This is a genomic window from Deltaproteobacteria bacterium, assembly GCA_026129095.1.
Lineage (GTDB): Bacteria > JAGRBM01 > JAGRBM01 > JAGRBM01 > JAHCIT01 > JAHCIT01.
On record JAHCIT010000004.1, the window covers coordinates 286,020 to 334,849 of the forward strand.

Here is a 48,830-nt window from a genome sequence, read left to right on the forward strand (position 1 = left end):
TGACCCCGTGGGACCACCGTACCGACGGTTTCTTTGCGGCAGTCCTGGGAAAGGACTAGCGTTGGCCATGGCTGAAAATGACCTGACACCGAGCATCCCCTTGCGCCCCACCCTGACGCACACGGCGATCCGGGTGCGCGATCTCAAGGCCACGATCCGGTTCTACGAGGAGTTCACTCCACTGCGTTCGGTCCATACGCGTGTGGACCAGGACACCGGCACCGCCGTGACCTGGCTGCGGCAGGAACAGCCGCACTTCACCATCGTCGCCATCCAGCCGGAGAAGTTCGAGGGGCCCGATTTCCGTCTGGAAGGACTTGAGCATCTGGGGTTCGAGCTCACCTCGCGGGCGGCCGTGGACGAAATGGCCAAACGTCTGCGCGATGCGGGCCATGACGTGTTCTATGGTCCCCGTTACTACGACCGGATCGTCGGCTACATCTGCCTCGTCCGCGATCCGGATGGCCGGATCGTCGAGTATTCGGCCGAGCAGGTGATGGAATAGGCTGGCAGGGCCCCGGCATTATCCTTTTGAGTTTTTCCCGCAGGACCGGCTATGTGAGCCCCGCAATCCTCTCCTGCAAGGAGCACATCCAGCACCATGCCACAGATCGAAACCACCCCTGAAATGGTCGAAAACACCTACCGGAAGATGACCGAGCGGCTTGCCATCATACGCAAGCGGCTGGGCCGCCCACTGACCCTGATGGAAAAGGTGCTGCTCACTCATCTGCGTGATCCGGAAAAGCAGGACCTGAATCCCGGCAAGAGCTACCTGCTTGTCCAGCCGGACCGGGTGGCCATGCAGGACGCCACAGCGCAGATGGCCCTGCTCCAGTTCGCGCAGGCCGGGATCCCGCAGGTGGCCGTGCCCTCCACGGTCCACTGTGACCATCTCATTCAGGCATACGTCGGGGCGGACGCCGACCTCAATACGGCCCTCGACAAGAACCGCGAGGTCTACGACTTTCTCGCTTCCATGTCGAACAAGTACGGCATCGGCTTCTGGAAACCCGGCGCGGGAATCATCCACCAGGTCGTTCTGGAGAACTACGCCTTTCCGGGCGGCCTGATGATCGGCACCGACTCCCATACCCCGAACGCCGGTGGACTTGGAATGTTCGCGTCGGGCGTGGGCGGAGCCGACGCCAGCGACGTGATGGCGGGACTGCCGTGGGAAGTCCTCTATCCAAAGAAGGTCGGGGTCGTGCTCAAGGGCAAGCTGAACGGCTGGGCCGCGCCCAAGGATGTCATCACGCAACTGTGCGGCATCCTGACCGTCAAGGGCGGCACCAACCGGGTCGTCGAGTATCTCGGTCCGGGTGTCAGGTCGATCAGTTGCACGGGCAAGGGGACGATCACGAACATGGGCGCCGAACTGGGCGCCACGACGTCGATCTTCCCTTACGACGAACGCATGGGCGCGTATCTCAAGGCGACCCGCCGGGCAGCCATCGCGGCCATCGCCGACAAGTATTTGGATCTCCTCCGGGCCGACCCGGAAGTGGAAACCGATCCGAAAAAGTATTTCGATGAGGTGGTCGAAATCGACCTGGACAGGCTGGAACCGGTTGTCGTGGGGCCGCACACGCCGGATCTTGCCCGGCCGGTCTCCCAGCTTCCCGCCGACGTAAAGAAAAACAGCTACCCGGCCGAACTCACATCGGCACTGATCGGGAGCTGCACGAACTCCTCCTACGAGGATATCTCCCGCGCCGCCGACGTGGCCCGGCAGGCCAAAGCCGCCGGAATCAAGGCAAGGATACCGCTACTGGTGACGCCGGGCTCGGAACAGGTGTTCGAGACCATCAAGCGCGACGGCCTGATGGCCGATCTTGAGGCGATCGGCGCGACGGTGCTCGCCAACGCCTGCGGACCCTGCATCGGACAGTGGCGGCGCGACGACTTCCAGAAAGGTGTGAAGAACTCGATCATCAACTCTTTCAACCGGAACTTCCCGGCCCGTAACGACGGGAACCCCGACACCCTGTCGTTTATCGGAAGCCCCGAAGTGGTGGTCGCCTATGCGCTGGCCGGACGGCTGGACGTGAATCCGCTGACGGACGAGGTGGGGAAAAACGGCAGGCCGGGTGTACGGCTCAAGGCTCCCGCCGCCGCGCCGGAAGTCCCGCCCAAGGGGTTCACCAGCAAGGATGCCGGTTACATCGCTCCCGCATCCGATGGCTCGAAAGTGCAGGTCAAGGTCGCTCCAGACAGCGAACGGCTGCAGCTTCTGGAGCCGTTCAAGCCATGGGACGGCAGGGATTTCGAGAAGCTCCCGGTACTACTCAAGGCGGCCGGCAAGTGCACGACCGACCACATCTCTCCCGCCGGGGTATGGCTCCGCTACCGGGGCCACCTGGACAAGATCAGCGACAACATGTTCCTGGGCGCAATCAATGCCTACACGAAGGAAGCCGGACGGGCGAAGAACTTGCTCACCGGGACGTCTGACACCGTTCCCGCAGTGGCCCGTCACTACAAGGCACAGGGCCACCGCTGGGTCGTGTTCGGCGACGAGAACTACGGCGAAGGCAGTTCCCGCGAGCACGCCGCCATGTCGCCCCGCTACCTGGGAGCGGCGGCGATCATCGTCCGCAGTTTTGCCCGCATTCACGAGACGAATCTGAAGAAGCAGGGCGTGCTGCCGCTCACGTTCGTAAATCCCGCCGATTACGAGAAGGTGCGCGAGACAGACCGGGTAACTGTTTCCGGACTTTCCAGCCTGGCGCCGGGATCGAAAGTGAAGGTGACGCTCCATCATGAGGATGGCGGCACCGACAGCTTCGACGCCGCACACAGCCTGAATGCCGAGCAGATCGAATGGTTCAAGGCCGGATCGGCCCTGAATCTGCTCGCCCGGCAGGCCAAGCGGGGCTAGACTACCGGGAGCGTGCTTTCCCGCCTGTCAAAATTGCGTGGTCTAATGCCACATCTGGGTCACTGCCAGAACGTGGTGCTGCTCGTTCTGACGCTGACCGCGATGACTGCGGCCGCCTATCTCCTCCCGCCGGAGAAGGTGATCCAGTACTCCCGTGATCCGTGGAAAGGCTCCGAGCCGTTCCGGGTTAACGCCAGGCATACCCTCATCCGGCAGGGACAGCAGCCGCTCCAGACCACGGCAGAGATCGACTTCGGCACCGGGGGCAACTTCCGGATCGCCGACAGGGACCAAGACGGGATTCTCCTCCATGTCACGCCCGCCGGGGCAGCCGAATACTCAGCCGGGCAACCGGTGGATCCCGTGGTTGACCTGTTCGGATTCCGGTGGCTGTTCATGCCGGTCGTGGCCCCGCCAGCCAAGCGGCTTCAGGAGCTGCGGGACCAGGGGTTCCTGCTCCCTGACAATGCGGTAATGATGGTCGTGGACCGGATGCTGAGACGGGGGCTCAAGGCGGACAGGCGGCGTCTGACCGCCTGCGAGGACCGGAAGGATCCCTGCTACGTCATCGGATCAGAACTCCCGTCGCGGCCGGGCGATCCTCCCCGGAGCGAGCTGTGGGCCAACTCGGTCACATTCAGGCCGGTTCGATGGGTCGAGGTACGTGGCTCCGTGGTGATCGATACGCGGCTGGAATATGCCGGGAAGGATTTTGCCGGCCTGCCCTATCCTGCCGTTGTCACGATTCGTGCGCCCGGTATCGAACACCGGTTCGAGACGGTTGACCTGGCACGCAACCCGAAATTTGCCCCCGACCATTTCGAACCCCGCCCACCTGCCAAGGGTGAAAAACCGGGTAACGGCAAGAAGTCCGGAGACTCCAGCTCCGCAAATGACAAGGCGCCGATATGCAACGAGAAAAGCGCGGAAACTGGCCCTACTGACAGCTGCCCGCTCCCCTGACTCCCTGGATAGTCCATGAACCGGACTTCATTTTCATTGACAGGCAGATAAGTCAGAACACCGCAAAAGGTGATGCTGCGTGTTCTGCCGGCAATAGCCGGTATGTGCCGCATGAACCCACGGTAGTTGTTCTTTCCCCAATGCCGGTTACGCTTCCCGCCTGATGAGCTGGGTGCCCCTCACCGAAAACGACTGGTACTATGCGGCCGGTATGTTCGCGTTTATCCAGATATACATGTCGTGGATGTTCGCCCGCCAGATGAGAAAGCACGGCGACCTGAAGCCCAACGTCTCCCAGAACGACGCCCGGCTGCCGCTCCTCCGGCGCCGCCTGAAAAAAAACAAGCCTGCGGCGGACTGACGCATGGCCTTCTACGCTCTTGTCGTGGTCCAGGAGCCGCGCTGGAGCGCACTCACCTATGCGCTCCCGCCGGAACTGACCCGCCAGCTGACTGCCGGGTGGCGGGTCCGGGTTCCGTGGGGACGGGCGGAAAAGCGAGGGATCATCGTCTCCCTTCACCGGGAGCCGCCCGCGAATCTCGACCCCGGCTCCATCCGCATGGTGCTCGGAACCGACGGCGGCGCGCCGCTCATCGATCCTGCTTCCATTGAACTGGCCCGCTGGATCGCCCGCTACTACCGGTGCTCCATTGGGCAGGCTGTCCGGCTTTTCATTCCACCCGAGGGCCGGGACCGTCAGGAGATGACGGTCCGGCTTAACCTCTGGGACACGCCTGTGATCGACCTCTCCGAACTCGATGGCCCGGCATCCCGCTTGTACGAATACCTGCTGGAACGCGAGGCCCGGACACCGGGCAGGCCGCTGAAACTCTCCGGGCGTGCGATTTCCGGGCTGTCGTCAGGCGAAATGAATACGGCCGTCCGCGATCTGGCGCAGATGGGAATCATCAGTGCCAGTGCCGGTCATTCCAGGGGGCGAATACGGGAACGGACCGTACCGGTTTATTCCCGTTCCGGCACCCCGGTCCCCAGCAACATCAAGCTTGCTCCCGTGGCGCTGAATATTCTCACCGCGCTGGAACATGCCCCCCGTCAACTGGCGCTGGCGGATCTGCCCGGCAGTCCCGCATCCCGGAAAAAAGCACTGGCGGAGCTGGAGAGGCTGGGCCTTGTGGTACCGGGCCAGCAACTCCTGCCGCGGGTGCAACCGGGAACCAGTGCCGAGGCAGAAAAACCCCCAAAGCCAAGCCCCGAACAGGAACAAGCCATCGGCCTGATCCAGAACGATATATCCAGAAACGGTTTCCAGGTAACCCTGCTCCGGGGCGTCACGGGCAGCGGAAAAACCGAGGTGTACCTCCGGGCCATCGAGACAGCCCTCTCGCTCGGCAGGGGAGCACTGGTGATCGTGCCGGAAATCGCCCTGACGCCTCAGACCGCTTCACGCTTTACCGCCCGGTTCCCCGGACAGGTGGCCGTACTCCACAGCGGACTCGGTGCCGGCGAGCGGCATGACGAATGGTGGCGTCTCCGCAGGGGCGAGGCCCGGGTCATTGTGGGAACCCGTTCTGCACTGTTCGCGCCGCTTCAGGATACCGGCCTCATCGTGGTGGACGAGGAGCACGACTCCTCGTTCAAGCAGGACACGGTTCCCCGGTATCACGCCCGCGATACGGCGGTGAAAAAGGCCCAGATCCTGAAAATCCCGGTCGTGCTCGGTTCAGCAACCCCTTCACTCGAAACCCTCGATAATGCCTGGCGTGGCCGTTACCGGATCGTGGAACTGACCGGGAGAGTTGCCGCCCAGCAGATGCCCTCCATCCAGGTCGTTTCACTCCGGAAGGAAGACCGCACGGATTACGACCGCGATCGGCCATGGTTCCTCTCCGGGCCGGCGGAAAAAGCCATCGAGCAAACGCTTGCAGCGGGCGAGCAGGCCATGATCTTCCTGAACCGGCGGGGTTATTCACCGGTGTTCCCATGCCTGTCCTGCGGACATGTGCCGGAATGTCCGCACTGCTCGATCCCGATGACCTACCATCATGGGGCCGGAACGCTCGCCTGCCACTACTGCGGGCACGAAACCTCACTACCCCGTACCTGTACTGCCTGTGGCGGCGCGGAGTTCGACGCCAAAGGGCTCGGTACCGAGCAGGTCGAGATGGCCCTCCAGAGCCGGTTTCCGGGAGCCCGGATTGCCCGGCTCGACCGCGATTCGATCCGGCGCAAGGGCACGCTCCATTCGATTCTCGACAGGTTTCGCAGCAGGGAGATCGACCTGCTGGTTGGGACGCAGATACTCGCCAAGGGCCATGACTTTCCGGGTGTCACGCTGGTGGTTGTGGTCAGTGCCGACCAGGCACTGCGAATCCCCGATTTCCGGGCCGAGGAAAAGGCCGCCCAGTTACTGGCACAGGTATCGGGCCGTGCCGGACGCGCTGACCGGCCCGGCCGGGTGATCGTTCAGACCCATGAACCTGAACATCCGGTCATCCAGTGGCTCCAGAAACCCGGCGATGAACTCTGGAAACGGATCCGGGAGGAACGCGAACCGCTGCTCTATCCGCCTTCGGGACGCCTTGCCACAGTGGAAATCTCCGCCCGCAACGAAACGGCGGCCGACCGGGTAGCCCGCTCCCTCGCCGGCCAGTGGGCAGTTCCAGCCGGAGTCGTGCGTCTGGGGCCGGCAACGCCACCTGTCGGCAAGCTGGCGGGCCGCTACCGTCGCCGGTTCCTTCTGAAAGGAAATTCATCAGGCGTGCTGAATAATGCACTGACGGGACTGGAACAGTTGCTCGCCAGTATTCGGGAGCGCGACGCGTCATCCCTGGCCATGGCACGGATCACTGTGGATATCGACCCCCAATCCCTGCTGTAAACCGCTGTAAACCACTCTAGATTGGAGGCACTGGCGTTGCGCCGGGAAGCTTCGGGCCGCTACACTTGTCACGGTGGGCCAATGGTTCACGCGGCTACTGTATTCCCCTATATGCGGGCGGCCTTCCGCCGTGCAGCAGGGGCTGCTCTTTAGCCCTCTGTATCATGGGATAAGCCACTGGAAGGCATAACGGATTTGTCAGTCCGCCTGAAATTTCTTCTTCGCTCGGCCGCACTCGCAACGATTGCCTTCATCGTCGTTGCCTCGGGCACACGGGCGGCGCCAACCGCGGCGCCGTCTTACGACCTCAGCAGGGCGGCAGTGGTCGAGACAGTACTCAAGTTCGTCGCCGAGGCCTACATTGATCCGGCCCGGTTCGATCCTGAGCGGGCATTCGAAAACACGATGAAGGATCTCGAGGCATTCATCCCCGAGTTCCGGTGCGATTTCATCAAGGGCTCACGCCGCTACCGTATGCAGATGAACACGCAGGCCAAGGAAGTCGAGCAGGTCCGGCTGCTCACGTTCGACGATTACCTCCGGAATGTCCGCGGCGTGCTCGCGTTTATCCAGCAGACCCTGAAAAGCGACATCCCGCTCGCCAAGATCGAGTATGAGGCGGTCAACGGGTTCCTGGGTATCCTGGATCCGCACTCGCGGCTCATGGATCCCGACGGCTACGAGGAGTTCGTCGTTGCCACACAGGGCGAGTTCGGCGGGCTCGGCATCCAGATCCAGATGCGGGACAACCAGCTGACGGTTATCTCGCCTCTTGATGACACTCCTGCCTCGAAGGCCGGTATCCGGCCGGGCGACCGGATCGTCAAGATAGAGGACGAGGCGACCGACAACATGACGCTGGACGAGGCGGTCAAGCGGCTGCGCGGTCCGGCCAACACCCAGGTAAAACTCACCCTGCTTCGCGGCAAGCTGGACCCGTTCGACCTCACCCTGACCCGGGCCCGCATCAAGCTGAAGGCCATTGAATCAGCCCTGCTCGAAGACAATGTGGGCTATGTCCAGGTAAAGAGCTTTCAGGAAAATACCGCCGTCAACATGGAACAGGCTCTGGACAACCTCCAGCGGCAGTCCCCTGACAAGGCGCCCCTCAAGGGCGTCGTGCTGGATCTCCGGAACAACCCCGGCGGCCTGCTTGATGAGGCCACGGCCCTGGCGAACCGGTTTCTGAAGCAGGGAGTCATCGTCACGACGGTTGACGGGCGCAACACGAAGTCCACACGCGCGAAGTCGGGGCTTGCCCGCAAATACGGCGAAATCCCGGTCGTGGTGCTGGTCAATGAGGGGTCGGCCTCGGCCAGTGAAATCATCGCCGGCGCCATCAAGAACCAGAACCGGGGCATCATCCTCGGACAGCGGACCTTCGGCAAAGGATCAGTGCAGAATGTTTTCCCGCTGAGCGACCGCTCGGCACTGAAACTGACCGTGCAGCAGTACCTGACGCCCGGCGACATCTCGATCCAGAACGTCGGCGTCATGCCCACCATCCAGCTGAACCCCGTCGTCGTCACCGCCGAGGAGATCAGGCTCCGCGCCCACCAGCGCCCGTACCGCGAGGTTGATCTGGACAACCACCTGATCGCCCACGGGTCCGATGAAAAGGCACAACAGCCGGTGGATCCTCCGCTGGCCGACCTGGATTTCCTGATGGAGCCGGAGCCAAAGGCGGGAGACACCCCGGTCGGCGAAGACGATCCGAGCAAGCCCTTCTCCAACGCCGAGCAGATGCGCGCCGCGCTCCCCAAGGACTTCTCCGTGCAGCTCGCACGGCAGATGATTTCCGAAGGCGGCGCCGCGCAGATGCCCCAGTTCCTGGAACAGGCTCGTCCGGTCCTCCGCCGCGTGGCCAAGCAGCAGTCGGCGCTGATTGACAAGGCGCTGGCCAAGGCCGGTATCGACTGGAGCCCCGGCCCCGCCCTTCGCGCCGGCATCAATCTCGAAGTTTCACTGACCGTGCAGGACGAACGCGGCAATCCCATCCGGGCGGCCGTGTCTGGCCGGAAGAACTACCTCAGTCTCAAGGTCGTGAACCGCTCCCAGGCGATGCTCTACCGGCTTCACGGCTACACGACGGCCAAGAACGGTTTCCTCAACAACCAGGAGTTCCTTTTGGGCAGGGTGGCCCCTGGCGCGACGGTCGAAAAGAAGGTTCCCGTACAGCTCGGACACGGCCTGTCCGGATGGACTGAATTCGTAAAGGTGACGTTTGAAGCCGGCGAGAAGGAAAAGATTTTCGAGACCAGCCTGCCGGTTTCCATCGACCGGGCACCAAGTCCCCGTTTTGACGTCACCTATACGCTCTCGGACAACACCAGCATCAGTCCGCTGGTGAAAGGGGACGGCGACGGGCTCATCGAGCCCGGCGAAACCATCGGCATCAGTTTCCGGGTCCGCAACAGCGGCAAAGGGGATTCCGAGCGGGCGTTCCTCCAGCTCCGCACCCGGAACGGCCAGCTGATCGAGATCGGCACCGCGGGATCGCGATACCAGATACAGGGGCTCAAGGCCGGGACCACCCAGAACATCCTCGTTCCGGTGCAGATCAGCAAGGATTTCATGGAACCCCGGCTGACCCTGCCCATGCGGATAACGGACGCGAACTTCCCGTCCGAACTGAGCGCCGATATCGTGATCCCGGTTTCGATCGGTCCGGCCGCCCATGCGAGGGATCCGATCGTCACCAACACGCCGGTCACACTGTCTGCGCCGGCCGTACAGATCGAGCAGGCCGTCTCCGCCGGAGCGACCGTCAACGAGCGCTCCTTCAAGCTGAGCGGCGAGGTTATCGATGACGGTCCTGTCCGCGACCTGTTCGTGATGGTGAACGGGCGCAAGAGCTTCTACTACTCGTTCGAGCAGGCAGCCGCGGCCAAGCTCGACAAGTACCCTTTCAACGTCCGGTTGCCGATCCAGACCGGGCTGAACCGGGTGATACTGGTCGCACGGGATACGGCCAACCTGACCTCCGTGCAGAGTTTCACCGTCTGGCAGACGGACGGGCCCCTGCCCGCTTCCACGGCCCAGCGGGATGCGCCGCCTCCTGCGACACCCTGACCGGACCGCATGATTCCCTGGCGTGACGAAAACCCCCGCCGCCGCTTTCCGGTGGTGTCTGTTCTGCTGATTGCGGGCAACACGCTGGTCTTCGTCTGGACGAGATTCCTGTCCGGCCAGTTCGAAACCCTCATCAACCAGTGGGGTTTCATTTCATCCGAGTGGCGGGGACTGGACATCCTGGAGACAGCGGCCAGTCCATCCAGTGCCTCCACCCTGGCGACGCCACTGACGTCGCTTTTTCTCCATGCCGGAGTGCTGCATGCCCTGAGCAACCTGTGGTTCCTGAAGGTGTTCGGCGACAACGTGGAAGACGCCCAGGGGCGGCCCCGGTTTCTCGTGTTCTACATCCTGTGCGGCCTGTTCGCCGTCTTCGTCCACTACGCGGTGGATCCGGCTGCCTCGCTTCCGCTGGTAGGCGCAAGCGGAGCCGTGAGCGGCGTGCTGGCGGCCTATGTCTTCTACTACCCGACCGTCATGATCCAGTCGTTCGTGCCGGTCATCATCATTCTGGTGCCGGTCCGGATTCCGGCCTTCATGTTCATCGGGATATGGGCGCTGATCCAGGTGGCCGGAAGCATGGTCTACACGGGAGGCCCCGGCATCGCCTACGGCGCCCATATCGGCGGGTTCCTGGCCGGGCTCGCACTCGCCCCGGTGTTCCGCCGCAAGCGGTCATCACGGCGCGGGTGAGGCGGGAAGCGGCGGCGCATCCTTGCAGCAGCGGGTTCCCCGCATTTGCGGAAGCAGGCCGGGGCCGGCCGTGCGGCCGCGATTGCAGCTGATTCCCGAACCCGCGGCGGAACCGTAGCTCCCGCCCACGATCACACCGCCCCGTCCATCCTCGACCCACTCGGCCAGATTTCCGATCGCGTCCGAGAGCCCGCGCCGCGTCACGCAGCCGTACATCTCGCCCGACTTCCGGAGCTGCATGGGCCGGTCCGGATCCGGAGAGGCGATATTGCAGGCCCGCTCCACCCGGTAGAGCGAATGATCGCCCGTCGGTCCGCCGCCCGAACATCCGTCCCGGAACTCTTCAAGCGTGCAAAGCCGTTTGCCCGCCGACAGGCACGCCGTCCTCGCACTATCGGCTGTCTCCAGAACCTTGGGCGGAGATTTCCGCCGGTTCGGATACTCGTACCGGTCCATGCACACATCCCCCACGCGAACCATTTCTTCCGGGCAACCCCTCCTCAGGTCCGCCTCCGGATCATACCGCTCGTCGAGCCGGAAGGCGTAGCGGCCCGGGAACAGCACCGGTCCCAGCCGGTTCAGGAGAAACACGCCGCCCCAGATCACCGCGTTTGCCACCATGATCCACGCGAACCGCCGCCACATCTGGCGGCGGTCGTCATCGGGCTGGCGTTTTCCGGGTGCCGGGAATTCGGGCAGCGGCTGGCCGGGATTGTCTGTCAAGCTGGAGACTCCAGTTCCGGAGGACAGGCGGGAACTTCAGTGAACGGTTGGCGAGCCATCCGTGCCGTCCCCGCCGTCACCCTCGCCGGCGAGACCCTCTTCCTCATCATCCAGCACCGGGCCGCCCGGCACCCGGAACCCGCCGCTCATCCATGTGCCGAAATCGACCATCTGGCACCGCTTCGAGCAGAACGGGAAGTAGCGGCTTTCCTCCCGCACGAACTCCTGACGGCACTGGGGACAGCTCATTTTCGCCATGGGCGTATCCTCTGAAATCCGGAAGACCGGACACAAACAGTCTAGCTCACCCGGCGCACCACCGGCGAAGATTGCCGGACCGGATATTTCAGGGGCCTTGACAGCGGCACGGGGGGCCGATATCTGGATATTGACTGACGGGTCAATCACCAACCCGCCAGCAAAAGCATAGAGGTCCGCGTGCCGTCCAGAACCCCCCGCCTCCGAAAAGCCGCCACCCAGCCCGATGCCCAGAGCTCGCGGGCCGGTGCGCTCGAAAAGCGGAAGGCCATCCTCGACGCCGCCGTCAAGGTGTTCGCCAAGAAGGGCTACTACGGCTGCCGCGTGTCGGACATCGCCGAGGAGGCGGGCGTCGCCTACGGCCTTGTCTACCACTACTTCAAGAGCAAGGAGCAGGTGCTCAACTCCATCTTCCAGGAGCGGTGGAGCGTGTTTATCGCCCTCCTGAAACGGGTGGACGAGACGCCCGACCCGCTCGAAAAGAAGCTCCGCACCATCGTCAGCTACATGGTGGACGGCTACCGGCTGAACCCGGCCATGATGGAGGTGGTGATCCTCGAGATCTCGCGCAGTTCCAAGTTCTTCAGCGCCGCCCACACGGAGATATTCACCGACGCCATGACGCTTCTCGACCGGATGCTCACACGCGGCGTGGAAAACCGAGAGGTCCGCGCCGGACTCGACACCCGCACGGCCGCCTATCTGTTTTTCGGCATGATCGAGACCGTGCTCACCGGTTTCGTGCTGGGAGCCCTCAAGACCGCCTCCACCGCCGACTTCGACCGGATCAAGACCGAGGTCGTCGAAACGTTCCTGAACGGCATCCGCGCCCGCTGAGAGCGGGGATAGATTGTCATAATCAATCCTGTGTTGCTGCCACTGGGGTAGGGAAGTCACACAATTCCGGCCGCAGGGGTGATGGTGCCGAGGGGCGGACTCGAACCGCCGACACGTGGATTTTCAGTCCACTGCTCTACCAACTGAGCTACCACGGCATGATGCGGACGCGGGAAGGCCGCCGGGTGCGGCCGGAGCGGTGTCGCCGCTCCACGGGCTTTTAGGTAGCCACTTTTCCGGCCCAAGTAAATCCCCGAACGGGGCGGTTTTTCATCTTCCCAGGCTGCCGCTTCAACCGGCCTCGGCCATCGGCTCGGCCGCCCGGCGAACCTCCACCCGGATGCCGTTCAGGTGCGCCATCCCGGCGAACTTCTCCAGCGCGCCCGGCCCGTCGGCAGCAAGGAGGTTCGCGTTCGCGCCGGAGGTCCGGCTGGCGATGCTGAGGCCGTCGGCCTTCCTGTGCCCCCATCCATGCGGAAGCGCGACCACCCTGGGCATCATCTCGTCGGTGATTTTCACCGGCGCCGTGACCGTGGCCGTGGCCGAGCTGATCTCGGCCAGATCGCCGTCCTCCAGTTCCGCCCGGCGGGCGTCCTCCGGGTGCATGTAGAGGTAGTTCGTCCGGCGCTCGCCCTTCACGAACTCCTCGATATTGTGCATCCAGGAGTTGTGCGTGAACCGCTCGCGCTTGCTGATCAGCTTGAGCTGCTCCCGGCACTGGAGTTCCTCGGCGTAGTCGCGCACGAGGTCGCGGGCGGCGTCCACCAGGTCCGGCGGCGCAAGATCGATCTTTCCGTCACCGGTCAATACCCGCTTGCCGAGGAAATCCCCTGCCGGGTTCGGCTTCAGCAGAACCCCGTGCGGCTTCTTCCTGAGCGCCCAGGGGGTGATCTGGCGCGAGGCGAGCACCAGCATCTCCATCATCCGTTCCGGCCTGAAGCCGACACGGCCGCCGATCAGCGGCAGTTTCGATAACAGGCGGTTCAGGTTGAAATAGGCCTGCACCGGTTTTGCCCCGAAAATGCTGATGCCGCAGGCACGGGCCAGCTCGGTGTAGATCCACCACTCGTCGCGCTGCTCGGCGTCGGGCTGGACCATCGCATCGGTCCACTGGAGGTATGGTACCGGCTGGAAGCCATTGGCCGGCATGGGCAGGTCCGGCCGCTCGAAAAACGACAGCGACGGCAGGATATAGTGGGCGAGATTGCCGGTCTCGTTGCGGAACATGTCCACCGAGACGATCAGTTCCAGCTTCTTCAGGGCCTCCTCCATCCGCGACCCGTTCGGGCAGGAAAGCAGCGGATTTCCGGCCGAGACGAACAGCGCACGGATCTGCCCGTCCCCCGGCGTGAGGATTTCATCCGGCAGCACGCCGGCCGGGAAGCTGTCCATGACGCTTTCGAAGTTCCCGATCCGCGACCGGGCCTTGCGGGCTCCGACCCCGGCCATCTTCCCCAGCCGCGGAAGATCAACCAGGCCTCGCGAGACGATCATCCCGCCCCGGCGGTCCAGGTTCCCCGACACGCAGTTGATGACGTTCAGGACCCAATAGGCGAGCGTGCTGTTTTTGGCCATGTTGAGGCCGGTCGAGCAGTACAGGGCCGAGCCCTTCGAGTTTCGGTACCGGGCCACCATCTCGCGCAGCTTTTCCGCCGGGATCCCGGTCACCTTCTCGGCCTGCTCCGGCGTCCACTGGCGGGCCAGCTTCTCGGCAGCGTCCCAGTTCTTCATGTATTTCCCGATCAGGTCGTTCCGGACTCCGCCCGTGGCGATCAGCTCGTTCAGGAACGCCAGCAGGAAATAGACATCCGTGTCGGGCCGGACGAAAACCTGCTCGCCCAGTCCGCGGGCCGATTCGGTCTTCCGCGGGTTGACGAAATAGACCTTGCCGCCGCGCTGCTCGATCGCCTTCAGCCGCTCGATCGGCCGTGGCGCGCTCACGAAGCTCATCTGCGAGATGGCGGGATTGGACCCCACGATAATGAAGCAATCCACGTGGTCGAAATCCGGTATGGGCTGGATGGCCGGTGAGCCATACATGCGGATGGTCGCGGCGAACTTGTTGTTACAGTCCTGCGAACCGGCCGAATAGAAGTTCTTGCTCCCGAGGCCGGACAGGAAGGCCTGCGAGAACACCGGATGGGTGCCGCTGAAGGCCGCCGGATTCCCCATGTACATCGCGATGGAGCTGGGGCCGTGCTGGCGGCGGAGTTCCTTCACTTTCCGGCCGATCTCGCTGAAGGCCCGGTCCCAGGTGATCCGGACCCACTTGTCGCCCACCCGTTTCATCGGGTGCTTGATCCGGTCGGGCGAGTTGTGGACATCGAGAAACCTGATCCCCTTGATGCACACGTAGCCCTGGGTCACCACATGCTCGCGGTCGGGTTCGACCTTGACGATGCGGTTTCCCTCCGTCGTCACTTCCAGGCCGCAGGCGGCCTCGCAGATGCGGCAAAAAGTCGTCTTGGTCTCCGTCACCGGTCCGGACATGATCGGTCCCCCTGTTGTTTCGTCCCGCCAGCATATCACTGGCCGGGCTCCCTGGTACCGGCAAAACCCTAGAGGCTCAGGGCCGGACTGACAAGCATGTCATTTTTGAGTGCCCCGATGGTTTTCCCCTTGCCCCGACCGGCTGGCCGGGGTATCCCGTCCGGCTGGGGGACGCCCGGAACCGGTACCGGTTCCGGGCAGCAACAGAGGCGATGACGCTCGGACAATATCTCGTCAAAAATGGCTTCGCCACACCGGCGCAGATCGATGATGCGCTGAACCTCCAGGTCGTATATGGCGGCCGGCTGGGCACGAACCTGCTGGAAGTGGGCGCCCTGGACGAGCGCACCCTCGCCAAGGCGCTCTCGAAATACCACAAGGTAAAGGCCCTGGACCCCACAGCCCCGCTGACCGTGCGGCCCGATGCCTTCGAACTCATCAGCCGCCATTTCGCCCGGAAATACAACTGCATTCCCATGTGGACCGAGGGGCAAAAACTCTACGTGGCCACATCGGACCCCCGTAACCAGTTCAGCCTGGAGGCGATCGCACGGGTGACGGGCCGCCAGATCGTCCCGCTGGTGATGCCAGAACTGAAGTTCCACGCGGCCCTGGAGAAGTTCTACAACATCAAGCGCGAACTCAGGTTCGTGACGCTCTCGATGAAGCTGATCGAGCGCGAGCGGCGGAAGAAGGCCCAGAAGGTCAAGCCCAAGGAGGAAGCCCCCAAGGCCGCCCCGCCGACCGAAGACCTGATGCCGGAAGAAGTCTTCGAAGGCCAGATCGCGTCGCTCCAGGAACGGCAGGGGATGACGACCGCCCCGCTCTCCGGGGACCATCCGTTCGGCGACACCGAAGCCCCCGCCGCTGCGGCAAAGGCCCGCGCTCCGGCGGCCAGCGCGCCGCCAAGCATGCCTCCCGGCGACCCGAACGCGCAGACGCACACTCCATTCGCCGGCAAGGGTGTGCAGGTGATCGACCGCGAGGCCCTCGCCCGCGCCGAGGCCGAAAGCGCCGACGAGATACTTGAAATCGACGATGCCGACATCATTGAAATCGATGATGCCGATATCATCGAGGAAGTCGTCTACTCGCAGTCGGCGGATGCCGCGCCCGAGGAGATACTCGAAGCCGACGAAGCGGAACTGGAAGCGCCGAAGTTCACCGCCATCGACCTCAAGACGGCCCAGCAGATGATCGCCGACGCCAGGAACCGAGACGATATCGCACGCGCGGCCCTCTCGCTGGCGCTGAATACCATGAGCCGGGCGCTGATCTTCATCGTGAAGGGCAACCTCGTGATGGGCTGGGACGGCGCCGGAGAACAGGTGGACCGGGGCACCATCCAGAGCCTGGTGCTGCCGCTGAACGTCCCCAGCGCGTTCAAGTTCGTCTTCGACACGCGGGCGCCATTCGTGGGCCCGCTGCCGGCCAACGAAACCAACGACCAGTTCCTGAAGCTGCTCGGCGGGGCGCGGCCCAAATCGTCCGTGATCTTCCCGATCCTCTTCCGTGGACGGGTTGTGAATGTTATTTATGCCGATTCAGGACCGGGCAAGCTGGCCTCGACGGACATTTCGGACCTGCAAATCCTGTCCCCGAAGATCCCGGCGACCTTCGACCGCATCCTGAACGAACGCAAGCGCAAAGTGTCCGGGTAACCGGCTTCCGGCCCCGGCATAAGGGCTGCCAGACCGGCAGGCCATCACGGCTCCAGGGAGGAACCGGTGCAGAAACTGTTGCAAGGCATACTGAACTTCCGCAGGAACGTCGCCCCCGGCTATGCGGAGACGTTCGCCAAGCTCGCCCTCGGCCAGTCACCCGACACCCTGCTTATTGCCTGTTCCGACAGCCGCGTTGTTCCCAACCTGTTCGCCTCGACCGAACCCGGCGACATGTTCGTCCTCCGGAACGTGGCCAACCTGGTCCCTCCCTATGACGATTCCCGTCCCGATACCGGCACCGAATCGGAAGGGGCCGCCATCGAATTCTCCGTCCGGACACTGGGGATTTCCGACATCATCGTCTGCGGCCATTCGGAATGCGGCGGCATGCAGGCCCTGATGCGCGGCCGGGAGCAGATTCCCGCCCGGAACCTCCGTGCCTGGCTCGCCAACGGCGACCGGTCCCTGTTCCGGTACCGGGCGGGTGAACGGGCAAGTCCGGAACCGGACGCCGTCAACCAGCTTTCCCAGCTCAACGTGCTCCAGCAGATGGATCACCTCGCCACCTATCCGGTAATCCGGGAAAAAATGGACGCCGGGAAGCTCCGCCTGCACGGCTGGTGGTTCGAGATATCCACGACCATCGTGCACGCCTGGGATCCGCTGGAAAACCGGTTCGTGCCGATTGACGAGATGGAAGCCGAGCGGATCATGCAGCGCCTCCATGCCGAGTCCAGCGGCGGCCCGCAGGCCTCCGGTTCCCGCTGAGCTGCCAGCCCTCCGTTTGCCACCTTCCGGGCGTCAAGTTACACCAACGCATCCCAGCTGGTACCCCAAGAACAGGAAGAACAATCCCCCGTGCGCCAGAGCCACTACCACCTGCCAACGCTCCGTGAAGACCCCGCCGATGCCGAGCTGATTTCACACAAGCTGCTGTTGCGGGCCGGCCTGATCCGCAAGATTGCCGCCGGCATATATGACTACCTGCCAGTGGGCCTGCGTGCGCTCAGGAAGGTGGAACGAATCGTCCGCGAGGAGATGGACCGGTCCGGCGGCCTGGAGGTCCAGCTCCCCGGCGTCGTCCCGTCGGAACTGTGGGTCGAGTCGGGACGCTGGTCCAAATACGGGAAAGAACTCCTTCGCCTCAAGGACCGGCACAGTCACGAGTTCTGCATCGGCCCTACTCACGAAGAAGCCATCGTCGATCTTGTCCGCCAGGATTTGCGGAGCTACCGCGAGCTTCCCCGGAACTTCTACCAGATCGGCAACAAGTTCCGTGACGAGGTGCGCCCCCGGTTCGGCCTGATGCGCGGACGTGAGTTCCTGATGAAGGACGGCTACAGCTTCCATCCGTCCTACGATGATCTGGACCGCGAATACGAGAACATGCGGCAGGCCTACAGCCGGGTTTTCGAACGCTGCGGCCTCAGGTTCCGCGTCGTCGAGGCCGACACCGGAGCCATCGGCGGGTCGTCCTCCCACGAGTTCACCGTGCTGGCCGATGCGGGCGAGGATGCCATCGCCTCATGCAACAGCTGCAGCTACACGGCCAATGTTGAAAAGGCCGAGGCTCGCGCCACGGATCCGGCCCCTGGGAAGCCCCAGAAGCCGAAGCCGGAGGAAGTGCACACCCCGAACCTCAAGACCGTCGAGGAGGTGGCCGCGTTTCTCGGCATGACGCCACACCAGAAGATCAAGACCATGATCTACGACACCGACCTCGGTCCGGTTGTGGCACTGGTCCGCGGCGACGATACGGTCAACGAGATCAAGCTCAAGAACGCCTGCAAGGCCGAGTGGGTTCTGCTTGCCAGCGATGAGACTGTCCGGAAGGTCACCGGCGCTCCGCCGGGCTTTGCGGGCCCCGTCGGCCTCAAAATAGCGGCCCCGATCTATGCCGACCACACCATCCAGACGCTCGTGGATGCGGGCTGCGGGGCCAATCGTGAGGACTATCACCTGATTGGCGTCAATCCCGGCCGGGATTTCCAGCCAAAGGCCTATGTCGAGCTCCGGACGGTCAGGGCCGGTGATGCCTGTCCACGCTGCCCAAACGGGAAGCTGGACCTTTTGCGGGGAATCGAGGTCGGCCACATCTTCAAGCTGGGAACCCGCTATTCGGAGCCGATGGGACTCAGTTTCCTGGCCGAGAACGGCGAAAAGCAGACGGTCATCATGGGTACTTATGGCATCGGTGTGAGCCGGACGCTTCAGGCGGCTGTCGAACAGAATCATGACGCGGACGGCATCATATTCCCGCATGGAATCGCACCCTTCGATGTTCATCTGGTCTGCGTGAATGCGAATCAGCCCGAGGTCATCGAGGTCGCCGACCGGATGTACGACCTGCTCCGGCGGTCCGGCGTGGAAGTCCTTTATGACGACCGGGATGAGCGCCCCGGCATCAAGTTCAAGGATGCCGATCTTCTGGGACTCCCCGTCCGGATGTCGGTCGGCGCCAAGGGACTCAAGGACGGAGTTGTCGAGTTCCGCCGGCGCAAGGATGGCGAGACCAGCCGGGTTGCCCTTGCAGAGGTGGAAACCTTCGTGAAAACTCACCTCCTGCGGCAGGACTGATGGGCTCCAGCGATATCACCATTGACGAGCAGGGCGCACTCCAGCTTTCTCCCGAAACACTGGAGCGGCTCAATCTTGAGCCGGGCCAGACCGTACGGATCCTGTTCGAGGGCGAGAATACCCTCGGACTGCTGACGGCAAGAGGCGAAGTGCGGGACATGCCCGATGGCACCCCCCTGTTCATGGGGTCGCTGGCCAATATGCCGATTGCCGACGTGTTCAGTTTCCTGACCATGATCGCCCGCAGCGGTGTGCTGCGGATTTTCACCGAAGGATACGAGAGGGCCATTTACTTCCGGACCGGCGAGATCATCTTCGCGATCAGCACGCATCCGGAGTACAAGCTGGGTGTTTTCCTGCTGAACCGCGGCGTGATCGACAAGCGGCAACTGAGAGAAGTGGAGCGGGACTACACATCGGACCGGCGGTTCGGAAAGCTGCTCGTCGAGAAGGGATTCCTCACCACGCAGCAGCTCTGGGATTCTGTCCGTGCCCAGATCGAGGAAATCGTCTATTCCCTGTTCACGCTCCAGGCGGGAGATTTCATCTTCGTTGAGGGGGAGAATTTCCTCTCCGAAGACCTCGCCGGGTTTTCCCTGTCATCCCAGAATCTCCTGATGGAAGGCATCCGTCGCACAGACGAGTGGGCTCTCATCAATGAGGAGCTTCCGGACGATGGCGCCATCCCCCTCCTGCCGGACAGCCCGCCAGCCAAGCTGCCTGATACCGAGAATGCACGGAAGGTGCTGACGCTTGTTGACGGGCGGCGATCGATCAAGCTGGTCGTCAAGCTCTCCCGGCTGGGGGAGTTCGAGGGCAAACGGGCCCTGTATGACCTGCTGAAGTCGAAGCACGTCAAGATTCCGCGGGAAGACTCCGGGAAAAAGGCCGCACGGGACTATGCCGCCGAGGCCCGGGCACTCGTTGACCGGCACAACACCCTGCTCCGCCAGCTTTATGCCGATCTCAAGTCCAAAAACATCGAGGTGAATTTGCAGGGGACGCTTCGCACGTTCCTGAAGGAACTGGCAACCACGCGGTTTGCCGACATCTTCCAGAACGTCGAACTCAACGCCGCCGGCGAGATGGATCCCGATGCGGTCATCCGGAACCAGAAGCCGGGTGCCAGCACCTCCCAAAAGGCCCTCGCCATTGAGGGCCTGGGAGAACTGCTCAACTTCGAACTCCTTCAGGACGCCCTCCGCGAAATGGCCAACTACGCCATTTTCACGGTCCGGAACTCCTGCCCTGATGACGTGGCAGAACATATCGTCGGCCGTGTGCGGCAGCTTCAGGCAGGGAAGACCGAGTGACTGAAGCCATGATGGCCGGATTGCCCCGCCTGTTCGTGGCTGCGGATCTCTCCAGCCGGCGGGAACTGGACACGCTGCTGGCGCAGATTGCGCCCACAGGTGCCGGGATCAAGATCGGACTGGAGGCCTATACCGCACTCGGCGGAGAACTGGTTCAGGCAGCAGCGGAACAGGGATGTTCCGTCTTTCTGGACCTCAAGTTCCACGATATTCCGACCACCGTGGCCCGTGCCTGTACCAATGTGGCCGCACTCGGGGCCTCCCTCACCAATGTGCATGCGCTGGGTGGCCCCCGGATGATCTCCGCCGCCCGCGAGGCGCTGGAAAAGCACGGTGGCCCAGGCCGCACGAAACTTCTCGCCGTCACCATCCTGACGAGCCACAGCGAAGCCGATGTCCGCGAACTCGGATTCACGGAAAACTCCGCCGTGCTGGTCCCGAGGCTGGCCCGGATGGCCAGGGATGCGGGAGCCGACGGCGTGGTTTGCTCGCCACACGAAGCCTCCGGCGTCCGTGAGGCCGCCGGGCCCGGCTTTCTTATCGTCACACCCGGAGTCCGCCCGTCCGGATCGGCCTCGAACGACCAGCAGCGGATTGCAACACCGGTGGACGCCATCCGTTCCGGGGCCACCCATCTCGTCGTGGGACGTCCCATCACGGGCGCACCCGATCCGGCCGCCGCGGCGCAGGCGATTATCGGGGAAATCCGGGCCACACTGGCCGGTAACTGATCATGCCACCAGTTACCGGCCTTGGGATGATGAGCGGCACATCGGCCGACGGAATCGATGCCGTTCCGGTGGAGTTTCCGCCGGGCAAACGCCCCAGACCAGGGAAACGGGTGACGGCGCCCTACCCGGCTCCACTCCGGACCGAACTCCTGAAGCTGGCCGAAGCGCGCTCGTTTCCGGTAGACCGGATCGCCGAACTGTCGGTCGAACTCGGACGGCTCCATCTGGAACTGGCACTGAAAGTCTCGAAGTCACTCAAGCGAAATCCGGATTTCATCGCACTGCATGGGCAGACCATCCGTCACCGGCCCGAGGCCGGGTACACCTGGCAGCTTGTGGACCCGGCTCCGGTGGCCGCCGGAACCGGAGCAACAGTGATCTCCGATTTCCGCACCGCCGATGTGGCCGAGGGCGGGGAGGGAGCGCCGCTGGTCCCGTTTGCCCACCAGATCCTGTTTGCTGACGCGAAAAAATGGACCGCTGCCGTCAATATCGGCGGTATCGCCAATGTGACGCTGCTCCCCCCTGCCGGATCGAACCACTCCATCACCGGATTCGACACCGGCCCCGGTAACATGCTGATCGACGCCTGGGTCCAGGAACATGCGGGACAGCCGTTCGACCGTGACGGCCGGATCGCCCGGAAAGGGACGCCGCAGCCGGCAGGCCGGAGGTGGCTTGAGCGTGAGCCGTATTTTGCCGAACCCCCTCCCAAATCCACGGGGCGCGAGCAGTTCGGCAAGGTGTTTCTCGGCAAGATCCGCCGGAACCTCGTCCGCATGGGGCTGCACGATGCCGTGGCGACGCTTACGCTTTTTACCAGCGCCTCCATCGCTGACCAGGTTCTCAGGTGGTCGCCCGTTCAGCCCGAACGCGTCGTCGTCTGCGGCGGCGGGGCCTTTAATCCAGCCATCCTCTGGGGTCTCCGGCAGATGCTTCCGGGATCGGAGGTCATTCCGAGCACCCGGATGGGGATAGAGCCGCTGGCCGTGGAAGCCGCTGCCTTTGCCCTGCTGGGCATGGAGACGCTGAAGGGGCTGCCGTCGAATATCACATCCGTTACCGGGGCCACCCGGCCCGCGATCCTCGGGCGCATATCCCCCGGAAGATTATTTTTTAAGACGGTATCAGCTGTCCACGCCCTGCCCGCAATCGGGTACACTGGCTGACGGGTATGGATGCGCTCATTCTCGCTGCCGGCCTCGGAACCCGGCTCCGTCCGCTGACGGAGTACCTTCCCAAGCCGCTGGTACCGGTGCTGAACACGCCGCTCATTGACCTTGCCATCGACTGGCTGCGGGTTCAGGGGATGAGCCGTTTTACGGTCAATTCGCACTACAAGGCCGATCTGCTCCGCTCCCACCTGAATCAGCGGGCTCTCCATGACCGGATCGATATAACGGAGAGCCACGAACCCGCCATCCTCGGGACAGGTGGGGCCATCCTCAAGGTGATTGATACCTTCAAGGGCGACTGCTTCGTGCTCTGGAACTCCGATATCCTGTTTGCACCGGAACTGGGACCGGTCATCGAGGGGCATCGCTCGTCAGGTGCGCTGGCAACTCTGGTTCTCCGGCGGCGTGATGTGCAGAAATTCGGCGGCTTTACACGCGAACCCGATGGGCTCATCACCTCCTATGTCCCCCCCAGCCCCGGCCGGCCGCCCCTTCATGCGGGCATCTATACCGGAGTCATGGTGCTCAGCCCGGAGATTCGCATCCACTTTCCGCCGGGGAAAGACATCTTCTGCATTATCGCCGACGTGATCCGGCCGCTGATCGAAAAGGGCGAAAGGGTCCGCGGGGTGTTCAGCGATGAATCTTGGAGCGATCTCGGGAACCCTGAAGCCTATTTCCGGGCGAATTTCGAGGAACTGGCCCTGCTGGAAAGCGGCCCCAATCCTCTCACCCGGTTTCTCAGGAGCCTGCTGGAGCGCAAGGGCTACGAAAACCGGGGCAACGGATTCTGGGCCATGCCGCACCAGAAACAGGTGCCGGCCCAGGGGCCGTCGCTGGTGGGCCCGGATGTCGTCTGCGGACGGGACGTGGCTCTCGGCGAGCGGGTCATCATTGGCAGCGGGGCGCGAATCTACGGCGCCGGCCTGCTGGAGGACTCGATTGTCTGGCCCGGCGTCGAGGCCGTCCTGCGCTCGCCATCCGGGAACCGGAAGATCCAGGACCGCATCTTTTCCGGTAGCGGCTACTATGCCGTGCCGACGAACCGCGAGGAAATCCCCCAGCTTCCGCCGGTCTAATCGAGGGCCCGGTCCCGGCCGGTCAGGCAAGCCCCCACTGGCGGCGCAGGAACCATTCGACCGACAGCAGTGCCGCCAGAACCAGCAGCACGAATCCGTTGTCCCAGAGTTCGACTTCACGGGCCCCCAGGACCCGGAACGCATCCACGGGCTTTACCGACGGCACACCGTCTGTCCGGCCCTTCTCGATCCGGAGCGACCGTCCTCCAAGACGGTTCGCCAGTGCATCCATCAGCTCCGTTTCGACACGGGTTCGCTCATATTCGGCCACCGGGCTCAGCACCTCGACAAAAGCGGTGTCGGAACCGAGCTCCAGACCGGAAGAGGACTTCGCCCCGCTCCAGATGGACAGGAACCCCTTTCCCTCGGCAATGCAGGTGGTTTCAAAGACGCCCGGCCCCGACTGGACCACCGGTTGCGGACAGATATTGCCGGTCATCGAACTGATTCCCCGCGCCTTCAGGTCAACAATCGCCTGCTCGGCCGGGCGGTACTGCTCGTCCAGGACGGATACACGCACACGCATTTCCTCGCCGGGACGGTACTGGCGGCGCGGCGTCGTCACCTGTACCCGCTGGCTGGAAGGATCCTTGGTGAGCCACCGGAGGGCTTCACGCCAGAATGTCGCATAGTGCCGGGCTGTCCCCTCCTGTGCGGCTGCAGGGAAGGCCCAGAACCATGACGAATCACCTGCCACGGAGAGCACCCGCCCCTTGCTGTACTGCCGCCCGGCGACCAGTGACATAGGCCTCCCATCCGGATACTTCAGTCTGGGATGGTTCATGAGCGAGAACGCATCCGGCTTGAGCGGTCCCGTCAGGTTCATGCCTTCTACTGGCGGAAGCCGTTTCCAGAGTTTTTCATTCTCGTCCGGATCGGAAACCAGCCGGGTCATGGGGTGGATACGCCCTGTCTGGGATAACTCGGGAGCGAAAGGAGCCGTCTCGTAGACCCGGCCCATGTCCAGCAGGCCAGCCCCCTGGAACCGCTCGAACGGCATCAGGTCACGGATGGCAGCCCAGTTGAAGTTGGTGTCGGAAAAACCCTGGTCGCCTCCGATTAATACCAGTCCACCACCCTGCTCGGCCACGAACTTCCGCATGTTCTCCAGATGACCCAGGTTGATCCCGTAATGATCCTGGTACTGGAAGTTCTGCATGATCACGACATCAAAGGAAGGAAGCTGACGGTCAAAAATCTCGTCTGTCGGAAACGGAATCAGGGACAGGTCCCGCTCGGGAAAGTTCTGCATTCTCACCTGCGCCAGATCCCGCAGGATCATGAACGAGATCAGGTCGATATTGGGGTCACGCTTGAACAGCTGCCTCAGGAACCGGACGTCCCAGCTCGGATGCCCGACCACCTGAAGCACCCGGATCCGGTCGCGGATCACGTTGAGAATAAAGGCCTTCTTGTTATTGTCGCGGATCCGTTCCACTTCGACAGGCGGAACCTGAACCTCGTAAATGAACTCACCTACCTCCTGCGGCGAAAAAGACAGGGTGGCTTTCAGTGTGTGCGCGCCAGAATCAGGAACCTGGACCTGGGTCTGCGCGATCACTCCTCCCCCGAACCGGAGCTGGACTGGCAGACGCTGGGCGGAAATGCCGCTGGTGCGAACGTGTATGGTGATTTCCGCCTGGTTCCTGATGAACGCATAGTCGTCCACCTCTAGCGAGGAGATCGCCACGTCCGGTATGGGCTCCTCGCCACCGACCAGAACCGTCGAGACGGGGGCATTCACCCCGGCAAGCCCGGCCTGCCGGAGCCGGTCGGCGAACACGTTTTCCCGGCGAGTGGCCTCGGAAAGCCCGGACAGGTCCGCGCCGTCGGAAACAATGACCACTCCGCTGGTCGGCTGATCCTTGATACGCCGGGCCATATCCACGAGGAGCGAGGAGAAATCGGTCGAGAATCCCGCCACCGGCAGGCTCGCCCCCTCGCCCGCCATTCCGGGGAGCGGCGCGATCCGGAAATCATCGCCGCTGCCTGAAAAGCCGAGCATCCTTATGTCGTAGTTCTCGCGCCACTGATCCAGCGGGAGTCCACCTGCCGCCAGCCACCTTGTCACCGCTTCCCGGCGTTCGGCACCCCCGTTCGCGTCCGGAATCTCCATGCTTGGGCTCTGGTCAAAATACACGACCAGCTGGTTGCGGATCGGCTGTGTTTTCTGGAGCTGCACACGCGGGCCGGCAGCCGCCACGGCAATCGCCCCAACGGCGGCCAGACGCAGCAGCACCAGCAGCACTCCCCTGGCACCCCCGGCACGGATATCGGAAACGGCGCTGGCGAGCAGGGCTGCCACGAGTGCCACCAGGACATATAGAAACAGGCCTTCCAGCCGCTCCGAATAGACGATCTCCCAGCGATCGAAATCCCCGCCCGAAGCGGCCAGCCTGTCCATCAGTCCGTTCACAGCCGCCGCCTCTTCAGGATGAACGGGATATGGACCTGATCGCTCTTGTAGTCCACGTTCAGCGCATACATGAAGATATTCAGGCCCATGCGGAACGCCCGTTCCCGGCCGGCCTCGCCAGCCGAAATCTGGTCATGAACAAACCCGCCATCCGACCGCCGGGCCCATGCACCTCCAAGATCATTCCGGGAATACAGAATTGCCGTCCGGCCGCCCACCTGAACGCCTTCGATCTCCTTCGCGACGGAAAGCCGTCCCGGGGCGCCCTCCAGCAGGAAGAATGACTTGTAGATGTCATGATTGTGCGGAACCGGCATCATCGGATTCCGCGGAAACAGGCGCTCAGCGGTCAGCCGCACGCTCCGGTCGAAACCGCCGCCAGAAAGCCCCGTGCAATCGTCAAATACGATCGTGCCGCCAAAGGCGACATATTTTCGCAGATTGAAGATGGCGTTGTCCGGAAACGCATCGAACGCCTCGCAGCCAGTGATCCACAGCAGCGGCTGGTAGAACAGCTCCGGCGAATCCCACGCCAGATCGAGCCGCTCCGGGGAAACGACGATACTCGTATGACGGGACAGGTAGATCATCAGCGAGCGGGCAGCCGTCGGATTCGGGTTCCAGATGCCACCGGGATACTGGAGCTGGGCAAAACGGACGCGCTGGCGATCGGACTGCGCGGCTGCCGGATACGGCAACGCCGCCAGAGCGGCCATCACCAGCAGCACGGCGACGGGCAGCAGCCGCTTCATGGTTTCCGTGCCCTCACTGTCAGTACGGACTCGGCCAGCAGCGCCAGTGCTAGCGCGAGAATGAACGTGCGGTAGAATTCTTCCCGCCGGCTGAGCGAGAAACTGGCACCCGTGATGATTTCTCCCGACGGACCACCAACCGCGGACAGGGGGTACCGACGCGAAAGCTGCTCCAGCTGGGTTTCATCCAGGGGCTTAAGATCGGCCTCCACCGGATCAATGTTGACTGCGAACCGGATGCGCTCTCCGGCCCTCGCTCCTCCGCCCCAGGCAACGGTATAGATTCCGCGCTCCCATGTGTCAGTAATCCGCAGGGGACGGTCACCGTCCGAATCGGCGATTTCCACCGGCAACTGCCGTCCGTCGGGAGTCTCGACCGTAGCGGTTTTTGCGCCCGGCGGAGCCATCAGTTCCACCGGGCGGGAGGCCGGGACATCAAGGGGGAGCGTGTCGCCCAGGGCCCCGCACAAATACTCGGTAATCCGGTGGATCAGCGGCAGGAAGACGGGCTTGAACACGAGGTCCGACCAGTCCCGGTCCAGCGAGGACATCCAGACGAGCGACCGCCCCTGGCCCAGCTGCCGTTCCACCAGCATGGGCGCGCCGGAGCCAAGCCACATGAGTGCAGCGGCATCACCGCCGCCCGGCTCTCCGAGTCCATAGGCCGTGAACCTGACCGAACTGAACCCCCCGCCTTCCAGCGCCGTAAAGGGCCGGAACACGGGATGCCCGGTGGCAAACCGGGACAGCCGCTCCCGGCGGTCGTCGCTGCCCTGTGCGAATACCGCATCCTCGCCGATGGCCCGGATTCCCCGCAGCCTGATGGGCAGGACCCTGCCCATCTGCTCGTTGTACCGGTCCGGGTCGATCTGGTCCCCAAGGGAAATGAAGAGTGAGCCGCCTTCTTCAATCCACCGGGCCAGCCTCGACACCGAATCGGATGGCAGTTCCCGCACGTTCATCAGCATCACGGCATCAATATCGTTATCCAGCGGGGGCAGTTCGCCTGCGGGTATCACCCGGTACTGGAACCGTGTCTCCGCGGCGGGATTCGGGTGCAGCGCCTGGCGCACGTAGTAGCTCTCCGCACGCGAATCGAGCGCCTGCTGGTCGCCATCGACGATCAGGAGCTTCAGCTTGCGAAGGGGGTTCAGCACCAGATAGCGGCGGTTATCGGCCGGCAGGCGGTCGGCCTCCAGTTCAAGCCAGGAAACCTCCCCGCTTGTGAGTTCTGAAGCATCGTAGCTGATCCGTGCAGTGGCGACGGCCCCCGCCGGAGCCTGGACGGCGCCTCGCAGGATGCTCCGCCGGGCGGTGCGGAGTTCGAACTCGATATCGCCGCTGCCGCTTTCCATCAGGTTCGCCACGCGGGCTTCGGCTGTCGCCACGCTCGACTGGCCGGAGGCCTCGCTCACTGCCTGTGCGGAAACGATAGCCCTGTTATCCGTGGACCCGCTGGCCCGCACATCGATCAGCTTGAGCGCGGGTGCACCCGGTGGCGGGCTCCCCTGCCCTGGAGCCAGCTGCCAGGCGGCGGATTGCATGTCAGTAAAAAAATAAACCGACTTCAGTTCCAGCGGCGATTTTTCCAGAAGCACGGCCGCCTTCTCGACACGCGCAAGAGGATCGGGGGCGGCCCATTCGATCCGGATCCGGTCCAGCGACTGCAGCAGTTCCTTCTGCGACTGAATCAGGTTTTCCGGGTCTTCGTCCCGGCTGACCAGGGGGATCACGACCGCCTGGTCCTCGGGCTTCAGACTTGTCACCAGTGCACGAGCCAGCGAGAGGGCATGGTCGAACCTCGGCCCCGAACTTTCCCGGTAGTCCATGCTCGCGGAGTTGTCGACGATGATGGCGACCGCCTCCGGCTCCATGCCGCGCCCTACGCTCGTGTCCTTGATTGTCCGGTAGGGGCGTGCGATCCAGAATGTCAGCAGGATAATGGCCAGCATCCGGAGCAGCATGAGAAGCACGTCCTCAAGACGCCGCCGCCGCTGGGTGGGCGGCGGGCTCTCATCCACCAGGCGGATGGCCGGGAAACGGACGCGCTGTCCCCGGACCCGGTTGAACAGGTGAATGAGCAGCGGCACGGCTGCGAGAAGCAACCCGCCCAGCAGCGATATGTGGAGGAGCGACATCCTGCCCTACCGCCGCCCCCGTCTTTCGAGCAGCCGGCGGCTGAGGAATGGCACCAGGGCCTCGTCCAGCGGGCGATCGGTGAACACCCGCTCCATGCTGCCTCCGAGACTCCGGAGGCCGCGTTCGATATCCGTTTCCAGTTTCCGGATACGCTCCAGATAGGCTGCGCGTGCCGCCTGTGAATCAGCCGGCCGGGCACCCTCGCCCTCGGTGCCCTCCATCTCCAGAAGTCCGGTAAACGGAAAGTCCCGTTCCACCGGATCCAGCACATGAAAAAGCACAATCTCCTGCCGCCGGGCAGCAAGTTTCTCCAGTGGTCCCAGCAGTTCCATTGCACCATCGAGCGCATCGGTAAAAAGGACCGTGAGCCCCTGCGCCAGCGGCCGCTCCGAGAGTTGCGCTATCACGGCCGGAAATACCGGAGCTTTTGGCGATGGCCTGCTCGCCGCCAGGGCGCGCCCAATACGCTCCAGATGGGAGCTGCCCGATCTGGGCTGGAGCCAGTGAGCCGGCTCTGCACCGGACCCAAACAGGCCAACCCGGTCATGCTGCCCGATGAGCAGGTAAGCAAGCGCACCGGCCAGATGGCGGGCATATTCGAACTTGGTCCATACCCCGCCAAGCCTTGCCCCCGGCGGCACACCGGGCATCTCCCTGCTGGTGAAATCCATCGAACCCGAACAGTCGAGGCCGATCCAGCAGCGGATGGAGGTTTCGTGCTCGAACTGCCGGATATAAAGCCGGTCAGTCTTGGCGACCACACGCCAGTCGAGATGCCGCAAATCATCGCCCGGGTGGTACGAACGGTACTCCGAGAACTCGATGCTGTTCCCCTTTTGCGGAGAACGGTGGATACCGGCCCACACGCCCCGCGCGATCTTTTCCGTGCGAAGCGTGAACGGACTGATACTGGCCATGAGGGCGGGGTCGAGGACCTCGCGCATCCGGTTCGGTCTCCCTTGGGTCGGCTGACGTCAGGCAGCGCGCGCCGCGCGGTCCTCATCCAGCAGGCGTTCGATGACTGTATCCGGAGAAATCCCTTCCGCTTCGGCGCGGAAATTCCTGATCACCCGGTGGCGGAGGATCGGACAGGCGAGCGCACGGATATCCTCCACCGACGGGGCCATCCGGTTCTCCAGAAGCGCCCGGGCCTTTGCCCCGAGTATCAGGAACTGGCTGGCCCTGGGCCCGGCGCCCCATGACACCCATTCGCGGACGAAAGACGGCGAAGATGGGTCCTGCGGCCTTGTGCGGCGGGCAAGCTGGACCGCGTATTCCACGACTCCATCCGCCACCGGCACCCGGCGCACCAGGTCCTGGATATTCAGCAGTTCCTCGCGGCTCACCACCTCGGCAATTTTCTGGGCCACATGCCCGGTCGTGCGGCGGACGATTTCCAGTTCCTCGTCCTGGCTCGGATAGTCCACCAGAACCGAGAACATGAACCGGTCGAGCTGGGCTTCCGGCAGGGGATAGGTGCCTTCCTGTTCCAGCGGATTCTGGGTGGCAAAAACCAGGAACGGCGGCTCAAGGCCATAGGTCTTGCCCGAGGCTGTCACCTTCTGTTCCTGCATTGCCTGAAGAAGGGCCGCCTGCGTCTTGGGCGAGGTCCGGTTGATCTCGTCGGCCAGCAGTATGTTTGTAAAGACCGGCCCGCGGATGAAGCGGAACTGCCGCATGCCGGTGGCGCGGTCTTCTTCCAGGACTTCCGTTCCCGTCACATCGCCCGGCATGAGGTCTGGCGTGAACTGGATGCGGTTGAAATCGAGCGACAGCGCCTCGGCGAGCGACTGTATCAGCAGCGTCTTGGCGAGGCCCGGCACTCCTACGAACAGTCCATGCCCCCGCGCGAGCAGCGCCGTGAGCAGGATATCGATCGTCTGGTCCTGGCCAATGATCACCTTGTGGACTTCCTGAAGCACCTTCGCCTTCAGGGAGGTCACACTGCGGGCTGTCTCGACATCGCCCGGGACATTTTCTCTCAATTCATCGGACATACTGGCACTCTCTCTCCGGGACTCCGTGCGCAAACCGGTCAGGAGCTTTCAATCAGCCTGAGCGCCTGCACATGGCGGTCCCGTTCATCGGTTTTCTTGAGCCGGTCATATATCTGCACAAGGCGAATCCTGACCGGCATGTGAAACGGGTTGAAATCGAGGGCGCGGAGATAGGCGCTCTCGGCCTCACCCCACTCCTCCCTGGAAAAATGATAGTCTCCGAGCCTCTGGTACAACGTGACGTACTCGGGGTAGATTTCCAGCGCCTTGCTCAGCCGGTCATGCACGCCATCCGTCACGCCGGCTGCCACCGAGGCGGCCGCGAACTTGCTGATAAAAACCGGTGAATGCGGGGCGCGGGAGAGTGCCTTGGAATATTCGATCCGTGCCGCCAGGAAATGCTGGCGGGCGCGCAGCAAATCACCCAGACGGACGAAATTCTTTGCCTCCCTGGGCACATCCACGCCCGGCTCCTCGTCTTCTTCCTCGGCGTCGATCTTCTGGCCCGGATCGACCAGCCGGACCTGGGCCACATGGGCCGAACTGACAATCCGCAGCGGACGGCGCCGCGCATATTCGAGCCAGTCATCGAAAAAGGCGGCGAACGGTTTGCTGACACCGTACTCGATGGCCTGTTCGTAGGGTGCCCCTTTCGCCATCGAATCGTATATCCGGTTCAGGACGTCATACCCGCCCTTCCCCAGATCCTCGACGATGTATTCGAGAATCAGCGCCACCTGCATGAATGCGAGGGCACTGTCCCGGTTGGAATCCAGATAGGCGAAGGACGGATGCATCCGGGCAATGGGGATGAGCTTGTTCTTCTTCAGAGCAGCCGCGAAGAGGGTTTCCTGTGAAGCCGACATCCCCCCGCGTGTTCCGCGCCAGAGATTTTCGAGATACTTGGCACTGCCTTCCTGGAACCAGACTGGCGCGCCATTGTTGGTCCGCCGGAAGACAAACATGTGGGTGAGTTCATGGGCGGCAGTGTCACGCCAGTCGTATCCGCGGGCGGTCGCGCCCGGCGAGGTAAACAGCAGCTTGTTGTACTTGCACAAGGCGATGGTGTTGGTCGTTTCGATGGCGTTCCTGGGTATTCCGCTTGCATCCACGAACGCCGAACCGGTCGGCAGGATCTCCACCCGTATCTTGTTTTCGAAGGATGTACCGATCGCCTTGTTCAGTGCGTCGTACTGCGACTCCAGCGTCCGGATCGTCTCATCGACAATCAGTTCGTCCCGGCCCGGCGCGTACCCGACGATGAACCGGCCGGACTCGCGGAACCGGAAGCCCTGGGTAGCCCGGATTGTCGCTTCCACGAACTGTTCATGCGCCTTCATCTGCTCGGGATCGACGCCCGGAGACTGGGCTCCGCCACTCGCGGCAACGATCTGTCCACCCGTCTCCAGCGCCTTTTTCACCAGCTCAAGGGCCCGCGGGTAGTTGCCCTCATAGAACGCCACGCGGCTGTCGTAATAGTCATACTGGACAGGGTTGAAGGCCGCACGGCCGATGGTTTCGAGCAGCTTCCGGGCGCTGATCGGATCCCAGCGGTCATTCAGTTCGCGGTCAATGGAACGTGCGACCTGGGCAGGGGTGAACAGTTCCTGCCCGGCAGCGCCGGCGCTGCTGGAGGAAGCGGACCCGGCGCCCCACGTCAGCAGCCCCGCAAGCAGAGCGGCTGTGAGGATTGCAAACCTGCTACGCCGACTAGCTCCGGCGGGCCGCATGGGGTTCCACCTCGGTCTCGATGAAGCGGATGATCTCTTCAGTAGATGCCCCGGGAAGGAATACGGCCCGGACACCGGCTTCGCGCAGCGCCGGAATGTCCTCGGGAGGAATGATTCCGCCGCCGAAAAGGATCACGTCCTTCATCCCCTTCTCGTCCAGCAGGCGCCGGATGAGCGGGAACTGGTGCTTGTGCGCCCCCGAAAGGACCGAGAGCCCCACTGCATCCACATCCTCCTGCAGGGCGGCGCTGACGATCATTTCCGGCGTCTGGTGCAGGCCGGTGTAAATCACCTCGAAACCATGATCGCGGAGCAGCCGGGCGATGATCTTGGCGCCACGGTCATGCCCATCCAGACCGGGCTTGCCGATCAGAATGCGTGCGCGCCGCTGGTTTGGCATGCGTGCCGTTTCGGCCATCGCAGGGTCACCTCAGGATGTACAGGCTGCCGGGCTGATCGTTGTAGCCGATGGAGTAGTCGATATGGTCGGCATCGCCATCGAACAGGACGCTGAATTCCGCCGTCTCGCCAGGAGAAAGCGTTTCGCCATCCTTGACCATCGCCGTCACCGACTGCTGCGCTCCATTCCGGTTGCGCATGACGAAGGTGACCGTCACGACCGTTGCCGGAACCGGGCCGTCGTTGACGACCGTTCCGGACAGCACCGTCGGGCCGCTGCTCACGCGGGCTTCCATGATCGGTCCCGCAAGCTGGGGCCCAGCCTCGCTGCCAACGCAGGCCACCAGCAGCAGACAGGCGGCGGCAAGCCATGCACTATGAATCTTTTTTACGTTTCGCATCCGAAATAGACAGTACCTTTCCCTCGGAATCGGCCGCCCTCGAAGCCTCGCCGGGGTCCGGGGTCCCCGCATCTGAACGGTAAAAACGCTCATGGTCGTCGATGATACCGTCTAGTATCTGGCGCTGGAGCTTGAGCGCTCCCAGCGCGCGCTCACGTAGATAGCCCTTTTCAAACACAATGTCATCGCCGGCACGCGGCGAGCGCAGGACGAGAAACGCCAGCAGCACCTGTGCAAGATAAAGGAACCCCACCGACAGGTACAGCGCGAGGTTGCGCTGGATGACGTCCACATACACCGCCCGCCGCGACATCGGCACCACCACTGCGCCGTAGTCAACCGGAGAACCTTCGAGCTGGAACAGCTGGGTCACGGCGATGGCATCTCCCCGAAGGCTCACCGTCCAACTCCTGCCCTCCTCGACGGCTCGGAGGATATCGGCCTTGACCGGGCCACGCTGCTCATCGGCAATCCGGTGGATGGAATACTGCGGGGCCAGCCGCGAATCGGCCACCAGCTTGCGGAAGCCCAGCTCGCTGTCCAGCCGCCGCTTCAGCTCGGACGGACTGTATTCGGCTCCCACGCGCTCGATTTCGGAAAAATACCGGGAGACGACGCGCGCGATCAGTTCGGCCGACGCCCGGTTGGCACGGACCAGCGTGTCGATCTCGCCCTTCATCTGGTAGGCAAGCCCCAGCAGGAGCCCAGCCAGCAGGAAGGCCTCCATGCAGATCACGGCGGAAGTACGGGCGCTCAGGAAGAACCGCTTGCCGGAGATCACGTGCCGGTTTCCCCCAGATAGTTCCGCAAGTGCTCGCGGATTTCCACGTCCTCGACGAACCGCAGCAGCATGAATACGGTGTCGTTGAAATGGCGCCGGGTCTGCGCGTCCATCCGGCGGATCAGCTCGATCAGGGACCGCTCCTGGGCCGTCAGGCCGGAAGCGTCCTCGCTCTCGTCACCGTCGGACGCCTCGCCCGTCACTTCGTCCGGGTCTATCCCTTCGCGCCGGACGAACCGGATCAGCCGCTCCCGCCGGGCCACTTCCCATATCTCGTCGCCCATCACGCCCAGCACCTGGGCCAGCTGCCGGCACCGCTCTTCCGTCGGCGCGTCAATCTTGCCGGTTTCAAGCTGATGTATGTACGCGTTCGAGACCCCGAGCGCCCGCGCCAGGTCTTCCTGGGTCAATCCCTCGCGCTTTCGCAAGGTTCTGAGATATGCGGAGAATTTCATGGCCACCCTCAACCTGTTCGCCGGAAACCACTCCGGCCTCACCACCTAGGCTGGCACCGATGTGCAAACCCCAACCCGAATGGCGGTCAGCAAGACACAAAAGGAACTTCACAACTTTACTTGCCACCTGTTGTAATGGTCAAGGCGGAAACGCGGGGCAAAAGCGTACAGGGGGGCGAAATGATTAGAGGTTTTTAATTGCCCCTCCTTTTGAAACTGCTTGACATCCAAAGTGGGTTTCTTTCATCTTGGGAGCAAAAGTGAAGTAATCTACTTTAGTCAATTTAAACCGTTCCGGAATACGCCGGACGGGGTGCCGCAGATACCGGAAAACAGGCAGACGCTAAGGAACCCAATTCCCGATGGACTTCTTCCTAGAACGAACTCGCCTGATCCTGCTGCGGTTCCACTGGGTTCTGAACCTGCTGATGATCACCATGCTCTCCTGGCAGACGGCCGGCATACTCAGTACGATCATCGACTGGCAGCTACCGCTGCCAGCCCTCCCGTCAGCGGCCACAGCCGGCCGCTCTGGCAGCACCACCCGTCCCAGCAGCAGTACCGGCGCCCGGAGCGCCTACGATGTCATTGTCGAGCGTAATATCTTCAACTCCGCACCCAAGACTATGGCGGCCGCCGAGACTCCGGCCGCCACCACCAGCGACCTCCACAACAAGCTCCGGCTGACGGGCACGGTCGTCTCGAAGAAACGGGCTCTGGCCACCTTCTTCATCGTGCCGAAGAACGAGTCGGAGGTGTTCCGCATTGGCGACGAGGTTTATGAGGGATGGATCGTCGATTCGGTCGAACGGGCGGTCGTCCGGCTCCGCACGGGAAACGACATGTACGAAGAAATCTACCTGCACGATGCCGAGCAGTCTGAACGGCGGCCCGGACTCCAGGCCCGTGCACCGTCGGCTCCGGGCACCGATGACCCGGCACTCCCCGGCGGCCCCTCGGAAGGGTTCGTCAAGGAAGAAAATGACGGCAAGTTCATCGTCGACAAGATGGAACTTGAATCCCAGCTCCAGAATCTCGACAACCTGATTACCCAGGCCCGTGTCATCCCGAACTTTTCTGCCGGAAAAGTGGACGGGTTCAAGATTTTTGCTATCAAGCCGAACAGCGTTTTCCAGCGGCTGGGATTCCGGAATGGCGATGTGATCGAATCGATCAACGGGACTCCGCTGGACAATGCCCAGCGGGGACTCCAGATGTTCCAGGAACTCCGGAACCTCCCGCGCTTTGAAATCAACCTGCGCCGCCAGAACAACAAGCGGCAGCACTCGTACGAGGTCAGGTAACCCGCATGCTGAAAGTCCGCCGCCGCAAACTCACCGGGCCGATACGGCCTTCCATCCGGAAGGGCGTGCGCGCCGTTGCGGCAGTGCTGCTGATGAGCCTTGTGCACTGGGGGCAGCCGGTCAGGCCCGTCATGGCCGCACCGGTCGATGAGGATACGATCGATTTCAATTTCAGCGGCGAGGTCGAGCTTAAGGCCCTCATCAAGAACTTCGCCAAGCTGACGAACCGGAACTTCCTCCTGCCGGAAAACTTCAAGGACTCGAAGGTCACGGTTATCTCGCCACGCAAGCTGACGCTGGATGAAGGCTGGCGGGTCTTTGAGACAATTCTCTCGCAGGCCGGCTACACGATCGTCCCAGGCAAGTCGATCAACCGGATTGTCACGAAAAAGGACTCCATCTCCCTCCCGATTCCGACCTACCGGACGGACCGGCTCACCCCGGGCTCCACCAGCGAATCATTTGTGACCCGGCTGTTCCCCCTCCAGCACACGAATGTGGAGGAGATGAAAAACATCATCCGCCCGTTCGTGACCAAGGACGGCGATCTGGTTTCCTACGCGCCGACGAACCTGCTGATCATCACCGAGACATCCAACAACATCAACCATGTGCTCCGCCTGCTGGAAGAACTGGACACGCCATCCACCGAGGAAGTGGTCGAGATCATCCGGGTGAAAAATGCGGGCGCCGACGAACTGGCCGGCCAACTCACCCAGATCTTCAGCGGGACCGGCAAGTCCGCCGGGAAGGCGCCCGCAGGTGGCGGGGCGGCTGGCCAGACCGCGCCCAGCGCGATCTCCACGACCGATTACAAGATCATTCCCGACATGCGGACCAACTCGCTCATCGTCGTTGCCAGCAAGAAGGTGATCGGCGAGATCAAGAAGCTCCTGGCGCGGCTCGATGTCCCGGCGACCGAGGAAACGGCATCTGGCGCCCTGTCGATCTTCGTTCACAAGCTCAAGCATGCCGATGCCTCCGAGCTGGCCGGGACTCTGACAGGACTCATCACCGGGAACTATTCAGGAACGGGAAGCTCGCTCAGCCGTTCAGCGGCCTCTGCTGCCGCCATGCCTGCCACGACAGGTACCCGTGGCGGTTCCACCCGGACCCGTGGCGGCGGGAGCAGCCTGGCGCGGAACAGCCAGCAGGCGGCCCAGCAGCAGTTGAGCCAGTTGCAGCGGGGGGCCGCGGGCACGCAACCCGGAGCCATGCCGGGAACGCCGGGCGCAGCCGGACAAAATCCGTTGCAGTTCGAAGACCAGATACGCATCGTCGCGGACGTGCCAACAAACTCGCTGCTCATAACGTCCACGCGGCGCGACTATGAAACGATCCGCAAGGTCATAGACCGGCTGGATGTGGCAAGGCCCCAGGTTTATGTGGAAGCCGCCATTTTCGAAGTGAACGCCACCGATTCCAGCATCTTCGGCATCGGCTGGGCCGGCGGCGGCGATGGTCCCCGGGATGGCACGATCTTCCTGCAGCAGTCCACGGCCGTGCCGTCAGGGGTGGGCATCATCAATGCCACGACAGGCGGCGGAGCCGGCACGGGTTCCAACCCGCTGACGGCGCTGTCTGGTCCCGGACTGACGGCAGCCGCCATCGGCAAGCTGATCGATATCAAGGGCCCCGCGCCTTCCGATGGCAGCGAGGCCCCCACCCTGTTCACCATCCCGCAATACAGCGCCATCCTGAATGCCGCCAAGAGCGACCGGGAGGTGAACGTCCTGTCCACGCCGAGTGTGCTCACGTCCGACAACGAGCAGGCTCAGATCGTGGTGGCAACCAACGTTCCGATACCGACAGGGCAGACGATCGGTGTCGGGGGAACCACAACCCAGACCATCAACCGCGAGGACGTGGGCATCACGCTCCGTATCACCCCGCAGATCAACGATGCGTCGTCGCTGAGGCTGAACATCTACGTTGAAGTGTCCAACGTCTCGCAGGGCAGCTTCGGCGTCGATACGGCGAACCTCGGCATCGTGACCGCCGTCCGGTCGGCCGAGAGCGTCGTCGTCGTCCGCGACCGCCAGCCGGTCATCATAGGCGGCCTGATGCAGACCAACGATAACGTGAATGAGACCAAGATGCCGATACTGGGCGACATCCCGATCCTGGGTTTCCTTTTCCGTTCACGGGCGACCGTCGTGGACAAGACGAACCTCCTCATCGTCATCACGCCCCGCGTGGTCCGCGACCAGCTCGATACGTCACGAATCATCGCGTTCGAGGCAGATCGCCGCAAGCAGTTTATCGACAACGAGCTGCTGGACACCTGGCTGATGGACAAGAGCAACGAGGCCAAACGCGAGGCATTTGCCATCCCACCGCAGGACTACCAGCTTCCCGATCAGCTACAGCCTGGTGAAGTGCTGATTACTCCGGAAGGTGCTTTCGGTTCGGAGGAATACAACCGCCGGATGCCGCCAAAGGGCGAAGTCGATGAACTGGTGCCGGGCGGCCGGAAACCGGGCGAAAGCGACGTGATGGGGGTGCCTTTCGACAGTCTCCGGCGGACGCAGCCTGAAACAGGGGCCGACAACCTGGCCCTGCCCCCTGCACCGCCACAGGAAGCTCCGCCGCCACCGCCGGCAGAAGCCGCGCCGACGGCACCCGCGCCGCCCCCGGCCGAGTAGGAACAGGTCACTCATGAGCGCCATTGCCGACCGGTTGATCCCCATCCTCGCCAGGACGGCTTCGCTGCCCGAGGCCGAGATCCGGAGTGCGGTGCGGGTTGATCCGGCCTGGCGGCCGGATTTGGTCCCCGAATACGAGGAAAACGACAAGAACTTCCACTTTGGCGCCCTGCTTATCAGCAAGAAGCAGCTGTCCGAGGACGTCTTTTACCAGGCCCTTGCCGGTTACTTCGATTACGAGTTCACGCCGAAGATCGTGGAAGCGGACGTGGACCTCGAGCTGGTGAAGCGCGTTCCGATCCAGTACGCGCGCGAGCATGCCGTTCTCCCGATACGCCGCGACGGCGACTCCCTGAAAGTCGCGACCGCCATGCCCCAGGACCAGTCGGTCATGGAGGATCTGGAAAAGATTTTTGGTGCGCTGGTGGAGCCGGTCGTCACCACCCCTTCGGCCGTCGAGCACATGATCAATCGCGTCTATGACCGGGCAACCGCCACGGCCGGAGCGGCGCTCGACAACCTCAATGAGGACGAAACCGACCTCGACGAGTTCGCTGGCGGACTTGAAGAGCCAAAAGACCTGCTGGAAGGAGGCGACGACGAGGCGCCGGTCATCCGGCTCATCAACACCCTGCTCTACCAGGCCGTCAAGGAGCGGGCATCGGATATCCACGTCGAGCCGCAGGAACGCGACATCATCGTGCGCTACCGGATCGACGGCGTTCTCCACGAGGTGCTCCATATTCCCAAGCGGTTCCAGTCGTCAGTGCTGACCCGCATCAAGATCATGGCGGGGCTGAACATCGCCGAGAAACGCCTCACCCAGGACGGCCGCATCAAGATCAAGCTCGCAGGCCGGGATATCGACATCCGTGTAGCCACCGCGCCCACGGTCTACGGCGAAGACGTGGTGATGCGGCTTCTGGACAAGACCAACGTCGTGTTCGGCCTCGACCAGATCGGAATCACCGGCAGGACACGGGAACAACTGGAAAAGATCATCAACCAGGATCACGGCATCCTGCTGGTCACGGGGCCGACCGGTTCCGGCAAGTCAACGACCCTTTACGCGTCGTTGATGAAGATCAACAACCAGGAACTCAAGATCGTCACGATCGAGGACCCGGTCGAATACCAGATTACCGGCATCTCCCAGACCCAGGTGAACCCGAAAATCGACCTCACCTTCGCCTCCGGGCTCCGTTCCATGCTCCGCCGCGATCCTGACGTCATCATGGTCGGCGAAATCCGCGACCGCGAAACAGCGGAAATCGCCATCCATGCCTCGCTGACCGGCCACCTTGTCTTCTCGACCCTGCATACCAACGATTCGGCCTCGTCCATTGCACGGCTCGTGGACATGGGCATCGAGCCCTTTCTGGTCGCCTCGTCGGTACTCGGCATCATGGCGCAGCGCCTGGCCCGGCGGCTCTGCCCGGACTGCAAGGAAGCCTATTCACCACCCGACGCGGAACTGGCCGAACTGGGTATCAAGCGGAGCCAGCTGGTTGACGGGAAACTCTACCGTGCCAAGGGTTGCGACAAGTGCCAGCACACCGGCTACAGGGGCCGGACCGGTATCTATGAACTGCTGGTCATCAGCGACACCATCCGTGAGCACGTCATGAAGGGTTCCCATGCGGCACTCATCAAGAAAACGGCCCAGGCCGAAGGACTCACGACGCTTCGCGAGGACGGCATCCGCAAGATCATTGACGGCGTGACCACCACGGCGGAGATCATGCGCGTTACGCAGGAAGAACTCGCCTGAGGCCGCCGGCCCTGCGGGAACCACCATGGCTGTCTACGAATATGTCGCGCTGGACAAGAAAGGCCGTAGCGCCAAGGGCGTGATCGAGGCCGACAGCCAGAAACAGGCCAAACAGAAACTGAAGCTACAGGGGGTCTTTGTCACCCGGATCAGCGAGTCCCGTAAGGGCCGCGTCTCGGCAAAGGCGAAGAAGGACCGGGAAAGCAAGGCGATTGCCGCCGGCGGTGAAGGCGCCACGGCGCTGGAAAAGCTCCAGGAGCTTTCCCAGCAGAACCTTCTCCAACGGTTCACCGAGCGCATCGGCCTTCAGGACGTTGTCATCTTCTCCCGCCAGCTCGCCACGCTGCTTTCGGCCCACCTGCCGCTTGTGCAGTCACTGACAGCACTTTCCGAACAGACCGAGAACATGGCCCTCCGCCGGGTCATCACCGAGGTCAAGGACCAGGTAAACGAGGGTTCCCAGCTCGCCAATGCGATGCGCAAGCACCCCAAGGTGTTTCCGGCCCTCTACACGAACATGATCCAGTCCGGGGAAAGCTCGGGAAGCCTGGATGTGGTCTGCCGGCGGCTCGCAGATTTTCTGGAAAGCCAGCTCGCCCTGAACCGCAAGGTGTCGGGCGCCATGATCTACCCGCTCATCCTCATGCTGCTGGCGATCGGCGTCGTTGTCTTCATGCTGACGACGGTGATGCCGAAAATCCTCACGATTTTTGAATCCCAGCGGACGCAACTCCCGTTGCCCACCCGGATCCTTCAGGGGCTGGCCAACGGGCTCCTCGACTGGTGGTGGCTGCTGCTCGCGATTGTCACCGGAGCATTCGTGATGTTCCGGCGCTGGAGCGCCACGCCAAAGGGCCGGGAAACCATCGACGCCTTCCTGCTCCGCGTTCCGGTATTCGGGACGCTGATCCGGAAGGTCGCCATCGCCCGGTTCACCCGGACACTTTCCACCCTGCTGACCAGCGGCATACCGATCCTGCAGGCCCTGGACATCACCAAGAACGTGCTGAACAACGTCGTGCTTGAGGATGCCATCGCCAAGGCGCGGGAAAGCATCTCCGAAGGATCGAGCATCGCCGGCCCGCTCAAGGCGAGCGGCGTCTTCCCGCCGATCGTCACCCATATGGTCCTCGTAGGCGAGCAGTCGGGCGAACTGGAACAGATGCTTCTCAAGGTGGCTGACACCTACGACGACGAGGTATCGCAAACAATCTCGGTCCTGACTACCCTGCTGGAGCCCGTAATTATCGTGATCATGGCAGGTGTTGTGCTGCTGATCGTGATAGCCGTGCTGCTGCCGATCATCGAGATGACCAGCGCCATCAAGAACTGAACCCCATGAGACCCAAGGAGACATTTTCATCATGAAACGCACCCTCCCCAACCGCCGCCTCCGGCGCCGCCGCCAGGCCGGTTTTACCCTGATCGAAATCATCGTCGTGGTGATCATCGTGGGGCTTCTGGCGAGCCTCGTCGGTGTCGCCGTGTTCGGCCGGCTGGCCGACGCCCGCCGGGATGCAGCCCGTACGCAGATCAAGTCGCTTCAGGCGGCCCTGGATCTCTACCGGCTCGACTGCTTCGTCTACCCGGATTCCAACACCGGACTGCGGGCACTGACCGGCGACGCGCCCGGAAACTGCAAGAACTACAAGAAGGGCGGGTATCTCGCCGCACGCTCCATTCCCAAGGATCCCTGGCAGAACGATTACGTCTACCAGTCCCCCGGTCCGGGCGGCGAGCCCTATGTCATCATCTCCTACGGCAGCGATGGCCAGGCCGGAGGCGAAGGCGAAGCGGCCGACATTTCCAGCGCCGACGGCGACCGGAACTAGGCCGCGGCGGGAGCCGCCATGCTACAGCGCGGCACGATGACATCCGCTACTGCCGGCCGTCCGCCCAAGGGCGGACGGCGCAGGAATACCGGCACCACCGGCTTTACACTGGTCGAACTGGCGATCGTCCTGTTCATGCTGACGCTCGTGTTCGGCATCGTCGTGCCGTATGTGGGCGAGCGCACCGAAATAAACCTGCTCTCGCAGTCCCGGTCCCTCAGCGGCGCCATGCGGTTCGCCAGCGGCGAGGCAGTGTTCCGCCGGCGCCCGACGAGACTCTACGTGGATTTCGCGCAGGGCCGCTACTGGGTCGCCATCTGGGGAGAGGACGGCTTTGCCCCCATGACCACGCCGCTGGGCAAGGCCCGGCCGCTGCTGGACAGCGTGTATTTCCAGTCCCTGTGGGTTGAGGGCTCCAACTACAACAAGGGCACGGCCTTCTTCCAGTTTGACCCGGATGGCGGCATCGAAGAGGCAGTTCTCACCATCGCCAACGACACCGGCGATGAGATCGCCATCGTGCCCGATCCCAACACCGGTTCGGCCGAAGTGTACCGCGGGGGCGCCGACCCCAGGGTTCTGTTTCCCGCGCACGCCCAGGTACGGGCCGCGGCACCCCGGAGATCCCGATGACTGCCCGGCGGCGCGGCCTGCCCTCAGAGCAGGGTTTCACACTCATCGAGGTCGTCGTCTCCATGACGATCATGATGATGGCCCTCGTTTCGCTGCTCGGTGTCGTCCAGATGGGCGTGCGCGCCGCCATGCAGCGCCGGAACATGGAACTGTCCCAGATGCTCATCAACCGGGTCATCGCCCAGGTGGATGCCCGGTACGAAAAGCCGCTGGACAACGAGTTCGAGCGGGGCAATTTCGGCAACGAGTTCCCCGATTTCCAGTGGGAATACCGCATGACGGCCAATCAGAACCTGGAAAACTTCAAGGCCCTGCTTCCCGAGATTCCCATCACCATCTTCGCCGTCGAGGCGAAGGTCATCTGGTTCGAGGATGGCGAGCAGCGGGACTACACGGTGAAGACGGTCAAGGGCTGGGTGGAGGCCTCCAAGCAGTGATCCAGGCAGCCAGACGGCACCCCACCGGCGCATTCACCCTGCTGGAGGTCATGGTGGCGATCGCCATCCTGGCGCTCATGACGAGTGCCACCTATGCCGCTCTCGTCCCGGCCCTTGAGGGCAAGGCACGCGCCGAACAGATCCAGCTCGCCTACAACCGGATCAACCGTTTCGTGAACCGGCTGGACCGGGAGCTCAGGGGGGCCTATTTCGGCATCAATCCGGCATCGACCCGCCGCAACTGCATGGACCGGGCGGACACCTGCCCCTATGTCTTCATCGGGAAGAACTCCGGCGAGCTGGATGAGGTCCGGTTCGTGACCACCGCCCTCAGCGTGTCCGTCCACCGGCCATCCAGCGACGAGGCGCTCATTGCCTATTTTACGGGCCGCCCGGCGGATACCACCATCACGGGCCCGGCCCTGTTCCGCCAGCAGGCGCTTGTCCATGACCGGAACAGCTACACCAAATACGCCGTCCAGGAACGCGAAGTCCTGCCCAACATCACCCGGTTCGACCTTCGCTACCTGAACCGCGGAACAGAGGACGAGTGGATCGATGACTGGGACTCGACCGACGAAATGAGCGAGGACAAGTTCGGGCATCTGCCGCGCGCCGTGGAAATCCTGATCGAGTACGACGATCCGGATGCCGGCAACCAGAGCCTCTACACGGTCACCTACATACCTGCCTCCAAGCCCTGCAAGAACCCGGGAGGGGGGCAGCGGCCCTCCAATGAAGCGCCCGGCAAGCGCGTGGGGAACTCCTGCCCATGAGGTTTTCCGCTTTCTTCCGGGTCGGGCGGCCACGTATCCGGCGTGCCAGGAGCCGTGAACGCGGGGTGGCCCTGGTCGTGGCGCTGCTCATGATGGTTCTTGCCGTGGCCGCTGCAGCCGAGTTCCTTTACAACACCCAGGTCGACCTGCAGGGAGCGGCCAACGCCCGCCAGCGGCAGCAGGCGAGGTTTGCGGCCAAGGCCGGCGTCGAGGCCGGGGCCACGTTCCTAAGGATTGACCGGTTCAACGACTGGGCAGCCATGATGATGGATCTGGGGATGCCGGGATTCGGGATCGGGGGGTTTGTCAGGCTCGCCAACGAATCGGTCGATGACGCCGAGCAGAGGCGCAGGGACCGCGAGCAGGCCATTGCCCATGGCGACAAGGCACCGTCGATGGGCACGGCGGCGAGTCCCTACGATCCGCCCAATGGATACCTTTCGTTCATCTCCAGCACGACCGGGTTCAACTTCTTTGAGGACGACAACGTGGACGTGGAAATCCGGTTCCATGACGAAGCCGGAAAGTTCAACATCAACGCGCTGGTCTACTGGATGCCGTACGGCGGCGGAAAACCGTCGTTCAATGTCCGCCTGTACCGCCAGATCGCCCAGCTCATCATCGACCAGACCGTTCCTTACGGTGACCAGCAGGGCGGGACCGTGGCCCGGCTCCGCCGCAAGTTCCAGCAGAAGGGCGCGCACCGTTTCCAGGGCGACCGCGACTCCAGGGACGAGGATGCCCTGGAGGACGCCCCCACCGTCGAGGAGGTCGGCAAGATCATGTGCGCGATCCTCGACTGGCTCGATCCCGACGATCACGAAGGGGGCGGATCGGCGGGCTCCTACAACTGTGACGGAGGAGCGGAGCGGAACTACTACACCGGGCTGGACGAGCCGTACGAGCCCCGGAATGGCCCGATGGAGTCGATCGGTGAGCTGAGGCTCATCCGCGGCATGACGCCGGGGATGTACCGGAAGATCGCGCCCTTCCTGACGGTATACACACGCACCGACTACAACGACCCTCCGCAGGGCAACAACAACTGCCTGTCGACGCTCTACGCACCGGATACGCCGCCGAACAAGGCGCCCGGCATGCCGTGTTTTTCGCCGGACGTGAACCTCCACACGGCCCCCGACCCGGTGATCGAGGCGTTCTTCATCGGCGGATGCCAGGGCAACAACCCCCAGTTCGGCGACTGCATACAGGATTATCCGCGCCTGAACACGCTGGAAAACCGTGAAAACCTGCTCACGGCCATCAACTGCTTCCGGGGGCCGGGCCTGAGGAGCGACCGGGTAATCAACACCCAGTCGGCCATCGGACAGGCGGCCATCGGGGAGAAATCCGACGCCGTGCAGCTTGGGCGGGGCGCCAAGGGCGAACTGGACGGGCCGGACCCCAACAAGTTCCTCTGTCCCAAGCAGGCCAGCCAGGGAGGCCCCATGCCCTACCTGTTCATACCGGAGACGCTGAAGGCCGTCCTGAACAACGCCAACCTGCCCTATACCGGCGACGAGCTCCTGAACATCTCCAACCGGTTCATCCTCGGGCTCAGCATGCAGAAGCCCCCCTCGCCCCAGAAGTTCGACACCATCACCTCCCGCTGGATCACAATTGAGGCGGTCGGACAGGTCGGAGTCGCCACCGATTTTGAACCGGTCGAGTCCCGGGTTGCAGCGACGGTCTATATCCCGCCCATGGCAAGCCCCAGCGAACCGCCCGTGGCCGAAATCCTACGGTGGGACCAGGACTGATCCCCAGCTAGCCCGAAACCCTGACCGTGGCTGCCTTGGTCCGGCAGGATTTCCCGGCGAGGCACCACGTCTTGCCGGCGCTCTGGTCCATCATGTTGTCACGGTCCTTCACCTCGATCCGGTACAGCTGCCGCCCCTTGACCCGGAAACTGCACTTGTAGGAATCCTCGCAGGCGTGGTCACGGTAGCTCTGCCCGTCAACGACGATGAATGGGTCGGGCGGACCGCCCAGGATGTCCCAGGTAGAGCCATCAGGCCGGAGCGGGTCCATCTGGACCGAAATGATCCGCTCAACCGGCGAACTGCACCCCGCGAGCGCGGCCAGTGCGAGAGCTGCGGCCATCTGACGGATCAAGGGAGTCACCGGCGGGCTCCCCGGCCGGAACGGCGCCGGGGTGCTCCCGGACGGGGCCTTAAGCGCGCAGGACGGCATTTCGGGGCCGAGGCCGCCGCGACCGAAGCATCGAGGGCTAGCCGTGCCCATGCAGCGAGTTCCTTGCTGTCCTCGATGATGTCTGCCGGAACCTCGTAGTAGTTCCTGAGCGCCACCTTCCCGCCGGGGGAAAAGGGTTCCATGCCGGCCGATTCGTACCGGGGGCGGGTTTCCGGTCCGGTCCGGAAATAAAGCCGCTCTTTCCAGATCAGCCCGAAAAACAGGCCATCGTGATAAAGGCCGTAGCCACCGAACATCGCGCGCGCCGTGGCGCCGCCCAGCAAGCCAAGCTGATCCAGCACGAAATCCCGGTATGATTCCCCTGCCGCCATGTTGAGGGAGTTTACCGGAGCGGCTGGCTGGAAACAGGGGTCTGAAGGCCCCTGGGCCGTCACCCGACGAAAGGCGCCTACCGGTCTTGACAGAGGGGGGCATTAGCCCCTAAAGCAACGCGCCACCGGGGGTTTTTCACAAAAAAGTCCCCCCCCGGCAGGCCCCGGAAAGGACTCGTCTTTTCCGGCCTGTGGAGCGAGGCAGCCATTTCATCCCAACTGATCCAGAACCTGCTCAACCTGGCCCGTTTTGATGACGAGATCACAAGTCTCGAACGAACCGTCAAGGAGAGCCCGGTCAAGCTCGAAGCCTTCGAAGGGCAGATCCGCTCGCAAGGCCAGGGGGCGGACGTACTGCGCCGCCGCCGGGATGCCCTCCAGAAGAGCCGTGACCAGAAGGTCGTCTTCCTCGCCACCGAGAAGGAGAACCTCAAGCGCATCGAGGCCCGGCAGCTCCAGATCAAGACCGAGCGCGAGCAGACGGCGGTCATGAAAGAGCTCGAAAACTCCAAACGGATGATCGAGACGGTATCCGACGAGATCAAGAAGCTCGAAGTGGACATCGGCATCCAGGTCACCGACCTTACCAGGCTCGAAGAACAGATGAACGCCGAACGCGCCCGGCTGCAGCCGGAAATCGACGCCGTGAACACGGCCGCCACCGGGGCCAAGCAGAAGCTGGATTCCATGCTGGCCGACCGGAACAAGCTGATCGAAAAGGTCGACCAGCGGTGGTACCGCGTCTACGAGCGGGTCCGCTCGGTCAAGGGCCGCGGCATCGTCCCGATCGACTACACCCCCGGTTCCAAGAAGGCCGCCCGCTGCTCCGGCTGCAACATGACCGTGCAGATGCAGAAGGTGAACCAGGTGCTCCGCGTTTCGGAGCTCCAGACCTGCGACTACTGCGGCCGCATCCTTTACCACGCCGGTGAGGCCGCCGAAGACGGCGAAAAGGCCGCCAGCAAGTAACGCTTCCACCCCGTGCCCCCAGCATCACCCCGCGCCGGCCTGCTCATCAACCGCAACGCCCGCGGCAACCGGAAGACGCCCGGCTTCGAGCGCCGCGCCCGGTACCTGCTCGATGACGATTTCGCCATTGTCCGGGCCACGTCCAGCGTGGACGAGGTGGACGGCGTGCTGCGGGAGTTCGCCTCCGCAAACGTGAACGAGCTGGCTGTTTCGGGCGGAGACGGAACGATCCACTACCTCTATTCCCGGTGGCTCACGCTGTTCGGACCGGAAAAGCCGGTCCCGCCGCTACTGGTGCTGGGTGATGGCGGCATGAACATGCTGTTCAATGACGTGGGACTGGCGGGCTCGCCCGACGGCGTACTTGTCCGCTGGGCGGAAATCTTCGAGGAGGGCCGCACTCCGCGCCGGGTACAGCGGAACCTGATCGAGGTGAGATTCGATGGCGGCGACCCCGTTTACTGCTTCACCTTTACCGATGGCTTCATCGCCAGGTTCGTCCTGAAATACCTGGAAACCGACGGCGGCCCCGCCGAAACCACCAAGATGATTCTCCGGTTCGTGGCCGACGCCGTGACCCGCCCCGAGCAGGCGTACAATCAATGGTACAAACCGCTGGAGGCGGCCTACCATTCCAGCGAGGGCGTCACCCCCGGCGGCGAGACGCTCACGGCCCAGACGTTCTGCGTCGCCTCGACCATCCAGACGCTTATCCTGGGCTTCCAGCTTTTCGAGTATCCGCCCCGCACCGGCAGCCACATGGGTTTCATGACCTACCGGACCGACAACCTGTACAAGACCGCCGCCTCACTGCCCCTCGTCATGTGGGGGCGCGGACGGTTGCGGAACTGGGGCGACGAGATTCATCTCCGGCAGTTCGGCCCCCGCAGTCTCAGGATCGAGAACTGCGGACTCACGGTGATTGACGGCGAGCCCTACGAAACCGGCCGGCTCCGGACCTGCGAGCTCACGCTCGGCCCCACTGTCGATATTACGGTCGTCTGAAAAGGCGGCCCCCAGGCACAATTAAAAGGGGCCGGCTTTCGCCGGCCCCGGGGTCTAGGGAAAACCTCGATGGAGGCGGAGGGTCCTCCATCGGGGAAGGGGGCTTAGTTGTCGGTCACGCGGACCTTCAGACCTTTCAGGTCTCCCTGGAAGCGGATCCGGCCTGCATTGATCAGCCGACCCACCGAACGGGCCACGTCGGCCTTGTCCAAGGCCACCTTGGCGGTGGCGAGGGTTTCCACGACGTCGGAGAGAGTGAGCCGCTCGTCACGCTGGGCCGAGGGGCCCAGGCGACGGAAACCAAGATTGTTGAACTGCGTATCGCTCACTTTGGTTACGTTCCTCTCCGGACGCACGGCTTGAGGTGCACGAAAAATGCCAAAATACCGGCAGGCGTGGCAAAGCCGTCATAAATACGCGCAAAGTTTGACAGAATTCACATTCATGGTCGCCCGATGAATCGCCCAAAGGGGTGTCAAAAGCGTCAATATCACTGAGGTCTGTCAATTTTCTGACTGCAAAAAATGATCTGCGTCACTTTGCGTGGTGAGCCGTGGTGAGCCGTGGT

43 protein-coding genes and 1 tRNA gene (1 of these 44 only partly in view) are annotated in these 48,830 nt (G+C 63.1%); 27 read left to right on the forward strand and 17 right to left on the reverse strand.

The annotated features are described in order from the left end of the window. The 8 genes from rsmB to KIT79_07980 all read left to right on the forward strand — a co-directional run. Positions 1-59, forward strand: partial view of a 16S rRNA (cytosine(967)-C(5))-methyltransferase RsmB gene (gene rsmB / locus KIT79_07945; protein ID MCW5829234.1) — the 3' portion only. Its footprint begins 1,336 nt before the window's first position; the window shows 59 of its 1,395 coding nt (coding positions 1,337-1,395); the start codon falls outside the window, past its left edge; the stop codon is at positions 57-59. 8 nt (positions 60-67) lie between these two features. Next, positions 68-505, forward strand: a complete 438-nt coding sequence (locus KIT79_07950; GenBank protein MCW5829235.1) for a VOC family protein — start codon at positions 68-70, stop codon at positions 503-505. Between the two features lie 96 nt (positions 506-601). Continuing rightward, positions 602-2,881 carry an aconitate hydratase gene (locus tag KIT79_07955; GenBank protein ID MCW5829236.1) on the forward strand — a complete coding sequence of 760 codons (2,280 nt, stop codon included), beginning with the start codon at positions 602-604 and terminating at the stop codon, positions 2,879-2,881. Positions 2,882-2,926: 45 nt separating this feature from the next. Continuing rightward, positions 2,927-3,844 carry a hypothetical protein gene (locus KIT79_07960; GenBank protein ID MCW5829237.1) on the forward strand — a complete coding sequence of 306 codons (918 nt, stop codon included), beginning with the start codon at positions 2,927-2,929 and terminating at the stop codon, positions 3,842-3,844. A gap of 163 nt (positions 3,845-4,007) precedes the next feature. Next, on the forward strand, positions 4,008-4,205 hold the full coding sequence (locus KIT79_07965) for a hypothetical protein (protein ID MCW5829238.1): 198 nt from the start codon (positions 4,008-4,010) through the stop codon (positions 4,203-4,205). 3 nt (positions 4,206-4,208) lie between these two features. Continuing rightward, a complete protein-coding gene (gene priA / locus KIT79_07970) occupies positions 4,209-6,683 on the forward strand; it encodes a primosomal protein N' (GenBank protein MCW5829239.1) in 2,475 nt (824 codons plus the stop codon). Between the two features lie 195 nt (positions 6,684-6,878). Then, positions 6,879-9,755, forward strand: a complete 2,877-nt coding sequence (locus KIT79_07975; protein ID MCW5829240.1) for a PDZ domain-containing protein — start codon at positions 6,879-6,881, stop codon at positions 9,753-9,755. Between the two features lie 9 nt (positions 9,756-9,764). After that, positions 9,765-10,448: a rhomboid family intramembrane serine protease gene (locus tag KIT79_07980; protein ID MCW5829241.1), complete on the forward strand. Its 684-nt coding sequence runs from the start codon at positions 9,765-9,767 to the stop codon at positions 10,446-10,448. Here the strand turns inward: KIT79_07980 and KIT79_07985 are convergent. Continuing rightward, entirely contained in the window at positions 10,434-11,171 is a 738-nt protein-coding gene (locus tag KIT79_07985) for a hypothetical protein (GenBank protein MCW5829242.1), read from the reverse strand. The two genes, KIT79_07980 and KIT79_07985, sit on opposite strands and share 15 nt — an antisense overlap. Before the next feature lie 36 nt (positions 11,172-11,207). Next, positions 11,208-11,429: a DNA gyrase inhibitor YacG gene (yacG, locus tag KIT79_07990; protein ID MCW5829243.1), complete on the reverse strand. Its 222-nt coding sequence runs from the start codon at positions 11,427-11,429 to the stop codon at positions 11,208-11,210. A 180-nt stretch (positions 11,430-11,609) separates the two neighbouring features. Here yacG and KIT79_07995 point away from each other — a divergent pair, with 180 nt between their 5' ends. After that, positions 11,610-12,266: a TetR/AcrR family transcriptional regulator gene (locus KIT79_07995; protein ID MCW5829244.1), complete on the forward strand. Its 657-nt coding sequence runs from the start codon at positions 11,610-11,612 to the stop codon at positions 12,264-12,266. A gap of 82 nt (positions 12,267-12,348) precedes the next feature. Here KIT79_07995 and KIT79_08000 read toward each other — a convergent pair. Next, positions 12,349-12,424: transfer RNA gene (locus tag KIT79_08000), tRNA-Phe, on the reverse strand. Between the two features lie 133 nt (positions 12,425-12,557). Next, positions 12,558-14,756, reverse strand: a complete 2,199-nt coding sequence (locus KIT79_08005) for a molybdopterin-dependent oxidoreductase (GenBank protein MCW5829245.1) — start codon at positions 14,754-14,756, stop codon at positions 12,558-12,560. Positions 14,757-14,968: 212 nt separating this feature from the next. Here KIT79_08005 and KIT79_08010 point away from each other — a divergent pair, with 212 nt between their 5' ends. The 7 genes from KIT79_08010 to KIT79_08040 all read left to right on the forward strand — a co-directional run bounded on the left by KIT79_08010 (position 14,969) and on the right by KIT79_08040 (position 23,295). After that, entirely contained in the window at positions 14,969-16,417 is a 1,449-nt protein-coding gene (locus KIT79_08010) for a hypothetical protein (protein ID MCW5829246.1), read from the forward strand. Positions 16,418-16,483: 66 nt separating this feature from the next. Beyond that, positions 16,484-17,188, forward strand: coding sequence for a carbonic anhydrase (locus KIT79_08015; GenBank protein ID MCW5829247.1), 705 nt, complete (start codon positions 16,484-16,486; stop codon positions 17,186-17,188). A gap of 90 nt (positions 17,189-17,278) precedes the next feature. Further along, positions 17,279-18,997, forward strand: coding sequence for a proline--tRNA ligase (locus KIT79_08020; GenBank protein MCW5829248.1), 1,719 nt, complete (start codon positions 17,279-17,281; stop codon positions 18,995-18,997). Continuing rightward, complete coding sequence (locus KIT79_08025) at positions 18,997-20,310, forward strand: DUF4388 domain-containing protein (GenBank protein ID MCW5829249.1); 1,314 nt, start codon at positions 18,997-18,999, stop codon at positions 20,308-20,310. Before KIT79_08020 ends, KIT79_08025 begins: the two co-directional genes overlap by 1 nt. Next, a complete protein-coding gene (gene pyrF, locus KIT79_08030) occupies positions 20,307-21,041 on the forward strand; it encodes an orotidine-5'-phosphate decarboxylase (GenBank protein ID MCW5829250.1) in 735 nt (244 codons plus the stop codon). The genes KIT79_08025 and pyrF overlap by 4 nt, the downstream gene beginning before the upstream one ends. A gap of 2 nt (positions 21,042-21,043) precedes the next feature. Beyond that, a complete protein-coding gene (locus tag KIT79_08035; protein ID MCW5829251.1) occupies positions 21,044-22,210 on the forward strand; it encodes an anhydro-N-acetylmuramic acid kinase in 1,167 nt (388 codons plus the stop codon). Between the two features lie 5 nt (positions 22,211-22,215). Further along, entirely contained in the window at positions 22,216-23,295 is a 1,080-nt protein-coding gene (locus KIT79_08040) for an NDP-sugar synthase (GenBank protein MCW5829252.1), read from the forward strand. A 22-nt stretch (positions 23,296-23,317) separates the two neighbouring features. On the opposite strand, the gene KIT79_08045 is transcribed toward KIT79_08040, so the two are convergent. The 10 genes from KIT79_08045 to KIT79_08090 are packed head-to-tail and all read right to left on the reverse strand — an operon-like array spanning position 23,318 to position 34,365. Next, positions 23,318-25,711, reverse strand: coding sequence for a hypothetical protein (locus tag KIT79_08045; protein ID MCW5829253.1), 2,394 nt, complete (start codon positions 25,709-25,711; stop codon positions 23,318-23,320). Further along, positions 25,708-26,463, reverse strand: a complete 756-nt coding sequence (locus KIT79_08050; GenBank protein ID MCW5829254.1) for a DUF4159 domain-containing protein — start codon at positions 26,461-26,463, stop codon at positions 25,708-25,710. The genes KIT79_08045 and KIT79_08050 overlap by 4 nt, the downstream gene beginning before the upstream one ends. Next, positions 26,460-28,601 (reverse strand): BatA and WFA domain-containing protein, encoded by a 2,142-nt coding sequence (locus KIT79_08055; GenBank protein MCW5829255.1) that lies wholly within the window; start codon positions 28,599-28,601, stop codon positions 26,460-26,462. Before KIT79_08055 ends, KIT79_08050 begins: the two co-directional genes overlap by 4 nt. 6 nt (positions 28,602-28,607) lie before the next feature. Further along, complete coding sequence (locus tag KIT79_08060; GenBank protein ID MCW5829256.1) at positions 28,608-29,546, reverse strand: DUF58 domain-containing protein; 939 nt, start codon at positions 29,544-29,546, stop codon at positions 28,608-28,610. A gap of 30 nt (positions 29,547-29,576) precedes the next feature. Beyond that, a complete protein-coding gene (locus KIT79_08065) occupies positions 29,577-30,599 on the reverse strand; it encodes a MoxR family ATPase (GenBank protein MCW5829257.1) in 1,023 nt (340 codons plus the stop codon). A 38-nt stretch (positions 30,600-30,637) separates the two neighbouring features. Further along, on the reverse strand, positions 30,638-32,329 hold the full coding sequence (locus KIT79_08070; protein MCW5829258.1) for a hypothetical protein: 1,692 nt from the start codon (positions 32,327-32,329) through the stop codon (positions 30,638-30,640). Then, positions 32,310-32,729, reverse strand: coding sequence for a cobalamin B12-binding domain-containing protein (locus tag KIT79_08075; protein MCW5829259.1), 420 nt, complete (start codon positions 32,727-32,729; stop codon positions 32,310-32,312). Before KIT79_08075 ends, KIT79_08070 begins: the two co-directional genes overlap by 20 nt. A 25-nt stretch (positions 32,730-32,754) precedes the next feature. Then, positions 32,755-33,129, reverse strand: a complete 375-nt coding sequence (locus KIT79_08080) for an FxLYD domain-containing protein (GenBank protein MCW5829260.1) — start codon at positions 33,127-33,129, stop codon at positions 32,755-32,757. Next, on the reverse strand, positions 33,104-33,910 hold the full coding sequence (locus KIT79_08085) for a hypothetical protein (protein ID MCW5829261.1): 807 nt from the start codon (positions 33,908-33,910) through the stop codon (positions 33,104-33,106). Before KIT79_08085 ends, KIT79_08080 begins: the two co-directional genes overlap by 26 nt. Continuing rightward, positions 33,907-34,365: a helix-turn-helix domain-containing protein gene (locus KIT79_08090; protein MCW5829262.1), complete on the reverse strand. Its 459-nt coding sequence runs from the start codon at positions 34,363-34,365 to the stop codon at positions 33,907-33,909. The genes KIT79_08085 and KIT79_08090 overlap by 4 nt, the downstream gene beginning before the upstream one ends. A gap of 362 nt (positions 34,366-34,727) precedes the next feature. Between KIT79_08090 and KIT79_08095 the strand changes: the two genes are divergently transcribed. The 9 genes from KIT79_08095 to KIT79_08135 are packed head-to-tail and all read left to right on the forward strand — an operon-like array spanning position 34,728 to position 45,523. Beyond that, a complete protein-coding gene (locus tag KIT79_08095; protein ID MCW5829263.1) occupies positions 34,728-35,669 on the forward strand; it encodes a hypothetical protein in 942 nt (313 codons plus the stop codon). Positions 35,670-35,674: 5 nt separating this feature from the next. Then, positions 35,675-38,314, forward strand: a complete 2,640-nt coding sequence (gspD, locus tag KIT79_08100) for a type II secretion system secretin GspD (GenBank protein ID MCW5829264.1) — start codon at positions 35,675-35,677, stop codon at positions 38,312-38,314. A 13-nt stretch (positions 38,315-38,327) separates the two neighbouring features. Further along, positions 38,328-40,085: a type II secretion system ATPase GspE gene (gspE, locus tag KIT79_08105; protein MCW5829265.1), complete on the forward strand. Its 1,758-nt coding sequence runs from the start codon at positions 38,328-38,330 to the stop codon at positions 40,083-40,085. A gap of 25 nt (positions 40,086-40,110) precedes the next feature. Beyond that, positions 40,111-41,418 carry a type II secretion system inner membrane protein GspF gene (gene gspF, locus KIT79_08110; protein MCW5829266.1) on the forward strand — a complete coding sequence of 436 codons (1,308 nt, stop codon included), beginning with the start codon at positions 40,111-40,113 and terminating at the stop codon, positions 41,416-41,418. 31 nt (positions 41,419-41,449) lie between these two features. Then, positions 41,450-41,917: a type II secretion system major pseudopilin GspG gene (gene gspG, locus KIT79_08115; GenBank protein MCW5829267.1), complete on the forward strand. Its 468-nt coding sequence runs from the start codon at positions 41,450-41,452 to the stop codon at positions 41,915-41,917. Positions 41,918-41,953: 36 nt separating this feature from the next. After that, a complete protein-coding gene (locus KIT79_08120; GenBank protein MCW5829268.1) occupies positions 41,954-42,550 on the forward strand; it encodes a GspH/FimT family pseudopilin in 597 nt (198 codons plus the stop codon). Beyond that, entirely contained in the window at positions 42,547-42,987 is a 441-nt protein-coding gene (locus tag KIT79_08125) for a type II secretion system protein (GenBank protein MCW5829269.1), read from the forward strand. Before KIT79_08120 ends, KIT79_08125 begins: the two co-directional genes overlap by 4 nt. Further along, on the forward strand, positions 42,984-43,763 hold the full coding sequence (locus tag KIT79_08130) for a prepilin-type N-terminal cleavage/methylation domain-containing protein (GenBank protein ID MCW5829270.1): 780 nt from the start codon (positions 42,984-42,986) through the stop codon (positions 43,761-43,763). Before KIT79_08125 ends, KIT79_08130 begins: the two co-directional genes overlap by 4 nt. Then, entirely contained in the window at positions 43,760-45,523 is a 1,764-nt protein-coding gene (locus KIT79_08135) for a general secretion pathway protein GspK (protein ID MCW5829271.1), read from the forward strand. The genes KIT79_08130 and KIT79_08135 overlap by 4 nt, the downstream gene beginning before the upstream one ends. A 7-nt stretch (positions 45,524-45,530) precedes the next feature. On the opposite strand, the gene KIT79_08140 is transcribed toward KIT79_08135, so the two are convergent. Both KIT79_08140 and KIT79_08145 read right to left on the reverse strand, forming a co-directional pair. Further along, positions 45,531-45,887, reverse strand: coding sequence for a hypothetical protein (locus tag KIT79_08140; GenBank protein ID MCW5829272.1), 357 nt, complete (start codon positions 45,885-45,887; stop codon positions 45,531-45,533). Then, the gene (locus tag KIT79_08145; protein MCW5829273.1) at positions 45,884-46,288 is read right to left on the reverse strand and encodes a TfoX/Sxy family protein; all 405 of its coding nucleotides are present in this window, start codon (positions 46,286-46,288) and stop codon (positions 45,884-45,886) included. Before KIT79_08145 ends, KIT79_08140 begins: the two co-directional genes overlap by 4 nt. A 489-nt stretch (positions 46,289-46,777) precedes the next feature. On the opposite strand from KIT79_08145, the gene KIT79_08150 reads away from it, so the two are divergent. Together KIT79_08150 and KIT79_08155 are read left to right on the forward strand one after the other, a co-directional pair. After that, positions 46,778-47,257, forward strand: coding sequence for a hypothetical protein (locus KIT79_08150; protein MCW5829274.1), 480 nt, complete (start codon positions 46,778-46,780; stop codon positions 47,255-47,257). A gap of 12 nt (positions 47,258-47,269) precedes the next feature. Beyond that, entirely contained in the window at positions 47,270-48,262 is a 993-nt protein-coding gene (locus tag KIT79_08155) for a hypothetical protein (protein ID MCW5829275.1), read from the forward strand. 104 nt (positions 48,263-48,366) lie between these two features. Here KIT79_08155 and KIT79_08160 read toward each other — a convergent pair whose 3' ends face one another. After that, positions 48,367-48,591, reverse strand: a complete 225-nt coding sequence (locus KIT79_08160) for a hypothetical protein (protein MCW5829276.1) — start codon at positions 48,589-48,591, stop codon at positions 48,367-48,369. Between the last annotated feature and the right edge of the window lie 239 nt (positions 48,592-48,830).

Bases quoted from the DNA above. Each gene is read 5' to 3' on its own strand.
- KIT79_08005 (MCW5829245.1), bottom strand. From the start codon at position 14,756: ATGTCCGGACCGGTGACGGAGACCAAGACGACTTTTTGCCGCATCTGC.
- KIT79_08090 (MCW5829262.1), bottom strand. From the start codon at position 34,365: ATGAAATTCTCCGCATATCTCAGAACCTTGCGAAAGCGCGAGGGATTG.
- KIT79_07965 (MCW5829238.1), top strand. From the start codon at position 4,008: ATGAGCTGGGTGCCCCTCACCGAAAACGACTGGTACTATGCGGCCGGT.
- KIT79_08080 (MCW5829260.1), bottom strand. From the start codon at position 33,129: ATGCGAAACGTAAAAAAGATTCATAGTGCATGGCTTGCCGCCGCCTGT.
- KIT79_08010 (MCW5829246.1), top strand. From the start codon at position 14,969: ATGACGCTCGGACAATATCTCGTCAAAAATGGCTTCGCCACACCGGCG.
- priA (MCW5829239.1), top strand. From the start codon at position 4,209: ATGGCCTTCTACGCTCTTGTCGTGGTCCAGGAGCCGCGCTGGAGCGCA.
- KIT79_08040 (MCW5829252.1), top strand. From the start codon at position 22,216: ATGGATGCGCTCATTCTCGCTGCCGGCCTCGGAACCCGGCTCCGTCCG.
- KIT79_07980 (MCW5829241.1), top strand. From the start codon at position 9,765: ATGATTCCCTGGCGTGACGAAAACCCCCGCCGCCGCTTTCCGGTGGTG.
- KIT79_08150 (MCW5829274.1), top strand. From the start codon at position 46,778: ATGAAAGAGCTCGAAAACTCCAAACGGATGATCGAGACGGTATCCGAC.
- KIT79_07960 (MCW5829237.1), top strand. From the start codon at position 2,927: ATGCCACATCTGGGTCACTGCCAGAACGTGGTGCTGCTCGTTCTGACG.
- KIT79_08035 (MCW5829251.1), top strand. From the start codon at position 21,044: ATGCCACCAGTTACCGGCCTTGGGATGATGAGCGGCACATCGGCCGAC.
- KIT79_07950 (MCW5829235.1), top strand. From the start codon at position 68: ATGGCTGAAAATGACCTGACACCGAGCATCCCCTTGCGCCCCACCCTG.
- gspF (MCW5829266.1), top strand. From the start codon at position 40,111: ATGGCTGTCTACGAATATGTCGCGCTGGACAAGAAAGGCCGTAGCGCC.
- KIT79_08145 (MCW5829273.1), bottom strand. From the start codon at position 46,288: ATGGCGGCAGGGGAATCATACCGGGATTTCGTGCTGGATCAGCTTGGC.
- gspD (MCW5829264.1), top strand. From the start codon at position 35,675: ATGCTGAAAGTCCGCCGCCGCAAACTCACCGGGCCGATACGGCCTTCC.
- KIT79_08065 (MCW5829257.1), bottom strand. From the start codon at position 30,599: ATGTCCGATGAATTGAGAGAAAATGTCCCGGGCGATGTCGAGACAGCC.
- KIT79_08075 (MCW5829259.1), bottom strand. From the start codon at position 32,729: ATGCCAAACCAGCGGCGCGCACGCATTCTGATCGGCAAGCCCGGTCTG.
- KIT79_08120 (MCW5829268.1), top strand. From the start codon at position 41,954: ATGACATCCGCTACTGCCGGCCGTCCGCCCAAGGGCGGACGGCGCAGG.
- KIT79_08025 (MCW5829249.1), top strand. From the start codon at position 18,997: ATGGGCTCCAGCGATATCACCATTGACGAGCAGGGCGCACTCCAGCTT.
- KIT79_08125 (MCW5829269.1), top strand. From the start codon at position 42,547: ATGACTGCCCGGCGGCGCGGCCTGCCCTCAGAGCAGGGTTTCACACTC.
- KIT79_08060 (MCW5829256.1), bottom strand. From the start codon at position 29,546: ATGCGCGAGGTCCTCGACCCCGCCCTCATGGCCAGTATCAGTCCGTTC.
- KIT79_08055 (MCW5829255.1), bottom strand. From the start codon at position 28,601: ATGTCGCTCCTCCACATATCGCTGCTGGGCGGGTTGCTTCTCGCAGCC.
- gspG (MCW5829267.1), top strand. From the start codon at position 41,450: ATGAAACGCACCCTCCCCAACCGCCGCCTCCGGCGCCGCCGCCAGGCC.
- gspE (MCW5829265.1), top strand. From the start codon at position 38,328: ATGAGCGCCATTGCCGACCGGTTGATCCCCATCCTCGCCAGGACGGCT.
- yacG (MCW5829243.1), bottom strand. From the start codon at position 11,429: ATGGCGAAAATGAGCTGTCCCCAGTGCCGTCAGGAGTTCGTGCGGGAG.
- KIT79_08070 (MCW5829258.1), bottom strand. From the start codon at position 32,329: ATGCGGCCCGCCGGAGCTAGTCGGCGTAGCAGGTTTGCAATCCTCACA.
- KIT79_08050 (MCW5829254.1), bottom strand. From the start codon at position 26,463: ATGAAGCGGCTGCTGCCCGTCGCCGTGCTGCTGGTGATGGCCGCTCTG.
- KIT79_08095 (MCW5829263.1), top strand. From the start codon at position 34,728: ATGGACTTCTTCCTAGAACGAACTCGCCTGATCCTGCTGCGGTTCCAC.
- KIT79_07955 (MCW5829236.1), top strand. From the start codon at position 602: ATGCCACAGATCGAAACCACCCCTGAAATGGTCGAAAACACCTACCGG.
- KIT79_08135 (MCW5829271.1), top strand. From the start codon at position 43,760: ATGAGGTTTTCCGCTTTCTTCCGGGTCGGGCGGCCACGTATCCGGCGT.